General features: G+C 60.0%; 46 protein-coding genes and 1 riboswitch (1 of these 47 running past the window's edge). Of the genes, 33 read left to right on the top strand and 13 right to left on the bottom strand.

What is annotated here, in order from left to right; all coding sequences use genetic code 11:
* Window positions 1-155 precede the first annotated feature (155 nt).
* From ACM6IN_RS21695 to ACM6IN_RS21685, 3 genes are all read left to right on the top strand, one after another.
* Complete coding sequence (locus ACM6IN_RS21695; RefSeq protein ID WP_414916680.1) at window positions 156-2171, top strand: type VI secretion system tip protein VgrG; 2016 nt, start codon at window positions 156-158, stop codon at window positions 2169-2171.
* Window positions 2161-2874: a DUF4123 domain-containing protein gene (locus ACM6IN_RS21690; protein ID WP_414916679.1), complete on the top strand. Its 714-nt coding sequence runs from the start codon at window positions 2161-2163 to the stop codon at window positions 2872-2874. Before ACM6IN_RS21695 ends, ACM6IN_RS21690 begins: the two co-directional genes overlap by 11 nt.
* Before the next feature lie 334 nt (window positions 2875-3208).
* Window positions 3209-3529 carry a hypothetical protein gene (locus ACM6IN_RS21685; protein ID WP_123376875.1) on the top strand — a complete coding sequence of 107 codons (321 nt, stop codon included), beginning with the start codon at window positions 3209-3211 and terminating at the stop codon, window positions 3527-3529.
* 108 nt (window positions 3530-3637) lie between these two features.
* Here ACM6IN_RS21685 and ACM6IN_RS21680 read toward each other — a convergent pair whose 3' ends face one another.
* Window positions 3638-4051 (bottom strand): hypothetical protein, encoded by a 414-nt coding sequence (locus ACM6IN_RS21680; RefSeq protein ID WP_414916678.1) that lies wholly within the window; start codon window positions 4049-4051, stop codon window positions 3638-3640.
* A gap of 423 nt (window positions 4052-4474) precedes the next feature.
* Here ACM6IN_RS21680 and ACM6IN_RS21675 point away from each other — a divergent pair, with 423 nt between their 5' ends.
* A complete protein-coding gene (locus ACM6IN_RS21675) occupies window positions 4475-5314 on the top strand; it encodes a 23S rRNA (adenine(2030)-N(6))-methyltransferase RlmJ (RefSeq protein ID WP_007915674.1) in 840 nt (279 codons plus the stop codon).
* A gap of 163 nt (window positions 5315-5477) precedes the next feature.
* Here the strand turns inward: ACM6IN_RS21675 and msrA are convergent, their stop codons facing one another.
* The 5 genes from msrA to aceE all read right to left on the bottom strand — a co-directional run bounded on the left by msrA (window position 5478) and on the right by aceE (window position 15476).
* Complete coding sequence (gene msrA / locus ACM6IN_RS21670; protein WP_007915676.1) at window positions 5478-6143, bottom strand: peptide-methionine (S)-S-oxide reductase MsrA; 666 nt, start codon at window positions 6141-6143, stop codon at window positions 5478-5480.
* A gap of 96 nt (window positions 6144-6239) precedes the next feature.
* The gene (locus tag ACM6IN_RS21665; protein WP_007915678.1) at window positions 6240-8936 is read right to left on the bottom strand and encodes a putative bifunctional diguanylate cyclase/phosphodiesterase; all 2697 of its coding nucleotides are present in this window, start codon (window positions 8934-8936) and stop codon (window positions 6240-6242) included.
* Window positions 8937-9179: 243 nt separating this feature from the next.
* Entirely contained in the window at window positions 9180-10577 is a 1398-nt protein-coding gene (locus ACM6IN_RS21660; RefSeq protein ID WP_414916677.1) for an alkaline phosphatase D family protein, read from the bottom strand.
* A 277-nt stretch (window positions 10578-10854) separates the two neighbouring features.
* Complete coding sequence (gene aceF / locus ACM6IN_RS21655; RefSeq protein WP_007915681.1) at window positions 10855-12819, bottom strand: dihydrolipoyllysine-residue acetyltransferase; 1965 nt, start codon at window positions 12817-12819, stop codon at window positions 10855-10857.
* 11 nt (window positions 12820-12830) lie between these two features.
* Complete coding sequence (gene aceE, locus ACM6IN_RS21650; protein ID WP_007915682.1) at window positions 12831-15476, bottom strand: pyruvate dehydrogenase (acetyl-transferring), homodimeric type; 2646 nt, start codon at window positions 15474-15476, stop codon at window positions 12831-12833.
* A 384-nt stretch (window positions 15477-15860) separates the two neighbouring features.
* Between aceE and glnE the strand changes: the two genes are divergently transcribed.
* The 12 genes from glnE to ACM6IN_RS21590 all read left to right on the top strand — a co-directional run bounded on the left by glnE (window position 15861) and on the right by ACM6IN_RS21590 (window position 30870).
* Window positions 15861-18800, top strand: coding sequence for a bifunctional [glutamate--ammonia ligase]-adenylyl-L-tyrosine phosphorylase/[glutamate--ammonia-ligase] adenylyltransferase (glnE, locus tag ACM6IN_RS21645; protein WP_414916676.1), 2940 nt, complete (start codon window positions 15861-15863; stop codon window positions 18798-18800).
* Window positions 18801-19110: 310 nt separating this feature from the next.
* The gene (gene waaF / locus ACM6IN_RS21640; RefSeq protein ID WP_414916675.1) at window positions 19111-20145 is read left to right on the top strand and encodes a lipopolysaccharide heptosyltransferase II; all 1035 of its coding nucleotides are present in this window, start codon (window positions 19111-19113) and stop codon (window positions 20143-20145) included.
* Between the two features lies 1 nt (window position 20146).
* Window positions 20147-21208: a lipopolysaccharide heptosyltransferase I gene (gene waaC, locus ACM6IN_RS21635; RefSeq protein WP_007915685.1), complete on the top strand. Its 1062-nt coding sequence runs from the start codon at window positions 20147-20149 to the stop codon at window positions 21206-21208.
* Window positions 21208-22329, top strand: coding sequence for a glycosyltransferase family 4 protein (locus tag ACM6IN_RS21630; RefSeq protein WP_095113469.1), 1122 nt, complete (start codon window positions 21208-21210; stop codon window positions 22327-22329). Before waaC ends, ACM6IN_RS21630 begins: the two co-directional genes overlap by 1 nt.
* The gene (rfaP, locus tag ACM6IN_RS21625; protein WP_095113470.1) at window positions 22329-23135 is read left to right on the top strand and encodes a lipopolysaccharide core heptose(I) kinase RfaP; all 807 of its coding nucleotides are present in this window, start codon (window positions 22329-22331) and stop codon (window positions 23133-23135) included. The genes ACM6IN_RS21630 and rfaP overlap by 1 nt, the downstream gene beginning before the upstream one ends.
* Window positions 23135-23869, top strand: coding sequence for a lipopolysaccharide kinase InaA family protein (locus ACM6IN_RS21620; RefSeq protein ID WP_007915688.1), 735 nt, complete (start codon window positions 23135-23137; stop codon window positions 23867-23869). The genes rfaP and ACM6IN_RS21620 overlap by 1 nt, the downstream gene beginning before the upstream one ends.
* Window positions 23866-24618 carry a lipopolysaccharide kinase InaA family protein gene (locus tag ACM6IN_RS21615; protein WP_007915690.1) on the top strand — a complete coding sequence of 251 codons (753 nt, stop codon included), beginning with the start codon at window positions 23866-23868 and terminating at the stop codon, window positions 24616-24618. The genes ACM6IN_RS21620 and ACM6IN_RS21615 overlap by 4 nt, the downstream gene beginning before the upstream one ends.
* Entirely contained in the window at window positions 24618-26069 is a 1452-nt protein-coding gene (locus tag ACM6IN_RS21610; RefSeq protein WP_007915692.1) for a lipopolysaccharide kinase InaA family protein, read from the top strand. The genes ACM6IN_RS21615 and ACM6IN_RS21610 overlap by 1 nt, the downstream gene beginning before the upstream one ends.
* A 124-nt stretch (window positions 26070-26193) precedes the next feature.
* Window positions 26194-26529, top strand: coding sequence for a YceK/YidQ family lipoprotein (locus ACM6IN_RS21605; RefSeq protein ID WP_007915693.1), 336 nt, complete (start codon window positions 26194-26196; stop codon window positions 26527-26529).
* Between the two features lie 171 nt (window positions 26530-26700).
* The gene (locus ACM6IN_RS21600) at window positions 26701-28455 is read left to right on the top strand and encodes a carbamoyltransferase (protein ID WP_007915701.1); all 1755 of its coding nucleotides are present in this window, start codon (window positions 26701-26703) and stop codon (window positions 28453-28455) included.
* The gene (locus tag ACM6IN_RS21595; protein ID WP_007915704.1) at window positions 28448-29356 is read left to right on the top strand and encodes a glycosyltransferase family 2 protein; all 909 of its coding nucleotides are present in this window, start codon (window positions 28448-28450) and stop codon (window positions 29354-29356) included. The genes ACM6IN_RS21600 and ACM6IN_RS21595 overlap by 8 nt, the downstream gene beginning before the upstream one ends.
* Window positions 29357-29409: 53 nt before the next feature.
* Entirely contained in the window at window positions 29410-30870 is a 1461-nt protein-coding gene (locus tag ACM6IN_RS21590) for a hypothetical protein (protein WP_007915710.1), read from the top strand.
* A gap of 3 nt (window positions 30871-30873) precedes the next feature.
* Here ACM6IN_RS21590 and ACM6IN_RS21585 read toward each other — a convergent pair whose 3' ends face one another.
* The gene (locus tag ACM6IN_RS21585; protein WP_007915712.1) at window positions 30874-31527 is read right to left on the bottom strand and encodes a hypothetical protein; all 654 of its coding nucleotides are present in this window, start codon (window positions 31525-31527) and stop codon (window positions 30874-30876) included.
* 125 nt (window positions 31528-31652) lie between these two features.
* Here ACM6IN_RS21585 and msbA point away from each other — a divergent pair, with 125 nt between their 5' ends.
* The 7 genes from msbA to ACM6IN_RS21550 all read left to right on the top strand — a co-directional run bounded on the left by msbA (window position 31653) and on the right by ACM6IN_RS21550 (window position 39932).
* Window positions 31653-33479, top strand: a complete 1827-nt coding sequence (gene msbA / locus ACM6IN_RS21580; RefSeq protein WP_007915714.1) for a lipid A export permease/ATP-binding protein MsbA — start codon at window positions 31653-31655, stop codon at window positions 33477-33479.
* On the top strand, window positions 33473-34369 hold the full coding sequence (locus ACM6IN_RS21575) for a GNAT family N-acetyltransferase (RefSeq protein ID WP_007915717.1): 897 nt from the start codon (window positions 33473-33475) through the stop codon (window positions 34367-34369). Before msbA ends, ACM6IN_RS21575 begins: the two co-directional genes overlap by 7 nt.
* A 4-nt stretch (window positions 34370-34373) precedes the next feature.
* On the top strand, window positions 34374-35774 hold the full coding sequence (locus ACM6IN_RS21570; RefSeq protein WP_123376883.1) for a PIG-L deacetylase family protein: 1401 nt from the start codon (window positions 34374-34376) through the stop codon (window positions 35772-35774).
* A 64-nt stretch (window positions 35775-35838) separates the two neighbouring features.
* Window positions 35839-37260 carry a bifunctional D-glycero-beta-D-manno-heptose-7-phosphate kinase/D-glycero-beta-D-manno-heptose 1-phosphate adenylyltransferase HldE gene (gene hldE / locus ACM6IN_RS21565; RefSeq protein WP_007915721.1) on the top strand — a complete coding sequence of 474 codons (1422 nt, stop codon included), beginning with the start codon at window positions 35839-35841 and terminating at the stop codon, window positions 37258-37260.
* A gap of 130 nt (window positions 37261-37390) precedes the next feature.
* Window positions 37391-38365, top strand: coding sequence for a glycosyltransferase (locus tag ACM6IN_RS21560; protein WP_007915723.1), 975 nt, complete (start codon window positions 37391-37393; stop codon window positions 38363-38365).
* Window positions 38366-39073: a hypothetical protein gene (locus ACM6IN_RS21555; RefSeq protein WP_007915725.1), complete on the top strand. Its 708-nt coding sequence runs from the start codon at window positions 38366-38368 to the stop codon at window positions 39071-39073.
* Window positions 39074-39131: 58 nt separating this feature from the next.
* Window positions 39132-39932, top strand: coding sequence for a hypothetical protein (locus ACM6IN_RS21550; RefSeq protein WP_414916674.1), 801 nt, complete (start codon window positions 39132-39134; stop codon window positions 39930-39932).
* A 4-nt stretch (window positions 39933-39936) separates the two neighbouring features.
* Here the strand turns inward: ACM6IN_RS21550 and ACM6IN_RS21545 are convergent, their stop codons facing one another.
* The 4 genes from ACM6IN_RS21545 to ACM6IN_RS21530 form a co-directional block, all read right to left on the bottom strand.
* Window positions 39937-40899 (bottom strand): hypothetical protein, encoded by a 963-nt coding sequence (locus ACM6IN_RS21545; protein ID WP_007915727.1) that lies wholly within the window; start codon window positions 40897-40899, stop codon window positions 39937-39939.
* 31 nt (window positions 40900-40930) lie between these two features.
* A complete protein-coding gene (locus tag ACM6IN_RS21540) occupies window positions 40931-41743 on the bottom strand; it encodes an aldo/keto reductase (RefSeq protein WP_414916673.1) in 813 nt (270 codons plus the stop codon).
* The gene (locus ACM6IN_RS21535) at window positions 41740-42915 is read right to left on the bottom strand and encodes an NAD(P)/FAD-dependent oxidoreductase (RefSeq protein WP_095113477.1); all 1176 of its coding nucleotides are present in this window, start codon (window positions 42913-42915) and stop codon (window positions 41740-41742) included. Before ACM6IN_RS21535 ends, ACM6IN_RS21540 begins: the two co-directional genes overlap by 4 nt.
* A 140-nt stretch (window positions 42916-43055) precedes the next feature.
* Window positions 43056-43388: a DMT family transporter gene (locus tag ACM6IN_RS21530; protein ID WP_007915730.1), complete on the bottom strand. Its 333-nt coding sequence runs from the start codon at window positions 43386-43388 to the stop codon at window positions 43056-43058.
* Window positions 43389-43492: 104 nt separating this feature from the next.
* Here ACM6IN_RS21530 and ACM6IN_RS21525 point away from each other — a divergent pair, with 104 nt between their 5' ends.
* Window positions 43493-44395, top strand: coding sequence for a LysR family transcriptional regulator (locus ACM6IN_RS21525; RefSeq protein ID WP_176472350.1), 903 nt, complete (start codon window positions 43493-43495; stop codon window positions 44393-44395).
* An 11-nt stretch (window positions 44396-44406) separates the two neighbouring features.
* Entirely contained in the window at window positions 44407-45681 is a 1275-nt protein-coding gene (gene waaA, locus ACM6IN_RS21520) for a lipid IV(A) 3-deoxy-D-manno-octulosonic acid transferase (protein WP_414916672.1), read from the top strand.
* A gap of 90 nt (window positions 45682-45771) precedes the next feature.
* On the opposite strand, the gene ACM6IN_RS21515 is transcribed toward waaA, so the two are convergent.
* On the bottom strand, window positions 45772-47205 hold the full coding sequence (locus ACM6IN_RS21515) for a TolC family outer membrane protein (RefSeq protein ID WP_007915734.1): 1434 nt from the start codon (window positions 47203-47205) through the stop codon (window positions 45772-45774).
* A gap of 206 nt (window positions 47206-47411) precedes the next feature.
* A riboswitch (TPP riboswitch) is annotated at window positions 47412-47517 on the top strand.
* A 146-nt stretch (window positions 47518-47663) separates the two neighbouring features.
* Here ACM6IN_RS21515 and thiC point away from each other — a divergent pair.
* Complete coding sequence (gene thiC / locus ACM6IN_RS21510) at window positions 47664-49553, top strand: phosphomethylpyrimidine synthase ThiC (RefSeq protein WP_007915736.1); 1890 nt, start codon at window positions 47664-47666, stop codon at window positions 49551-49553.
* Between the two features lie 130 nt (window positions 49554-49683).
* Window positions 49684-50976, top strand: coding sequence for a putative hydroxymethylpyrimidine transporter CytX (gene cytX / locus ACM6IN_RS21505; protein WP_414916671.1), 1293 nt, complete (start codon window positions 49684-49686; stop codon window positions 50974-50976).
* On the opposite strand, the gene ACM6IN_RS21500 is transcribed toward cytX, so the two are convergent.
* Window positions 50945-51691, bottom strand: coding sequence for an RsiV family protein (locus ACM6IN_RS21500; protein ID WP_007915753.1), 747 nt, complete (start codon window positions 51689-51691; stop codon window positions 50945-50947). The two genes, cytX and ACM6IN_RS21500, sit on opposite strands and share 32 nt — an antisense overlap.
* Before the next feature lie 227 nt (window positions 51692-51918).
* Here ACM6IN_RS21500 and ACM6IN_RS21495 point away from each other — a divergent pair, with 227 nt between their 5' ends.
* The 6 genes from ACM6IN_RS21495 to ACM6IN_RS21470 all read left to right on the top strand — a co-directional run.
* Complete coding sequence (locus ACM6IN_RS21495) at window positions 51919-52536, top strand: NUDIX domain-containing protein (protein WP_007915755.1); 618 nt, start codon at window positions 51919-51921, stop codon at window positions 52534-52536.
* Entirely contained in the window at window positions 52527-52979 is a 453-nt protein-coding gene (locus ACM6IN_RS21490) for a DUF1249 domain-containing protein (RefSeq protein WP_095113480.1), read from the top strand. Before ACM6IN_RS21495 ends, ACM6IN_RS21490 begins: the two co-directional genes overlap by 10 nt.
* Window positions 52980-53076: 97 nt before the next feature.
* Window positions 53077-53892, top strand: a complete 816-nt coding sequence (cpdA, locus tag ACM6IN_RS21485) for a 3',5'-cyclic-AMP phosphodiesterase (protein ID WP_414916670.1) — start codon at window positions 53077-53079, stop codon at window positions 53890-53892.
* Window positions 53893-54181: 289 nt separating this feature from the next.
* Window positions 54182-54790, top strand: coding sequence for a YqiA/YcfP family alpha/beta fold hydrolase (locus ACM6IN_RS21480; protein ID WP_095113482.1), 609 nt, complete (start codon window positions 54182-54184; stop codon window positions 54788-54790).
* A gap of 41 nt (window positions 54791-54831) precedes the next feature.
* A complete protein-coding gene (gene parE, locus ACM6IN_RS21475) occupies window positions 54832-56739 on the top strand; it encodes a DNA topoisomerase IV subunit B (RefSeq protein ID WP_007915770.1) in 1908 nt (635 codons plus the stop codon).
* A protein-coding gene (locus tag ACM6IN_RS21470) for an esterase-like activity of phytase family protein (protein WP_007915773.1) crosses the window boundary here: on the top strand, window positions 56739-57671 show its 5' portion. Its footprint extends 57 nt past the window's final position; 933 of the gene's 990 nt are visible here — the first part of the coding sequence; its start codon is at window positions 56739-56741; its stop codon lies beyond the right edge, outside the window. The genes parE and ACM6IN_RS21470 overlap by 1 nt, the downstream gene beginning before the upstream one ends.

The raw sequence follows: 57671 nt of genomic DNA, 5'->3' as shown, positions 1-57671 counted from the left end.
GATGACTTGAGGGATTTGTCTGTAGTTGAAAGCGCCGTTTTTTGCAGGTTTTTTCGGCAAAAAAAGTAGGGAAAATCTGATTTTCCCGTCACCCATTCATCACCCCTTGCCCCTCATGCAGAATCGCCCGCCCTCACATTGCAGAGAGACATCGGATGTTCGCGCCTGCCAATCAACCGCGTTTCACGGTGACCCTCGAAGGCGCCCAACATGACCTCAAGGTCCTTGAGTTCACGGGCAAGGAAGCCATCAGCCAACCCTTTCGTTTCGAGCTGGAACTGGTCAGTGAGCGACCGGATCTGGACCTCGAGAGCCTGCTGCACTGTCAGGCGTTTCTGAGCTTTGATGCTCAAGGTTCCGGTATTCACGGTCAGATTTATCAGGTTGGGCAGGGCGACTCCGGGAAACGTCTGACGCGTTATCACTTAAGCCTTGTCCCACGTTTGACGTATCTGGAACACCGCATCAATCAGCGGATTTTCCAGCATCAGAGCGTGCCGCAAATTGTTGCGCAGGTGCTTAAGGATCACGCGATCCTTCGTGATGCTTTCGAGTTTCGGTTGGGCAGCGAATACCCGGTTCGCGAGTATTGCGTGCAGTACGCTGAAAGCGACTTGGCGTTCATTCAACGCCTGTGTGCCGAAGTGGGTATTCATTACCACTTTCAACACAGCCCCGACGCGCACGTACTGGTGTTCGGTGATGACCAGACGGTGTTTCCAAAACTGGCCACGCCGACCCTTTATCTGCCGGGCAGTGGCATGTCTGCCGGAGCCCCGGCGGTCAAGCGTTTCAACGTTCGCGTGGAAACCCGCACCAGCGTGGTCACCCGGCGCGACTACAACTTCGAAAAACCGCGGCTGCAATTGCAAAGCCGAGTCGACGGCGAGCAGCGCCCGGTGCTCGAGGACTATCACTTCCCCGGCCAATTCAACGATCGGGAAACCGGCAAGCATCTCGCCCAGCGGGCACTTGAGCGACATGTCGCCGATTACCGTCAGGCCGAAGGCATCAGCGACGAATCTGCACTGGTTTGCGGACATTTCCTGCAACTGACTGAGCATCCGCGCCACGACTGGAATGACCTGTGGCTGCTGACCGCCATCGAGCATCATGGCCGCCAGCCGCAGGTGCTGGAGGAATCGGTGACCAGCGATGGCGAGGGATTTCAGGGTTACCGTAATAGCTTTCTCGCCACGCCGTGGGACGTGTTTTTCCGCCCGGCGCAGGGGCCTGAAAAACCGCGCATGCTCGGCTATCAACCGGCGGTTGTGACCGGGCCGAAAGATACGGAAATCCACTGCGACGAGTATGGCCGGGTCAAGGTGCAACTGGCTTGGGACCGCGACGGTGAATTGAACGAGCATTCCAGTTGTTGGTTGCGCGTTGCCAGCGGTTGGGCCCATGACCGTTACGGCAGCGTGCTGATTCCGCGAGTCGGCATGGAAGTACTGGTCGGCTTCATCGATGCCGACGCCGACAAACCATTGGTTGTGGGCTGCCTGCCCAACGCCGCGACGCCGATCCCGCTGGATCTGCCGGCGGACAAGACCCGCAGCATTTTCCGTAGCCAGAGCAGCCCCGGCGGTGGCGGCTACAACGAACTGCGCATCGAGGATCGCAAAGGTGCCGAGGAAATCTACCTGCGCGCCCAGCGTAACTGGACGCAGCATGTGTTGAATGATCAACAGGTGCAGGTTGATAACCAGCGCAGCATTGTTGTCACCGGGACCGCTCGGCACGAGTTGAAGGCTGATGAGCAGCGCATTACTCACGGTCAGCGGCAGACCGAAGTGAAGCAGGACGACCATCTGAGCGTGATCGGCGACCGGCATATTCGCGTGAGCAATCAGGCGATCAGCGCCAGTGGGCAATTCCACGTCAGCGCCGGTCAGCAAGTGGTCATCGACGGTGGCGCGAGTGCGACGATTCAGGCCGGTGGGCAGTGGATCAACATCGGTCCCGGCGGCATTTTCAGCAGCGTGCCGATTGTCGTGGGCGGCGCACCGATGGCGGCGATGAGTGCCACCCCGGTTGTACCGGGATTGCCGGAGAAACTCGCCGCCGCGCCGGCTGCCATGCTGACGGCTGCACAAATCATGAGCTTCAAGGGTGACGCGCCATTCTGCGAAGAGTGTGAACGTTGCAAGGATGGTCTCTGTGCCGCCTGATTTTCTATTGCCTGCCGAATGGTTGGCGCGTGAACCGTTGAAAACTTCCGAGCAGTTGTTTGCGGTTTTCAGTAATGCCAATGAGGCAAAACCGCCTGCCGCTTGGCGAGAAACGGCGAGCCCGATCTGGGCAGAGACGATTTATGCCGAGTGGGATGCGGTGATGCCTTGCGTGGGAATTATCGCCGCCGACAGTGAGTTTCTGCATTGGGTCACCACCACCGAGTCGCGGGATTGGGGTTGGCTGGCGGTGTCTTCGGCGAGCCTTGAAGAGGTGGTGGCGCAATTTCGCAGCCTGACCCAAGTGCTGATGCCTGGCGGGAAAACGGTGTTTTTTCGTTTTTGGGACGGGCGGTTTCTGTTGCCGATTCTTCAGGCCGATGAGGTGGATGCGGCACAACTGTTTCCGCTGATCGGGCGTTGTCTGATCAATGGGCAGGTGCTGGATATCGGTGGCAGGGCGCTGGTATCGGGGCGGGTATTCCCGTGGTGGCAGGTGCCGGATTCGGTGCTGGCGCAGCAGGGCAATGACGTTCGAACGGCCAATGCGTTGCAGTGGTTGAGCGAGGAATATCCGGCAGTCTTCGAGGCCTTTCCCGAGGCGGTTTTGCGTTGCAAGGTCAGGCGGTTTTTGCAGGTTTCACTGTCGGAAGATTCGTCGCAATCGGCGTTGCTGGCGTTTTTGCTGGCAGAGTCGGAGTGAGTTTTCGGGGCGAAGGTCTCGGACGATTCCTTCGAGTTGCGGCGGTTTTCATGAACTGGTGGGCGGTGGGTTGCAGGGATAGTCTTTTCGTTGTCACTGCGAGAGCGGTGACAGGGTGTAGGAACCCTTGGAATTTACCGTGCACCAGCCCTGTTGTCTGATTGCGGCACCAAACCTGTGTCCGTAACATCTTTCGCGGCGGCTGTGCGCGGGAACGCTTCGGCGTAGCTGAGTTTTTGGCTGGTTCCTCAGTTTCCTACTCTCGCGTACGGCTGCCACCCAAACCTGTAGGAAGGTCATTGGTAGCCTCATTTAATCAGTTGAGGTACAAAATATGACAACGCTTAAACCGGCTCCACCCTACGAAAAAATCGTCCCCCATCCCGACAACCGCTTCATGGCACTTACCGGCAATTGCAGCGACATGCCGACCCTGTTCATCGACACCCACGTGCCCCTCGACATCCTTATGGACGCGGCCAATCACCGCCTGCGCGCCGTGATCCAGGTGCTGGAAAACATGTGCATGCGCGGCTCGGTCGAATGCGACTCCGTCATCCTCAGCGACTTCGCCCAGCTCTGCGTGATCCCCTTGCGCGACGGCTGTGATGTGCTTGATGTCATCGGCAGGCGCCTGCGCAGCATGCCCGCCTGAAAAAGATCAAAAGATCGCAGCCTGCGGCAGCTCCTACACGGGACTGGCGTTCGCCCAGTAGGAGCTGCCGAAGGCTGCGATCTTTTGACGTTGAAGGAAATCAGTTAGTCAGTCGGGGATGTACGCATCCTGAGAGTTGATAAAGCTGTTGAACGCATCGGAGTTGTAGACCTTCAGGCACGCAAGGAACACTACTTTTTCATTCGAGTATTTGCTGTTTGAAGGTGTCTGCTCGTAAGCCGCCAACACGTAGTTTCGGGTTTCTTTGTAGGGATCGTGCAGCACTTGCAGCGTGTCTTCATTTTGCAGGATGGAATGCATGCCTTTGCCCATGACGGAATAGGCATTGGCGGACAGGGCAATGTCTTTTTCCAGCGCGGAGCGCTCGTTGAATGGCTTCAGAATGCAGTGGCTCAGGCCGTAGTTCTTTAGTGTCTGGCGTGCCTGTTCAATGTGGGGTTCGTCGGCAAGGGCGAGGTATGGGCTAAGCAGGCTGAATAAGCAGATGATCAGATATCGCATGAGTTTTTGACGTCCTGTCGTTCATGGTTAGCCAGTTTAACGCCATAAAAGCAAAGCCCCTCACCCTAGCCCTCTCCCAGAGGGAGAGGGGACTGACCGAGTTGTCTGGGCGGTGTACGCCGACTTGCGACTTCAGTGGTGAACTTGGCTTGGCCAAGCCTGGATGGTGGTGTTGTTTCGGGGACTGACCGAGTTGTCTGGGCGGTGTACGCCGACTTGCGACTTCCGCGCTGATCTTCGCTTGGCCAAGCCTGAGATCACGCAGATCTATCAGGTCGATGTAACTCGCAAGATCACCACCGTCAGTCCCCTCTCCCTCCGGGAGAGGGCTAGGGTGAGGGAAAGGCTTTTGTCCGCTCAGCCGCCAACCCCTGACTTGCCGCCCGGTAAAAGGTAAACTTTGCGCCCTTCGCAGGAGCAGCCATGAATTATCGTCACGCCTTCCATGCCGGCAATCACGCCGATGTGTTCAAACACCTGACCTTGACCCGCCTCATCGCCCTGATGTCGCGCAAGGAGCAGCCGTTTGCCTATCTCGACACGCACGCCGGCATCGGTCTGTATGACTTGCAGGGTGATCAGGCCAACCGTACCGGTGAGTACCTGGAAGGCATCGCGCGCTTGTGGGATCAGCCGGATTTACCAGCGCTGACCGCCGACTACATGAAGGTGTTGCACGAGATGAACCCGGATGGCCAGTTGCGCTACTACCCGGGTTCGCCGGAGCTGGCGCGGCGCCTGACCCGCCCGCAGGATCGGGTGATGCTCAACGAGAAGCACCCGGAGGACGGCGTACTGCTCAAGGACAACATGGCCGGTGATCGTCGGGTCAAGGTTCATCTGGGTGAGGGTTGGCACGTGGCGCGGGCGATGTTGCCGGTGCAGGAGAAGCGTGCGGTGATGCTGATTGATCCGCCGTTCGAGCAGCTCGACGAGATGCAGCGTTGCGCGGCGTCGTTGAAAGAAGCGATTGGCCGCATGCGTCAAACCGTGGCGGCGATCTGGTATCCGGTGAAGGATCAGCGTGCGTTGCGCAGGTTCTATCAGGATCTGGCTGGCACCGGTGCGCCGAAGTTGCTGCGCGTGGAGCTGCTGGTGCATCCGCTGGATACGCCGAACAGCCTCAACGGTTCGGGCATGGCAATTGCCAATCCGCCGTGGGGGCTGGAGGAAGAATTGCGTGAGCTGCTGCCGTGGTTGTCGAAGAAGCTGGGGCAGACCCAAGGCGGGTGGCAGATGGACTGGTTGATTGCCGAGAGTTGATCAACGGCAAGATCAAAAGATCGCAGCCTGCGGCAGCTCCTACAGCGATCGTTCCCACGCTCTGCGTGGGAATGCCTCAATGGACGCTCTGCGTCCGCTGTTGGGATGCGGAGCGTCCCGGGCTGCATTCCCACGCAGAGCGTGGGAACGATCAGTCGGCGGGTTAATTGCCTGCCAGGCTCGCTGGCATGCACACGCCAGTGCCGCCAATACCGCAATAACCCTCAGGATTCTTCGCCAGATACTGCTGGTGATACGCCTCGGCGAAGTACACGGTCGGCGCCTGTTCGATCTCGGTGCTGATCTCGCCCAGACCCGCCTTCGACAGTTCAGCCTGATAGGTCGCCTTGCTCTTCAGCGCCGCATCCAGATGCTCAGGCGAAGTTGCATAGATCACCGAGCGGTACTGCGTGCCGATGTCGTTACCTTGGCGCATGCCCTGCGTCGGGTTGTGCAGTTCCCAGAACATCGCCAGCAGCTCTTCATAGCTGACTTTGGCCTTGTCATACACCACCAGTACCACTTCCGCGTGGCCGGTCAGGCCCGAGCAGACTTCTTCGTAGGTCGGGTTCGGCGTGAAACCACCGGCATAACCGACGACCGTGCTGACCACGCCTTCACGCTGCCAGAAGCGGCGCTCGGCACCCCAGAAGCAGCCCAGACCGAAGATCGCAAAGTCGACGTCCTGGAAAAACGGGCCAAGCAGTGGGGTTTGTTCGAAGACGAAGTGCTTTTCAGGCAGGGTCATCGCGGTTTCGCGGCCGGGCAGAGCTTGTTCTTTAGTCGGGAGCACGTTTTTGTTCACCAGAATTTCCGAGCGCAGAACCATGATCGTTCCTCTCAGTCAGGTTGGATGTAAAAAGTCAGACCGCCAGTGTGCCGAATGATGCCCGACTTCGCACTATCCAATGTAGGAGCGGCGAGATCAGAGGCAGAGCGGGCCGCGCGGGTAGCGTTTCAGCGCCTGGATCAGTTCGCCGCCCGGAATCGGCCGGTCGAACAGGTAACCCTGGCCGACGTCGCAACGATGACGACGGAGGAACGCCAGTTGCTCGGCGGTCTCAATACCTTCGGCCACGACCTTGAGTTTCAGGTTGTGCGCCATGGCGATCACCGCCGAGGTGATTTCCATGTCGTCCTGATTGTCGGGGATTTCATGGATGAAGCTGCGATCGATCTTGATGATGTCGATCGGGAATTTCTTCAGATAGCTCAGCGACGAGTAACCGGTGCCGAAGTCGTCCATGGCCAGCGTCAGCCCCAGGCGCTTGAGCTGGTCGAGCTGCAAGTGCGTGTCTTCGGTGGCTTCCAGCAGCAGGCCTTCGGTCAGTTCCAGTTCAAGCAGATAGGCCGGCAGCGCTTCTTCCTTGAGGATGTTGGCGATCGAGGCGACCAGATCCGGATCGGAGAACTGCTTGGGCGACAGGTTGATCGCCACTTGCAGATTGCCCATGCCGGCGGCGGTCAGTGCCTTGCTCATGCGGCAGGCCTGGCGCGCGATCCACTTGCCGATCGGAATGATCAGGCCGGTCTCTTCGGCGACGCTGATGAACTGGTCCGGGCGAATCATGCCGCGTTCCGGGTGGTTCCAGCGCAGCAGCGCTTCCATGCCCAGCAGGCGCCCGCTGCGCAGGCACAGCTTGGGCTGGTAGAACACGTCCAGCTCATTCTGGGTCAGGGCGCGGCGCAGGTTGTTCTCGACGAACAGTTTGTAACTGGCCTCGGCATTCAGCGCTTCGGTAAAGACTTGCACCTGATGTTTGCCGTTGGCCTTGGCCTTGTGCAGCGCCAGGCCAGCGTTACGCATCAGCGTTTGCGGATCACGACCGTGCAGCGGCGCGCACGCCAGGCCGACCGATCCGGTAACGCTGATCAACTGGTTGTCGACGAACATCGGTTTATCCAGCGTCGCCAACAATTGGTTGGCGATCTGCTGGCCGGTGGCAAGATCGGTGTCGTCGAGCAACACGGCAAATTCGTTACTGGCGAACCGCGCGAGGCTGCCGCTTGGGCTCAGGCTGTTGCGCAGGCGTCGGGCCAGGCTGATCAGCAGTTTGTCGCCGGTCTGGTGACCGAGGCTGTCGTTGATCCGTTTGAAGTTGTCGATGTCCACCAGCAACAGGCTGATCGGCGTATCGCTATCGCGGGCGAAGCGTTCGTCCAGATTACGGATAAATGCCGGGCGATTGCCGAGGTTGGTCAGGTTGTCGGTGTAGGCCAGACGCTCGATGCGCTGCTGCGCCAGTTTGGTCTGGGTGATGTCTTCGTAGATGCCGATGTAGTGCGTCAGCTCGCGGTTGTCGCCATAGACCTTGGAGATCGACAGCTGGCCCCAGTACGGTTCGAGGTTTTTCCGGCGGCTCTTGAATTCGCCCTGCCAACTGTTGCTCTTGGCCAGCGCCGAGGGCGCGTCGAACAGCAGTTCGCTGAGGTTCTCCAGTGCCGGCAGCTCGGACAGGCGCTGGCCGTGGACTTCCTCGGTGGTGTACTGGGTGATCGCGGTGAAACTCGGGTTGACGTACTCGACCACGCCGTCGCAATTGACCAGCAAAAAGGCGTTGGCGCTTTGCTCGACCGCACGCTGGAACAGGTGCAGGGCGCTGGTGGCGGTGCGGCGGTTGTGGTTGTTGATGACTTGCGCGAACTGGTCGGCCAGCTCGCCGGCAAAGGCGATTTCGTCGGACTGCCAGGCGCGGGTGACGCCGGTCTGCTCCAGGCACAGCACGCCGACTACTTGGCCATCGACGCGAATGCTCGCATCAAGCATGGCGTTGACGTCGCGCGGGCGCAGCGCTTCGGCCATCTCTCGGGTGCGCGGGTCGCGCATCGCGTTGTGTGCGTCGATGGCGCGACTGCTGTGCAGAGCTTCCATGTAGTCGGGGAAACTGCTGATGTCGATCACGTCCGGGAGGATGTATTCCTGGGTCGCGCGGTGGTACGCGGAGATCGGCACCAACTGCTGGCCTTCGAGGTTCCACAGGCTGGCGCAGTCGATTTCATAGATATCGCAGGCGCAGCGGGTGATCAGCTCGGCGGCTTCCTGCAGCGAGTTATGCGTGCTGTAGCGCTGACGGGCGAGCAGCAGAATCAGGTCCTGTTGGGCGCGTACGCGTTCCAGGTGCTGCAGTTGTTCCTGCTGCGCCCGTTGGTTGAGTTCGAGGGCGATTTGCAGGCGCGAATTCTGTGTTTCGAGATCGACGGAGGGTAGCAGCGACACTTCGTCGAAGACGTGATCGACCGCCAGCAGATAGCCGCGCAGCAGGTGACGATTGTGCTGTTTGTAGGCTTCGCCCAACTCAAGGATGTTCAGCGCACCGGCAGCCGTGTGCAGGGTATAGCGCACCAGATAATGCGGGCTGGCGGTCAGCTGTTGCTGAATCGCATCGTGCAGTTGATAGCGCGCTTCGGGTTCCATCAGGCTGGCGTAGGGTGAGCCGACCAGCGCGCAAAGCTCAACGGCCGGCTGGCCGAACTGGCGTTCGCAGTTGGGATCGAGAAACAGCATGGCCCAACTGGCTTCATTCAAGCGCTCGAAACGCAGCATGCCGAGCCGCGAGGGCACAGGCAACTGCGTCACTACCTCGGCCGCCATACGGCTGGCGGCATCGGGTTGGCTCTTCATGAAGGGAACTCGCTTGGAAATATGCTGAACGCGCCGGGCTCTCGCCCTCTTTACTGTTGCCTGCGGCAAGGTTGCATCATTGCGGCACCGACTGACAAGAGACATGAAGGCCAAGTGCTATAAGAATATGTCGGCTGCGCTGAAGATTTCTCCAGCGTGCGGTAAAAAGTAATCCTGTTGCATTGAAAGACTGCCGTTGCAGAGCGGTTTGTGCCCCGCAACGGCGTCTTTTTGGCCGGCAATTCAACGCAGTGGGAGGGTGATCGATTGCAGGCGTTTGCCATCGCGGTCGTGGTAATTGACCTGAATCTGGCCCGCCTCGACCACCAGATGAGCGAAATTGTCTTCACTCACCACGCTGCTCGTCAGTTCATGCCGATAATCGCCCGCCGCCGTGCGCACCAGCGGTTGATCCAGAATGAACGTGGACGCTTTGGCGTACGGCAGCAGTTTGCTGTTGCACAGCGGCGAGGACACCACGGTGTGGACTTCGAAGTCCGGGTCTTCGCTGTGGCTCAGGCGAGCGGTCAGCGAGCCATGTACGTCACCCGAAATGAACACGACATTCTTGATACGCTGGGTGCGGATGGTTTCCAGCAGGCGCAGGCGCTGTTCGGGGAAGGCTTTCCAGGCGTCATCGCCATGAAGTTTGCGATCCGGATAGAACATCACGCTGGTGACCACGAACTTGACCCGCGCCTCGCTGTTGCTCAGCCATTTCAACAAGGCCTGTTCCTGTGCCTCGTCGAGGATGCGTCGGTCATCGGCTGACAAGTTGCGGCGGGTGCGACTGTCAGTCACAAACCATTCAATATCGCCATCGCTGAATTGATACCAGTAATGCTCGAGTGTTGCGTGATCTATATCTCCGTTAGTTGTCAGCGGATGTGCCGGGCTGTGACTGGCCTGATACAACTCATAGGCGGCCATGGCATTACGGTATAAGTCGCCGTCGGACTTGCTGGCATTGGCGGGCCAGTTATCTTCGATTTCGTGATCATCGAGAATCATGTAAGTCGAAGTGCCGGCCATCAGTCGTTTTATATTCGGTTGAGAAAAAGCCGCGCGGTACTTGCTCAGGATGTCTTTATATTCGCGATCCGGTGCAAGCAGATTCAAATCGTCGACGTAGATTTGATCGCCGGTCATCAATACCGCGCTGATCGGTGGTTGTATGCCCTCGATCAATTGGTTGATGGACGCGAAGATCCGATCGCCCAATTGCGGCAGGGAGGCGATGCCGGCGGTCATGCGCAGGTAGCGGCAGGAGCCGACGATATAGGCTTTGGGTTGCAGGGCTTTGCTGGAGCGGGTGCGCAGACGATAGATTTCTCGTGGCCATTGCAGCGGCAGTTCGGCGACGCTGTCCGGGGTGTGCACCGGACTCATCGGGCTGAACCAGCCGACCTGATATTCATATTCGGTGTCGCTACTCAAATTGTTGAGGGCGAATACTTCAGACATGTCGCGTAATTCGCTCAGGCGGGCGAAGTTACCTTTCGACCATTGTTGTGTATCGGAACTGCGAAAACGCACTGCGGCAAATACCGGCGATTTATTCTGCTGATCGCCCCGCATGAAGATGCGCGCGTGATCAGTTGTGACGTGGCCGACGATCGGGCCGATAGTTGGTTTTAACATGTCGAATCCATTCGAGTTAACTTTGATTAACAGGGTTCTACTAATTTTTCTTAGTTGAATTGGCTGGGGCTAGGTTAGTTGCGTATCGAATAAAAAAGATCGGGGCCAAGTCGACCGAGGTTGTGGCCGATGTCAGCGCGATGTGTGGGAAAAAGACGAGAGGGTATGTTTCTTCAGGCAAAAAAAAGCCCCGCCAAACTGACGGGGTTGAGGTACGAGCGTGTGGCGCTCGAAAGGGTGCAGCAATCGGCCCTCCGTTGCTGGAGGACCGATCGAGTTACAGCAGGATCGTGCGGATGTCGGCCAGCAGGCTGCCCAGACGCTGGGTGAAGCGTGCGGCAGCGGCGCCGTTGATCACACGGTGATCGTAGGACAGCGACAGTGGCAGCATCAGTTTCGGCTGGAAGGCTTTGCCGTCCCAGACTGGCTGGATGGTTGCCTTGGAAACACCGAGGATCGCCACTTCCGGCGCGTTGACGATCGGCGTGAAGCCGGTGCCGCCAATGTGGCCGAGGCTGGAAATGGTGAAGCAAGCGCCCTGCATGTCGTCAGCGGTGAGCTTCTTGTCGCGGGCTTTGGCGGCCAGCGCAGCGGCTTCGGCTGCCAGTTGCAACAGGCTCTTCTGGTCGACGTTCTTGATGACCGGTACCAGCAGGCCATCCGGGGTGTCGACGGCGAAGCCGATGTTCACGTATTTCTTGCGGATGATCGCCTTGCCGCTTGGCGCCAGCGAACTGTTGAAGTCCGGCAGCTCCTTGAGCATGTGCGCGCACGACTTGAGCAGCAGCGGCAGGATGGTCAGCTTGACGCCGGCCTTCTCTGCAACGGCTTTCTGCGCGACGCGGAACGCTTCCAGCTCGGTGATATCAGCCGAATCGAACTGAGTCACGTGCGGGATGTTCAACCAGCTGCGGTGCAGGCTCGACGCGCCGATCTGCATCAGGCGAGTCATCGGCACTTCTTCGATTTCGCCGAAACGGCTGAAATCAACGACCGGAATCGGCGGGATGCCCGCGCCACCGGTTGCGCCCGCTGCAGCGGCCGGTGCTTCCTTGGCCTTCTGCATCATCGCTTTGACGTAAACCTGCACGTCTTCTTTCAAGATACGACCGTGCGGGCCGCTAGCGCCGACAGCGTTCAGCTCGACGCCGAACTCGCGAGCCAGTTGACGCACGGCGGGACCGGCGTGAACTTTCGCGCCCGGCTTGGCCGGTGCGGCGGCTGGAGCGGCAGCAGCAGGTGCAGCGGCAGCCGGAGCAGCCGCGGCAGGTGCCGGAGCGCTCGGAGCAGCAGCGGCAGCTGGAGCCGGGGCAGCAGCAGGGGCCGCGCCTTTGACTTTCAGCTTGAGGATCAGGTCGCCGGTACCGACTTCGTCATCCAGCTTGATGGAAACGCTTTCCACCACACCAGCGGCAGGCGATGGAATTTCCATGCTCGCCTTGTCGGATTCCAGAGTGATCAGCGACTGGTCGGCTTCAACGCTGTCGCCAGCCTTGACCAACACTTCGATGATCTTGGCTTTGCCAGCCGAACCGATGTCCGGAACGTGGATGTCCTGAACACTGTCGGCAACCGGTGCTGCTGGCGCGGCTGCCGGAGCAGGCGCAGCGGCAGCGGCCGGTGCAGCAGCCTGAGCCGGAGCGGCAGCAGCAGGGGCCGCAGCACCCGCCACTTCCAGATCCAGAATCAGGTCGCCAGTGCCGACTTCGTCGTTGAGCTTGACGCTGATGGCCTTGACCACGCCAGCGGCAGGCGACGGGATTTCCATGCTCGCCTTGTCGGATTCCAGAGTGATCAAAGATTGATCAGCTTCGACGGTGTCGCCGACCTTGACCTGGATCTCGATGATCTGGGCTTTGCCCGACGAGCCGATGTCCGGCACGTGCACTTGCTGAACCGAAGCGGCAGCAGGAGCAGCGGCAGGCGCAGCCGCGGCAGGAGCGGCGGCCGGTTTTTCTTCGGCCTTTTTAGCCGGAGCAGCAGCCGGAGCAGGGGCCGCTTCAGCGGCGCCCTCGACTTCCAGTTCAAGCAGTTCGTCGCCTTCTTTCAGACGGTCGCCCAGCTTCACTTTCAGGCTCTTGATGACGCCGGCTTTCGGGGCCGGCACTTCCATGCTGGCCTTGTCCGATTCCAGGGTCAGGATGCTCTGGTCGGCTTCGATACGGTCGCCGACCTTCACAAACAGTTCAATTACTTCACCTTCACCGCTGCCGATGTCAGGTACGCGAATGAGTTCGCTCACAAAATGTCTCCTCAGCAGTCCAGTGGGTTGCGTTTTTCCGGGTCGATGCCGAACTTGACGATGGCTTCAGCCACGACTTTAGGTTCGATATCACCACGGTCAGCCAGTGCTTCCAGGGCTGCCAACACCACGAAATGACGGTCGACTTCGAAGAAATGACGCAGTTTCTTGCGGCTGTCGCTGCGGCCGAAACCGTCGGTGCCGAGGACTTTGAATTCCTTGGACGGTACCCACTGACGGATCTGCTCGGCGAACAGCTTCATGTAGTCGGTAGAGGCGATGACCGGACCTTTACGGCCGTTCAGGCACTCTTCGACGTAGCTCAGCTTAGGCTTCTGGCCCGGCTTCAGACGGTTGCTGCGCTCGACAGCGAGGCCGTCGCGACGCAGTTCGTTGAAGCTGGTAACGCTCCACACGTCGGCGCCAACGTTGAACTCTTCACGCAGAATCTTCGCCGCTTCACGGACTTCACGCAGGATGGTGCCGGAGCCCATCAGCTGTACGTGGTGCGCCGCATCGCGGGTGTCTTCTTCGAGCAGGTACATGCCTTTCTTGATGCCTTCTTCGGCACCGGCCGGCATGGCTGGCTGCTGGTACGACTCGTTCATCACGGTGATGTAGTAGAAGATGTCCTGTTGCTCTTCGGTCATCTTCTTCATGCCGTCCTGAATGATCACCGCCAGCTCGTAGCCGTAGGTTGGATCGTAGGTGCGGCAGTTCGGGATGGTCGCGGCCAGCAGGTGGCTATGACCGTCTTCGTGTTGCAGACCTTCACCGTTCAGGGTAGTCCGGCCGGCGGTGCCGCCGATCAGGAAGCCACGGGTACGGCTGTCGCCAGCGGCCCAGGCCAGATCGCCAATACGCTGGAAGCCGAACATCGAGTAGAAGATGTAGAACGGCAGCATCGGCTGGTTGTGGCTGGAGTACGAAGTACCGGCCGCGATGAACGAGCTCATGGCGCCTGCTTCGTTGATGCCTTCTTCAAGGATCTGACCTTTCTGGTCTTCCTTGTAGAACATCACTTGGTCTTTATCGACTGGCTCGTAGAGCTGGCCGACGGACGAGTAGATGCCGAGCTGACGGAACATGCCTTCCATACCGAAGGTACGGGCTTCGTCCGGGATGATCGGAACAATGCGCGGGCCGATTTCCTTGTCCTTGACCAGTTGCGCGAGGATCCGCACGAACGCCATGGTGGTGGAAATTTCACGGTCGCCGGAGCCGTCAAGGATGGCCTTGAGGGTGTCCAGGTCCGGAGTCGGCACGCTGAAGCTCTGTGCGCGGCGCTGCGGGACGAAACCGCCCAGTGCAGTGCGACGCTCGCTGAGGTAGCGGGCTTCGGCGCTGTTTGGCTCTGGCTTGAAGAACGGCAGGTTCTCCAGCTCTTCGTCCTTGACCGGGATGTCGAAACGATCGCGGAACAACTTCAGGCTGTCGACGTCGACTTTCTTGGTGTTGTGCGCAGTGTTTTTCGCTTCGCCGGCACCGGTGCCATAACCTTTGATGGTCTTGGCGAGGATGACGGTTGGTTGTTCTTTGTGGTTGACCGCTTCGTGGTACGCCGCATAGACCTTGTACGGGTCGTGGCCGCCACGGTTGAGTTTCCAGATCTCGTCGTCGGACAGATCAGCAACCATCGCCTTGAGTTCTGGCGTGTTGAAGAAGTGTTCACGGACGAACGCGCCGTCTTTGGCTTTGTAGTTCTGGTACTCGCCGTCGATGACTTCGTCCATACGACGTTGCAGGATGCCGTCGACGTCTTTGGCCAGCAGTGGGTCCCAGAAACGGCCCCAGATGACTTTGGTCACGTTCCATTGAGCACCACGGAACACGCCTTCGAGTTCCTGGATGATCTTGCCGTTGCCGCGAACCGGGCCGTCGAGGCGCTGCAGGTTGCAGTTGATGACGAAGATCAGGTTGTCCAGCTTCTCGCGGCCGGCCAGGGAGATGGCGCCCAGGGATTCCGGCTCGTCGCACTCGCCGTCGCCCAGGAAGCACCAGACTTTCTGTTTGCCCGGCTGGATGAAGCCGCGGTGTTCCAGGTACTTCATGAAGCGTGCCTGGTAGATCGCTTGAATCGGACCCAGACCCATGGATACGGTCGGGAACTGCCAGAAGTCAGGCATCAGCCAAGGGTGCGGGTAGGACGACAGGCCCTGACCGTCGACTTCCTGGCGGAAGTTGTTCATCTGGTCTTCGGTGATGCGGCCTTCCATGAATGCGCGGGCGTAAACGCCTGGCGAGGTGTGGCCCTGGAAGTAGATCAGGTCGCCGCCGTGTTCGTCGGTCGGGGCCTGGAAGAAGTAGTTGAAGCCGATGTCATACAGGGTCGCACTGGAAGCGAAGCTGGAGATGTGACCACCCAGGTCAGAATCTTTCAGGTTCGTACGCATTACCATGGCCATCGCGTTCCAGCGCACCAGCGAGCGAATGCGGCGTTCCATGAACAGGTCGCCAGGCATGCGTGCTTCGTGGGTTACCGGGATGGTGTTGCGGTAAGGCGTGGTGATGGCGTAAGGGAGCTGCGAGCCGCTGCGGGTCGCGAGTTCGCCCATACGGGTCATCAGATAGTGAGCACGGTCTTCGCCTTCTTTGTCGAGAACCGATTCCAGGGCGTCCAGCCATTCCTGGGTTTCGACGGGATCGAGGTCTTGCATGGCTTGCTCCAGGGCGGAAAGGCTTCCAGAATCGGTTGCCTGAGTTTGCGACTGGCCTTGTGGGCAGACGATTTAAAATTCTTGGATTGCCGATAGGTTGTTCCGGCGGCGTGTAGTTTTACTACAAATCTTCCGGCATTTCAGCCTTTCGAATGTATAGACGAGTAGTAAAACTACAGAAGAATGGCTTGTGGCCTCCGGCTGCGTTGTGAGAATAATCGTTAAGGTTGGTCTTTTGCCATCCGAAAAAGGTGAAAATTTGATGTTCGCTGCCAAAGAGAAAGAAATTTCAGCTATTTCTAACTTTTGTTCGACAGTCCTCCGGGTAGCGGCTTTTCACCAATCACTACAAGCGGCCATTTACACGCCGATCAAGGATAGACCATGACCCTGCCCGTGCTTGCCGAACTGCCCGCCATTCTCCTGCCGTTGGTCACTCGATCCGAGCAGTCGTTCCGTACGGCCGTCGCCGCGCTGGAAGACGATCACGGCCTGGCGAACTGGACGCCAGAGCGCTGGGCGCAGTTCGCCCGCGTCACCGCCGCCAGCGAATTCGTCATTGAACAGAGCGTTCGTGACCCTTTGATGTTGCTTGCACTGGTGCAGTCCGGCGAACTCGACCGGGCGTTCGCACCGGGTGAATTGTGCACGCAGATTGCCGCCGCGGTGAACGCAGCCCAGAACGAAGATGAACTCGGTCGCGCCCTGCGTCGTCAGCGCGCCCGCCATCAAGTACGGATCATCTGGCGCGATCTCACCCGTCAGGCCGATCTGGTGCAGACCTGCCGCGATCTCTCGGATATGGCCGACGCGACTATCGACCAGGCTTATCAATGGTTGTACAGCCGCCATTGCGAACAATTCGGTACGCCGACCGGCCGCCGCAGCGGTGAGCCGCAGCAAATGGTCATTCTCGGCATGGGCAAGCTCGGCGCCGTCGAGCTGAACCTGTCTTCGGACATCGACCTGATCTTCGCCTACCCCGAGGGTGGCGAAACGGTGGGCGTGAAGCGCTCGCTGGATAATCAGGAATTCTTTATTCGTCTCGGCCAGCGCTTGATCAAGGCGCTGGACCCGATGACCGTCGACGGTTTTGTATTCCGTGTCGACATGCGCCTGCGCCCGTACGGTTCGTCCGGCGCGCTGGTGCTGAGCTTCAATGCGCTGGAGCAGTATTACCAGGATCAGGGCCGCGACTGGGAACGCTACGCGATGATCAAGGCGCGGGTGGTGGCCGGCGATCAGGTCGCGGGCGCGCAGTTGCTCGACATGTTGCGACCGTTCGTTTATCGACGTTACCTCGATTTTTCGGCGATCGAAGCGCTGCGCACCATGAAGCAGTTGATCCAGCAGGAAGTGCGGCGCAAGGGCATGGCCGACAACATCAAGCTCGGTTCCGGTGGCATCCGCGAGGTCGAGTTCATCGCTCAGGCTTTTCAGTTGATCCACGGTGGTCGCGACCTGAGCCTGCAACAGCGTCCTCTATTAAAGGTGCTGAGTACGCTGGAAGGGCAGGGTTATTTGCCGCCGGCAGTGATCAGCGAGTTGCGCGAAGGCTACGAATTTCTCCGTTACACCGAACACGCCATTCAAGCTATCGCCGACCGCCAGACCCAGATGCTACCGGATGGCGCGCAGGATCAGGCACGCATTGCCTTCATGCTCGGTTTCGCCGACTGGGATGCTTTCCACGAAAAACTGATGTTCTGGCGCGGTCGCGTCGCTTGGCACTTCGCCCAAGTGATTGCCGATCCCGATGAAGATGAAGGCGCCGAAAGCGAAGTGGTGGTCGGTGGTGAATGGCTGCCGCTGTGGGAAGAGGCGCAGGACGAAGAGGCCGCGTGCCGGCAGTTGGAGGAGGGCGGTTTTGCCGATGCCAGCAAAGCTCTGAAGGCGCTGGCCGGATTGCGCAGCAGTCCGCAACTGCGGGCGATGCAGCGGTTGGGGCGTGAGCGTCTCGATGCCTTTATTCCGCGTCTGTTGGCGCAGGCTGTCGAGCATGCCAACCCGGATTTGGTGCTTGAACGCGTGCTGCCGCTGGTGGAAGCAGTTGCCCGGCGTTCGGCTTATCTGGTCTTGCTGACGGAAAACCCCGGCGCCCTGCGACGCTTGCTGACACTGTGTGCAGCGAGCCCGTGGATCGCCGAGCAGATCACCCGCTTCCCGCTGCTGCTGGATGAATTGCTTAACGAAGGTCGTTTGTTCAAGCCGCCCTTGGCGCCGGAACTGGCCGCCGAGTTGCGCGAGCGGTTGACGCGGATTCCCGAAGATGACCTCGAACAACAAATGGAAGCCCTGCGCCATTTCAAACTGGCGCACCGCTTGCGCGTCGCCGCCTCGGAAATTGCCGGCAGCCTGCCGCTGATGAAAGTCAGCGATTACCTGACCTGGCTGGCCGAAGCGATTCTTGAACAAGTGCTGGCCCTGGCCTGGCGCCAGACGGTGGCCAAGTACGGCACGCCGCTGCGCACCGACGGCACGTTGTGCGATCCAGGTTTCATCATTGTCGGTTACGGCAAAGTCGGCGGTCTGGAATTGGGCCATGGTTCGGACCTGGACCTGGTGTTTATCCACGACGGCGATCCACAGGCGGAAACCGACGGGCCGAAGTCGATTGATGGCGCGCAGTTTTTCACGCGCCTGGGGCAGCGGATCATTCACTTGCTGACGGCGCAGACCAACTCCGGTCAGCTCTACGAAGTGGACATGCGTCTGCGCCCATCCGGTGCTTCGGGGCTGTTGGTCAGTTCGTTGGGTGCGTTTGCCCGCTATCAGGAAAATGAAGCCTGGACCTGGGAACATCAGGCCCTGGTGCGGGCGCGGGTGTTGGTCGGTAGTCAGGATGTCGGTCAGGCGTTCGAGAAAGTTCGCGCCCAAGTGCTGGGCAAGGCGCGTGATCTGGCCAAGCTGCAACAGGAAGTCAGCGAGATGCGCGCGAAGATGCGCGATAACCTTGGCACCAAGAGCACCGCAGCCGGTACCGCAGCAAATGCCTTCGACGCCACGGCGCCGTTCGACCTCAAGCAGGACGCCGGTGGTATCGTCGATATTGAATTTATGGTGCAATACGCGGCCCTGGCGTGGTCGCACAGCCACCCGCCACTGCTGCGCTGGACCGATAACATCCGCATTCTGGAAGAGCTGGAACACGAAGGGCTGATGCCTGCCGAAGATGCCAGCCTGTTGCGCGAGGCCTATAAAGCCTACCGCTCCGCCGCCCACCGGCAGGCCTTGCAGAAGGACGCGGGGGTGATTGCCGGAGACCAGTTTGTCGAAGAACGGCGGCAGGTTTTGCGGATATGGAAAGAGATGGGGCTAAGCTGAAACGCAGATGTAAGAATGAATGCAAAACCCTGTGGGAGTGAGCCTGCTCGCGATAGCGGAGTATCAGACGACAACAATGTTGAATGTAACGACCCCATCGCGAGCAGGCTCACTCCTACAATGAATCTGCGGTGAGTCGCAGATGTGTGAACAGAGGCAAAACCATGTGGGAGCGAGCCTGCTCGCGATAGCGGAGTGACAGTCGACAGTCATGTTGAAGGTAATGACCCATCGCAAGCAGTGCCGCTCCCTCAGTGATTCTCGAGGCGGGGAGGCGTAAATGCCTCCCCGGTTCGTTTATGGAAACCACATGAATATTCTGATCGTTGGGCCCAGTTGGGTCGGTGACATGGTGATGGCGCAGACACTGTTTCAGTGTCTCAAGCAGCGCCACCCGCAATGCGAAATCGACGTGCTGGCCCCCGAGTGGAGCCGGCCGATCCTTGAGCGCATGCCTGAAGTACGCAAGGCCTTGAGCTTCCCGCTCGGCCACGGCACGCTGGAATTGGCGACGCGTCGGCGCATCGGCAAGTCCCTGCGTGGCCAGTACGATCAGGCGATCCTGCTGCCCAACTCGCTGAAATCGGCGCTGGTGCCGTTTTTCGCCGGCATCCCGAAACGCACGGGCTGGCGCGGCGAGTTCCGTTACGGCCTGCTCAACGACGTACGCACCCTTGATAAAGCACGCTATCCGCTGATGATCGAGCGGTTCATGGCGTTGGCCTATGAACCGAACGCCGAGCTGCCGAAGCCGTATCCGCGCCCAAGTCTGCAAATCGATCCGGTGACCCGTGAAGCGGCGCTGGCCAAGTTTGGCCTGACCCTTGATCGCCCGGTGTTGGCGCTGTGCCCCGGTGCCGAGTTCGGCGAGTCCAAGCGCTGGCCGTCCGAGCATTACGCCAAAGTCGCCGAAGCGCGCATTCGCGAAGGCTGGCAGGTGTGGCTGTTCGGTTCGAAAAACGATCACGCCGTCGGTGAAGATATCCGCGCACGCTTGATCCCGGGCCTGCGTGAAGAATCAGTCAACCTCAGTGGCGGAACCTCGCTCGCCGAAGCCATCGACCTGCTGTCCTGCGCCGATGCGGTGGTCTCCAACGATTCCGGCCTGATGCACGTTGCCGCTGCGCTGAACCGCCCATTGGTGGCGGTCTACGGCTCGACTTCGCCGGGCTTTACCCCGCCGCTGGCCGAACACGTCGAAGTGGTGCGTCTGGGCCTCGATTGCAGCCCGTGCTTCGACCGCACCTGCCGCTTCGGTCATTACAACTGCCTGCGCCAGCTGATGCCGGACGCGGTCAACGATGCCTTGCAGAAATTGCAGGGCTCAGTGGTCGAGGTTCATTAAGTTGCGGGTACTGCTGATCAAGACTTCATCGCTGGGCGACGTGATTCATGCGTTGCCGGCGCTGACTGACGCCGCCAGGGCGATCCCCGGGATCAAATTCGATTGGGTCGTTGAAGAAGGCTTCGCCGAGATTCCCACCTGGCACCCGGCCGTCGACAAAGTGATTCCGGTGGCGATCCGCCGCTGGCGCAAAAACATCTGGAAAACCATTACCAGCGGCGAGTGGAAACGCTTCAAGCAAAGCGTGCGCGCCAACAAATACGACTTGGTGATCGACGCCCAAGGCTTGCTGAAAAGCGCCTGGCTGACCCGTTACGTCAAAGCCCCGGTAGCCGGACTCGATAAAGGTTCGGCCCGTGAACCGATGGCCTCGCGTTTCTATGATCGCAAATTGGCCGTCGCCCGTGGTCAGCACGCCGTCGAGCGGGTGCGGCAGTTGTTCGCCATCGCCCTCGGTTACGACCTGCCAAAAGGCCTCGGCGACTACGGCCTCAACGTCGAACGTCTGGTCGAGTTGCCGCGAAAAAACGCCTTCGTGGTGTTCCTGCATGGCACCACTTGGGACACCAAGCACTGGCCGGAAAGTTATTGGCGTGAACTGACTGAGCGCGTCGGTTACCTCGGCGTCGGCGTCAAACTGCCGTGGGGTAGCCCGCAGGAAAAGGCTCGCGCCGAGCGGATTGCCGCAGGCTTCAAACACGCTGAAGTGCTGCCGAAACTCAATCTGGCCGGCGTCGGCAAAGTCCTTGCCGGCGCGCAGGCTTGCGTGGCGGTGGACACCGGTCTTGGCCATTTGGCCGCCGCACTGGACGTGCCGACCATTTCGCTGTTCGGCCCGACCAACCCGGGCCTGACCGGCGCCTACGGAAAATTGCAGATTCACCTGGCCAGCGACTTCCCGTGCGCACCTTGCCTGCAAAAGAAATGTACCTATCAACCGACCGCGCAGGATGCCCGTCAGTTTGACCTGAAGCGTGAACAGCCGCTGTGCTTCACGCGTTTGAACCCCGAGCGTGTCGCCAGCCGACTGAGCACGTTGTTAATGGCTGAGGAGCTGCGCTGATGCAATTGGCATTCGTCCTGTACAAATATTTCCCGTTCGGTGGCTTGCAGCGCGACTTCATGCGCATCGCCCTCGAATGCCAGAAGCGCGGTCATAAGATCCGCGTCTACACGCTGATCTGGGAAGGCGACGTGCCGCCCGGTTTCGAAGTGCTGGTGGCGCCGGTCAAGGCGTTCTTCAATCACCGTCGCAACGAAAAGCTCAGCGCATGGATGGAGGCGGATCTGGCCAAGCGCCCGGTCGATCGTCTGATCGGTTTCAACAAGATGCCGGGTCTGGACGTCTATTACGCCGCCGATGGCTGCTTCGAAGACAAGGCGCAGAACCTGCGCCATTCGCTGTATCGCCGCTGGGGCCGTTATCGCCACTTTGCCGAATACGAGCGCGCGGTATTCGCCAAAGACGCAAAGACCGAAGTGCTGATGATTTCCGAAGTGCAGCAACCGCTGTTCATCAAGCATTACGACACGCCGCTTGAGCGTTTCCACCTGTTGCCGCCGGGCATTGCCCAGGATCGTCGCCGCCCGGCGGATGCCGATGAGATTCGCGCCGGGTTCCGCGCTGAATTCAATCTCAGGGACGACGAACTGCTGCTGGTGCAGATCGGCTCCGGGTTCAAGACCAAAGGTGTCGATCGCAGCCTGAAAGCACTGGCTGCATTGCCTGCCGAACTGAAGAAACGCACCCGGCTGTTTGTAATCGGCCAGGATGACCCCAAATTGTTCCAGATGCAGAGTGCAACTTTGGGTCTGGGCGATAACGTGACGTTCCTTAAAGGGCGCAGCGATATCCCGCGTTTCCTGCTCGGCGCCGACCTGTTGATTCACCCGGCGTACAACGAAAACACCGGTACCGTGTTGCTCGAAGCGCTGGTCGCCGGCTTGCCGGTGCTGGTCAGCGCGGTCTGCGGTTACGCCCATTACATCGCCGAGGCGGACGCCGGGCGAGTGCTGGACGAGCCGTTCGATCAGGCGCAGTTGACGCAGTACCTGACTGACATGTTGCATGACGACGCTGCACGCGCGGCCTGGAGCCGTAATGGTCTGGCTTTCGCCGAGACGGCCGATCTCTACAGCATGCCGCAGCACGCGGCCGATGTGATTCTGGCGGAGCACGCTTAATGAAGTTGATGCTGGCTGAACCGTTCAAGAGCCTTTGGGCCGGGCGCGATCCGTTTGCCGAGGTCGAAGGCTTGCAGGGCGAGGTATACCGCGAGCTGGAAGCACGCCGGACACTGCGCACGGAAGTCGACGGTAACGGATTTTTCGTCAAGATCCACCGTGGCATCGGCTGGGGTGAAATCTTCAAAAACCTGCTGACCGCCAAGCTGCCGGTACTCGGCGCGGGTCAGGAATGGAAGGCCATCCAGCGTCTGCAGGAAGTCGGCGTGCCGACCATGACCGCCGTCGCGTACGGCGAGAAGGGCAGCAACCCGGCGGATCAGCACTCGTTTATCGTCACCGAAGAACTGGCGCCGACCGTCAGCCTGGAAGACTTCAGCATCGACTGGATCAAGCAGCCGCCGGAGCCAACGCTCAAGCGCGCGCTGATCGCCGAAGTCGCGCGCATGACCGGCATGATGCACCGCGCCGGCGTCAACCATCGCGATTGCTACATCTGCCACTTCCTGTTGCACACCGATAAACCGGTGACGCCGGACGACTTCAAACTGTCGGTGATCGACCTGCACCGTGCCCAAACCCGCGCGAAAATCACCCAGCGCTGGCGCAACAAGGATCTGGCCGCGCTGTACTTTTCCGCGCTGGACATCGGCCTGACCCGCCGCGACAAGCTGCGCTTCCTCAAGGGCTATTTCCAGCAACCGCTGCGCCAGATCCTGGCGCAAGAAGCGCCGCTGCTGAACTGGCTCGAAGGCAAAGCCAACAAGCTCTATGCACGTAAGCAGCGTTACGGGGATGCGCTCTGATGGCGGGTTGGACTCTCGAGTCGCAATACAGCGAGCTCGCCGATGATTTTGGCAGCCTCGAAGCCGTCTTTGCGTTGCAGGGCGAGCGCCTGACCCGCGACCCGCTGTCGGAAGTGATCCGCGTGCAGCGCAACGGCGTCAACTATTACGTCAAACGCTACGTCGGCGCCGGTAAAGGCTTGCGCCGCTACCTCGGCAAGCCGCGAGTGAAGATGGAATGGCAGAACCTCAAACGCTTCGCCAAGTGGGGCATTCCCACTGCAGAGGTGGTGGCCTGGGGCCTGGAGCGACGTGGCGCGGCGTATGATCGCGGCGCCATGATCACGCGCGAATTGCCCAACACCGAAGACCTTTCGGCGCTCGCCGAGCGCAAGGATCCGAAACTCAAGGATCGCGCCTGGGTCGATGGCGTCAGTCGGCAACTGGCCGGCTATACCCGGACGATGCATGATCACCGATTTACCCATAACGATTTGAAATGGCGCAACCTGTTGATCGATGAGCAGGCCCGCATATTTCTGATCGATTGCCCTAACGGCGAGTTCTGGCGCGGCTTCTGGCTCAAGTATCGGATCACCAAGGATCTGGCCTGTCTCGATAAACTCGCCAAATACCACCTGTCCAATACCCAACGCCTGCGCTTCTATAAGCAATACCGCCAGTGCGATCGGCTTGATAGCGCCGACAAGAAACGGATTCGGCACGTGGTGAGATTTTTCGAGGGACGCGAATGACTGATTTTCTTGCCGCTGAAGACCGTGCACTGCTCGAACGCCATGGTCTCGGCACTTTTGACGCACTGTGGGCCAAACAGCTTGAAGCTGTGGACGAACCCAATACCGCCCGTGGCGGCTGGAGCAGCGTCTTCCGCCTGGACGTGGAAGGGCAGGGTTATTACCTCAAGCGCCAGAGCAATTATCTGACGCGCACCTTGCACGCGCCTTTCGGTGAGCCCAGTTTTGCCCGCGAGTTTCGCAATATCAGCCGCTATCGCAAGCTCGGTATTCCGGCGCTGCAAGCGGCGTTTTTCGGTGAGCGCAAGGTCGACGGCGAGGTTCGCGCGATCCTGCTGACCCGGGCACTCGATGGCTGGAATGATCTGGAGTCGCTGTTGCAGCGTTGGGCGCAGCTCAGTGCCGCGCAGCAGTCGGCCATTCTCAAGGCCTGCGGATTGCTGGCGCGACATCTGCACGGTGTGCGTCAGGTGCACGGCTGCTTTTATCCCAAGCATATTTTTCTGCGCGCCACCGGTGACGGGTATCAGGCGCAATTGATCGACCTGGAAAAAACCCGTCCCTTGTTGTTCGGCGTGCGTGACCGGATCAAGGACCTGGAGCCGTTGCAACGCCGCGCGCCGGAATGGAACGAGGCACAACTGCGTGAACTGCTGGCGGCTTATCTCGATCAGCCCACTGACAGTTCGCTGCTCGACAGCTGGCTCGTCCGGCTGACCGCGCGCCGCAGTCACAAGGAGACGCGCTGATGCAATTGTCCGAGCTGGCCGCTGTCGGGCGAACCCCGTCACTGCCGCTGACCGTGACCCTGGCCGATGCGGCCGGGAGTGCGGATCTGCAACTGCTGAGTTTGCTGCGGGTGCTGCCAGGGCAACGCTACGTCGGCGCCGGTGTCTGGCGTGGCCGTCCGGTGCTGGCCAAATTGCTGGTCGGTGGCAAAGCCGCCCGGCATTTTCAGCGTGAACTGGAAGGGGTGCGCTTGTTAGCCGCGCAAGGCATGACGACACCCTTGCTGCTGGCCGATGGTTTGAAAAGTGACGAAGGTGGCTGGCTGCTGTTCGATTTCCTTGAGGGCGCCGAAAGCCTTGGCGATGCCTGGACCAAGGTCGAGTCGCTGCCGTTGCTCGCTGATGAACAGTCGGCGGTATTGGCCGAGGCGCTGGGCGCCATTGCCCAATTGCACGGCAAAGGTCTCTGGCAGGAGGACCTGCACCTGGACAATCTGCTGCGTCACGGCGGTCAGTTGTACTTGATTGACGGTGCGGGCATTTGCGCAGAAACCGCCGGTCAGCCGTTGTCGCGACAAAAAGTCCTGGAGAACCTCGGCGTATTTTTCGCTCAGTTGCCCAAGGCGCTGGAGCCGTTCACCGAAGAGCTGCTGGTGTATTACCTGTTGAGCAACAGCGAGCACGCATTGCCGCTGGAAGCCTTGCAGAAGCAGATCGACAAAGTGCGTCGCTGGCGTTTGAAAGACTTTCTGATCAAGGTCGGTCGCGAGTGCACGCTGTTCAGTGTGCGGCGTGGAGCGTTCGGTCTGCGCGCGATCCGCCGCGAAGAAGAGTCGGCCATGGTTCCAGTGCTGGATCAGGCCGATGCGCTGCTGGATCAGGGGCATCTGTACAAGACCGGTGGTGCGGCGAGCGTCGGCAAGGTTCAGGCGGGCGCGCGCACGCTGGTGATCAAGCGCTACAACATCAAGGGCTTTGCGCATTGGCTCAAGCGTTTCTGGCGGCCGAGTCGGGCCTGGCATTCGTGGCGCGAAGGTAATCGACTGGCGTTCCTCGGCATCGCGACGCCAAAGCCGCTGGCGGTACTGGAGAAGCGCTTTTTGTGGCTGCGCAGTCGTGCGTATCTGGTGACCGAGTTCCTGCCCGGGCCGGACATCATCGAACGCTTTGCGCCCTATGTTGAAAGTGGCGAAGCGCCTGAGTCGGAGCTGCTGGCACTTGACCTGTTGTTCGCTCGACTGATTGACGAGCGCATCAGCCATGGCGATTTCAAAGGGCACAATCTGTTCTGGCAGCACGATCGCTGGGCGCTGATCGATCTGGATTCGATGTGCCAGCACGGATCCGCCGGCAGTTTCGCCCCGGCTTATATACGTGACCGTGCGCGATTCATGCGTAATTGGCCCGAGAGCAGTGCGTTGTATCAGGTCATAGATCAGCGTTTACCGAAAAAAATCGCCAACACGGTCTGAGTCAAACCAGTACAGCAGTAGAGGACAGGATTGAGCGACTTGTCCTACAGTATCTCCAGAATCCATGAACTGTGTCCTGTGCAGTCCCGATGCTAATTTGCCCAACGACCTTGGAGGGCGAATCTTGACCATCAAACAGGCTGCAACGCTGGGTGTATTTTCATGGGTTCTGGCTGGCTGTGGCAGCACCATGACCGTATTGCAGGACGATGCCGACGTCGCCCGCGACATGCGCAAGCAAAAAACCTACTGCCAATCCATTCCGCGGATTTACAGCGGTCTGGCCTTCGACTTCTGCGTGTTGAACGCGCCTCCCGATCCGAGTGGGGTTCTTTTGCCATTCGTGCTTCTGGATCTGCCATTGTCCGGTGTATTCGATACAGTAGCGTTGCCCTATACGGTTTATCGTCAGGTCACCGACGGTAACCTTGCTATTTACTGGCGCAAGGGCGGTTATTGAGTAGCGGGGCGAGGTTTCTTCAAACCATTCGCCCTGGGGCAATCGCGCAGGGTAATTCCCCACTCGTTTACGCTATAATCCCGCCCTTTAGCTGTCACTCGCCCTGTGCGAGGGCACATCAATTTTCAAGGCGCATTGCGCCTGCACGCAGACTAAAGAGGCTAGACCCCTGTGGCATTGACGATTCTTGGCCTGTCCGGCGCCCTTAGCCATGATCCTTCAGCGGCCTTGTACATCGACGGCAAGCTGGTGGCGGCGGCTGAAGAAGAGCGCTTCGTACGCGATAAACATGCAAAGAACCGCATGCCCTACGAATCGGCGAAGTTCTGTCTCGAACAGGCCGGCATCAAGCCGTCCGATGTTGACGTGGTCGCGATTCCATTTGCCCCGATCAGCCTGTTCGGCAAAGCGCGCTGGCACTACGCCAAGCGTTACTGGTATGCACCGGATCGCGCCCTTGATGCGATCCTGATGGGCAACCGTCGCTACAAGCGCTACCGCAACAAGATTGTCTGGTGCCTGGAGCAACTGGGTTTCGATCCGAAAAAGATCAAGATCGAGCCGGTCGAACACCACTTGGCTCACGCCTCCAGTGCCTACCATTGCTCCGGTTTCAAAGAAAAAACCGCGATCCTCGGTATCGACGGCAAGGGTGAGTACGCCACGACCTTCTTCGGCTATGGCGAAAACGGCAAGATCCACAAGATCAAGGAATTCTTCGATCCTGACTCCCTCGGTGGCTTGTACGGTGCGATCACCGAGTTCCTCGGTTTCGAGATGCTCGACGGTGAGTTCAAGGTCATGGGCATGGCGCCGTATGGCGATGCCAGCAAGTACGATTTCTCGCGTCTGGCCTCGTTCGAAAACGGTGAGTTGGTGATCAACACCGACTACGCCAACGTCATCGGCCTGCGTCGCTACAAAGAGAAGGGCAAAGGCTTCTACTTCTCGCCGAAACTGATCGAGTGGCTGGGTCCGAAGCGCGAAGGCGACATCGCTGACGAGCCTTACATCCACTACGCCGCGAGCATGCAAGCGCTGTTCGAGAAACTGGCGTTGCAGATGATCGACTACTATCTGGGCGACGTACTCAAGGAAACCGGCAAACTGGCCTTCGCCGGTGGTTGTGCGCTGAACGTCAAACTGAACCAGAAAATCATTGCCCGCGACGACATCAAGGAACTGTTCGTGCAACCTGCGTCCGGCGATGCCGGCACTGCGGTTGGTGCGGCTGCCTACGTGTCCCACGCCCGAGGCGTGCCGGTCGAGAAGATGGAGCACGTCTATCTCGGCCCGTCGTACAGCAACGAGGACGTGATCGCCGCCTGCGCCCGTCATGAGAGCAAGCCGACCTGGCGCAAGCTCGACAACATGCCGGAACAGATTGCCAAAATCATGGTCGATGGTAATCCGGTCGCCTGGTTCCAGGGGCGCATGGAGTTCGGTCCGCGTGCATTGGGCGGGCGCTCGATCATTGGTTGCCCGAGCGTGGCTGGCGTGGCTGATCGCATCAACCACCAGATCAAGTTCCGCGAGCGCTGGAGGCCTTTCTGCCCGTCGATGCTCGACACCGTTGCGCCGCAAATGATCAAGATCGACCACCCGGCACCGTTTATGACCTTCACTTTCGAAGTGGCGGAAGAGTGGAAGACCCGCGTGCCGGAAGTCGTCCATGAAGACGGCACCTCCCGTGCCCAGGTGCTCAAGCGTGAATACAACCCGCGCTACTACGACATGATGAAGGCGCTGGAAAACCTGACCGGTAACGGCGTATCGCTGAACACCTCGCTCAATCGTCGTGGCGAACCGATGATCTGCTCGCCGACCGACGCGCTGAACATGTTTTTCGGTTCTGACCTGGAATACCTGATCATGGAAGATATTCTGGTCGTAAAAGCGGGTGTAAAAGGATACGAACTTGACTGAAACACTGATCAGCGTCGTCATTCCGGTTTACAACTATGCGCGAACGCTTCCACGTGCAGTGGAATCGGTGTTGGCGCAGTTGGATGAAGCGACCGCGGATCTGCTGGTCATCGACGACGGGTCGACGGACGATACGCCCGAGGTAGTCGAAAAACTCCTGCTCAAGCACGGCGGGCGTTTTCGTGCGTTGCGCAAAAGTAACGGCGGATTGTCGTCGGTGCGCAATCGAGGGCTGGAAGAGACAACCGGACGGTATCTGGTGTTTCTCGACTCTGATGATGAAATGGCGCCCGGTGCCTTGGCTGCACTTTCGCAGCACCTCGAAAGTAATCCGAACAGCCTGATGGTGATCGGCGCGCACTGGTCGGTGTTTGCAGACGGGCGACGCAGCTTGCAGGCGGCCAAGCCGCTGCCTGTGACGCCCCGCCAGCGCCTGCAGGGTTACCTGCTGAACAAGACGGTGTCGATTTCCAACGGTGCCTGTGCGATGCACCGCGATGTATTCGTTTTGGGTAATTACCCGGAAAATTTGCGCAACGTCGAGGACTTGCCAGTATTCGCCCAAGTGCTGGCGCGCTACCCCTGCACCGTTCTGGACGAGCCCCTGGCGCTGATTTACAAGCACGCCGACAGCATGCGCCATGATCTGCGCCAAAGCCTTGCTGCCGGAACGGAGCAGGTGGTCAGCGAAGTTTTTTCCAGTCGGCGGATGCCCGAGGAAATGTTTGATTTGCGCCAGGCGTTTATGGCGCAGCGTTGCCTGTCGTTGTTTCGCGACTGTTATTCCCATGGCGAGTACAAACTGGCCAAATCGTTTTACTTTAAGGCCTTGCGTGCAGACTGGCGGACGTTTTCGCGCTGGTCCTACACGCGCAAGGCGTTGCGGGTGCTGTTTCGGTAAACGGGTCGCGGAGACTATGCGGACCCTGTAATGGATGTCGGTGAGGTGGCTGGGTGAAAGGTAAGGGCGGCAAGGTGGGAGCTCAAGTCTCCAGAATCATCGACGAATATCCGGTTTGGCTGGCGTTTCTGGGCAGTGCGCTGTTATCGCTGATAGCGGTCATGGGCACCGCCACAGTGGGGCGTGATGCCGCGCTGTACATTGATATCGCGCAACAGGTCACCGAGCACGGGCCTAATGTGGCCTGGGCCGCTTTCGACTGGCCCTGGTTTTCCTTATTGCTGGCCGCTACTCATACCGTCCTGCATTTGCCGCTGGAGCTGAGTGCATATCTTTGGTGCGCGCTCTTTTTTGCCGGCACCAGCGCGCTGATGGTGGACTGCGTACGTCAACGGTCGGTACATCTCGCCGGTTGGGCTTGTCTGGTGGTATTGGCAATGCCGGCGGTGAATGCCTTTCGAAACGACATCATCCGTGAATGCGGTTTCTGGTTCTTCTGCACCCTGACACTCTGGCTCGCGCTGCGCTGGCAAGCCCGTGGCGGCTGGCTGCGGGCGGCATTCATTCATGTGGCTATCGTCGCGGCAGCCTTGTTTCGGCTGGAGGCTTTGCTGCTGGTTCCGGCGTTGGCGCTGTGGCAGTTGCCCAATCTGTGGTCGTCGAACCGGCGGATGCAGTTCGTTCAGTTTTCGCTGTTGCCGGTTCTAGGGCTGCTGGCTGTTTCGGTCTCAGGTGTGCTCCTGTCGGCGCGCGTGATGCTGTATCTGGACATGATTGCGCCACACAGCGTGTTTGCTTCCTTCCGGATGCTGTGCGATCAATTTGCCAATTCGCTCATCAACAAGTACTCCCAGGATGAATCTGGCCGGATCATTTTCTTCGGCATCCTGGCGACCATGACCATCAGTTTCGTGAAGCTGATGGGGCCTTTCGCCGTCCCCTTCGTCCTGCGACGCAACTGGGGGGTTCTGGGAATCTATTGGCGCGACTATCGCCCCTTCGCCTGGGCGGCGCTGCTTTATCTGGTGGTGCTGGTGCTGTTTTTCATCAAACAACAGTTCATGAATACGCGCTACCTGAGCTTTCTGAATCTGTTGTTTGTGCCCGTGTTGGCGATGGGGCTGGCGGCGTTCGTTCGCGACTTCCCGCGTTGCGGCAAGTGGCTGGTGGTTCTAGGGATGTTGGTGATGCTCTCGAATGTCATCTCTACCGGCGCCGGCAAAACCCATTATGTAGAGGCCGGGCGCTGGATGTCTGCCCACGTCGAGCCAGGGGCGAAGACCTATTTCGAGGATGGGCGGATCAGCTATTACGCCGGTCGCGGCTACGTGATGCCGGTGCTGACCGCAGAGGAAGCAATGTCGGCAGCTCACGCTGGCGACTATCAATATTTCCTCATCGAGGCCAAAGGTGACGAGCCTTGGCTGAAGGATTGGCTGGTGGCGCACAAGCTGCGCATCATCGAGCATTTCGCCAATCGCAAAGGTGCCACCGTGGTGATCATCGGACGCTAAGGCTTAACCGAGCAGCGGACGCAGGCGTGAGATCAGCGGCGCTTGTCGGTGGCTCGGCAAGGCCTGGCGATAGCCTTCGACAAAGGTTTCGCCGGCGTCCTGGCCCAGCAGCCATTGGCGGTCTTCCTTGTAGCGCAGCAAGTGAGCGAAGTTGCGCAGGCGTTTACTGTCACTGAGTGCGCGCTTCTGGCAGCGCAGGTCGGCGATATCGATCAGTCCCAGACGGTTGTCGGGGGTTTGCACGACGTTGCCGAAGTGCAGCGACCGAAAGTACACACCTTTTTCGTGCAGCAGGGCGAAGTACCCGCCCAGCTGGAATCTCAGTGTGTCAGCCTCTTCGTCAGTGCCTTGTAACTGACGCACGGTATTGCCTTCCAGCGGGCTGTAATACACGCCGTCGCGCTCGATGCTCGGGATGCGATAGACCGCGATGACTTTCGGGCAGAGGATGCCACGCTGTTCGAGTGCACGGGTGTTGTCGGCAAAGCGTTGTGCATAGGGGTAGAACAGCGCCGAACTGAGCAGCCGCTTGCGGCGGAACAGCTTGAGCATGCGTCCATCGGCCAATCTGAGCACCTTGTCGCCGGAACCGTCGGCCTCCAGTACGTGTGCACCTTTGCGCAGTGCCTCGTAAGTGCTGTGATCAATCGATTGCATATCGGGCTCCCCATCATTAGCGGGGTATCTTAACCGACTTGGTCGAAGGCTGGCTTGAAGTCATGTTTATCGGGGCAAAAACGCGTGTGATATCATCGGCGCCTCACTGAATTGCGCGGATCACCATGAGCAGTCCTGAACCGAAAGCCCAGTCCACGCTGGCGATCTATTTCCGCCTTTTGGCTTACGTGCGGCCTTATGCCGGCCTTTTCCTTCTCAGCATCGTCGGGTTTCTGATCTTCGCATCGACTCAACCGATGCTCGCTTATATCCTCAAATACTTTGTCGACGGTCTGGCCAATCCTGAAGCCAGTCTGTTCCCGGGCAACCCTTATCTGGGCAAGCTGCAGTTGCTCGAAACCGTGCCACTGATGATTGTCTTCATCGCGCTGTGGCAGGGCGTGGGCTCGTACCTGGGCAACTTCTTCCTGGCGCGGGTTTCGCTGGGGCTGGTGCATGACCTGCGGGTGGTGCTGTTCAATAAATTGCTGGAGTTGCCCAATCGCTTCTTCGACAAGAACAATTCCGGCCATCTGATTTCCCGGATCACCTTCAACGTGACGATGGTCACCGGTGCTGCAACGGATGCGATCAAAGTCGTCATCCGTGAAGGCATGACCGTGATTTTCCTGTTCTGCACACTGTTGTGGATGAACTGGAAACTCACTTTGGTGATGGTCGCCATCCTGCCGTTGATCGGTTTGATGGTGAACAGCACCAGCAAGAAATTCCGCAAGCAAAGCAAGAAGATTCAGGTCTCGATGGGGAACGTCACGCACGTCGCCTCCGAGACCATTCATGGCTACCGCGTTGTGCGCAGCTTCGGCGGCGAGCAGTACGAAAAGGATCGCTTTCGCGATGCCAGCCAGAGCAACACCGACAAGCAGTTGACGATGACCAAGACCGGTGCGGTCTACACGCCGATGCTGCAACTGGTCACGTACAGTGCCATGGCCGTGGTCATGTTCCTCGTGCTGTATCTGCGCGGTGACGCTTCGCCGGGCGATCTGGTGGCGTACATCACCATGGCAGGCCTGTTGCCCAAGCCTATCCGTCAGTTGTCGGAAGTCAGCTCGACCATCCAGAAGGGCGTGGCCGGTGCCGAAAGTATTTTCGAGCAACTGGATGAGCCGGCGGAAGTGGATCGGGGCACGGTCGAGCAGGATCGTCTCGAAGGTCGTCTGGAAGTGCGCAATCTGAGCTTCCACTACCCCGACACCGACAAAGCGGTGCTCAACGACATCAGCTTTGTTGTCGAGCCGGGGCAAATGGTCGCGTTGGTTGGCCGCTCGGGCAGTGGCAAGTCGACCCTGGCCAGCCTCATTCCGCGCTTTTATCAGCATGATCATGCTCAGGGCCAGATTCTGCTCGATGGTGTGCAGGTGCAGGATTTCACCCTGCGCAGCCTGCGTCGGCAGATTGCTCTGGTGACCCAGCAGGTCACGCTGTTCAACGATACGGTGACCAACAACATCGCCTACGGCGACCTGGCCGGCGCGCCGTTCGATGAGGTCAAGCGCGCAGCCACCGAGGCGTATGCCGATGAGTTCATCATCAAGATGCCGCAGGGCTACGAAACCATGGTCGGCGAAAACGGCGTCCTGCTGTCCGGTGGTCAGCGTCAGCGTATCGCCATTGCCCGGGCGCTGCTCAAGGATGCGCCGTTGCTGATTCTCGATGAGGCCACTTCTGCGCTGGATACCGAGTCGGAGCGGCATATTCAGGCTGCCCTGGATCATGTGGTTAAAAACCGCACGACCCTGGTGATCGCGCACCGCTTGAGCACTATTGAAAAGGCCGACCTGATTCTGGTCATGGACGAAGGCCGTATCGTCGAGCGCGGCTCTCACGCGCAATTGCTTGAGCAAAACGGCTATTACGCCCGTCTGCATGCCAAAGAGTTCGAAGAGGGTGACGAGCCTCAGCCGGCACACGCGACCGACGTATGCTGACGATGTTTCGCAGCTTTCGCGAACGTGGCTGGACCGAGATCGACCGGGACAGCTACGCCCGGGCCTGGCAGCGTTTCGGTGGCAGCTTTGCCACGCATCCGGAAGTCGTCGAGCGCTTGTCGACATTCCTGGGCATCGAGCTGCGTTACCTGGGCTGGATCGTTGGCGGTGATGTGCTTGCCGCCATCCCTTGCTGGGGCCGGCATGTCGCCTTGTCCAAGGAAGTGCTCAAGCGCGAGGGCAAGCGTGGCTTGCTGGACATGGGCAACGCGGAAATCATTCTGCCGATTGCCCCCGATGTCAGCGTGCCGGTGCGTCAGCGCGTGGCGTATGTATCGCAACTCAATGCCGAGCAGATCAGTACGTTAAAGCCGCAGCCTGAGGGTTTGGCCCTTGCCCGGTTGCCGGAAGAGTATTCGAAGAAATTCCGCTACAACCAGCGTCGCGAACAGCGTCTGCTGGAAGAGGCGGGCGGATCGCTGGTGCCGATGTCCGACTTCACCCCGCAGGAACAGGCTGCCGCTTACGGCGATCTGTTTCAGCGTCGCTGGGGTTTCGAGGTGCCGGGCAAGGCCGGGCTGGTTGAAGTGTTTACGTTGCTGCGCGAGTTCATGACCGGTTCGGTGGTGATGCTCGATTCGGCGCCTGTGGCCATTCAGGTGCTGTACCGCGTCGAGGCCCCGCAATGGGTGTCGCTGGAGTACATCAATGGTGGCGTTGACCCGCAGAGCCGCGAGTTCAGTCCCGGCAGTGTGCTGAGTTTCGTCAACACCCAAGACGCCTGGGCGCACGCGCAAGCGCTGGGCAAGCCTTTGCGTTATTCATTCGGTCGCGCCGACCGGGAGTACAAGGATCGCTGGTGCCATAAGGTGCCGGTCTTCAAGGTTTGAATCCATGAGCACTCGCAAACAACAGCTTCTCAAGGCCCATCGGCGCAACAAGCGTCTGTTCCTGGTCGCCTTTCTGGTGGGGTTGTTGCTGATCGGATGGTTGGTTGCGTGGTGGCTGGTGCCGTTGGTGCTGGTGCTGGCCTGGGTCGCACACGAGGCCTGGTTCGCCGATCATCTGTTCTATCGGCCTGCTGACGACTATTACTACAACTTCCCGGCGCAAACCGCACGGCAGGCGGTGAGCCTTGCGGGCGGTGTCGTACAGCTGAGCGAGCCGCTGGCGCAGGGCGAGACGCTGGTACTCGAGCTGGAAGTGAAATCCACTTGGCTGGGGCGTTGGCTCGATCCCTGCGTCGAGGTGGGCGATGATCGCCAAGACTTCGAGCGCGGCGTCAAAGGGCGGCGTTTCCTTAATCTGTCCGGGCAGGCCACTGCGCTGGCGCAAGGTGCTCTGGCGCTGCGTGGCCGATATTGCGTACCCGCCGCGACCGGTGTGTTGTGGGTCATGGCCAATCCTGATTATTCCCGTCAGCGGGTGATGGTCATTGCTCCCCATGCCGATGATGCCGAACTCGCCGCATTCGGCCTGTACAGCCGTTGCGAAGACGTCAGTATCGTCACCCTGACCCAGGGCGAGATCGAGGCTGAAGACTTCCAGCGTCTTGGCCTTGATCAAGCCGCAGCGGCACGTTTGAAGGGCCGTTTGCGCAGTTGGGACAGTCTGGTGATCCCGCTTTGGGGGGGCGTGCCTGCCGATCGCTGTGTGCAATTGGGTTATTACTGCTTGCAACTGCCGTCGATGGCCGAAGCGCCTGTGAAGGCGTTCGGCTCCCGTGAGTCGCAGGAAAACGATGTGCGCAGCGTGCGCCGGCACAATCCGTTGAGCCTGCCCGCCGACATCGATGGGCAGCCGACCTGGCAAAATCTGCTGGGCGACCTGAAGGCCCTGCTTGAGCACTATCGTCCAGAAGTGGTGGTGACGCCCCATCCTGAGCTCGATCCTCACAGCGATCATGTGGCGTCTACCCAGGCGCTGCTTGAGGCTATCGAGCTGAGTCAGTGGAAACCGACAACCCTGCTGATGTACGCCAATCACCTGCACGACAACGATCGCTGGCCGATGGGCCCAGCCGGTGCCGGTATTGCGCTGCCGCCGGCCATCGAGCCATTGCCGGCTGACCGGCTGTGGAGTCCGCTGTTGTCAGCAGATGTGCAACTGGACAAAGCCATGGCACTGGCCATGGAGCACGATCTGCAGGGCGGGCAAGTGTTCAAGCGGCAATTACGCCGCTGGATCCAGCAAGTCCTGGCGGGTCGTCGCTGGCCAGCAACAGGCAGTAACGAGTTTTTCCGCAAGGCGGTCCGGCGTCACGAATTGTTCTGGGTGCGCGACCTTTCAGATTGAGGCGGACGGCGCTTTACCCTGTGTTAATATCGCGCCCCTGTTCATTTTGTATGTGGGTTGCTCCATGAAGTTGTCCATGCCGCGTTTCGATCAAGCCCCGGTCTTGGTAGTCGGCGATGTCATGCTCGACCGTTACTGGCATGGCGGAACCTCACGGATTTCCCCTGAGGCGCCGGTGCCGGTCGTTAAGGTCGAGCAGATCGAAGATCGTCCGGGCGGTGCCGCGAACGTTGCCTTGAACATTGCCGCGCTGGGTGCGCCGGCGTCCCTGGTCGGTGTGACCGGTGACGACGAAGCCGCCGACAGCCTGAGCAACAGTCTTAAAGGCGCGGGCGTACGTGCCCTGTTCCAGCGCATTGCGCACCAGCCAACCATCGTCAAGCTGCGGGTCATGAGCCGGCACCAGCAACTGCTGCGTATCGACTTTGAAGAGCCGTTCGCCACCGATGCCCTGGCCCTCGGTTCACAGGTCGACGACCTGCTCGAAGGCATCAAGGTCCTGGTACTTTCCGACTACGGCAAAGGCGCCCTGAAAAACCATCAGGCGTTGATCCAGGCCGCCCGTGCGAAGAACATTCCGGTACTGGCTGACCCCAAGGGCAAGGATTTCTCGATTTATCGCGGCGCGAGCCTGATCACCCCGAACCTCAGCGAATTCGAAGCCATCGTCGGCGGTTGTGTCGATGAGCATGAACTGGTGAGCAAGGGCGCCGCCCTGATGCACGACCTGGAGCTTGGTGCGCTGCTGGTGACGCGCGGCGAGCACGGCATGACCCTGCTGCGTCCTGACCAGCCGGCACTGCACTTGCCGGCCCGTGCCCGTGAAGTGTTCGATGTCACCGGTGCCGGTGATACGGTGATTTCGACCCTGGCCGCAGCGATTGCCGCCGGTGAAGACCTGCCCCACGCCGTTGCGCTGGCCAATCTGGCCGCCGGCATCGTGGTTGGCAAGCTCGGTACGGCCGCCATCAGTGCTCCGGAGCTGCGTCGCGCCATCCAGCGTGAAGAAGGTTCCGAGCGTGGTGTGCTGGGTCTTGAGCAGTTGCTGCTCGCCGTGGCCGATGCCCGCGCGCACAACGAGAAGATCGTCTTCACCAACGGTTGCTTCGACATCCTGCATGCCGGGCATGTGACCTATCTGGAACAAGCGCGGGCACAGGGCGATCGCCTGATTGTCGCGGTCAACGATGATGCTTCGGTCAGCCGCCTCAAAGGCCCGGGCCGCCCGATCAACAGCGTCGACCGGCGCATGGCCGTTCTCGCCGGCCTCGGCGCGGTGGACTGGGTGATCAGTTTCCCTGAAGGCACCCCGGAAAACCTGCTGCGCGAGGTCAAACCGGACGTGCTGGTCAAGGGCGGCGATTACGGCATCGATCAGGTGGTCGGCGCTGATATCGTCAGCGCTTATGGCGGCACCGTGAAGGTCTTGGGGCTTGTGGAAAACAGCTCGACAACTGCGATTGTCGAGAAGATCCGCAGTCGTTGATCAGATGAATTTTTACTGTTGTGTACTGCGTGTGAACGGATTTTGCCTTGGGGATTTTACCGTTTCCGTTGATGTAGGCAGCTTTGAATCCGATGCGCTTGCCTGCCTACGTCGCGTGGTCAATTAATCTATGAAAGTCATGCTCCTGGTGATGGACGAGCAGCGGGTCATTCTCGACCGGCTCTACGACATCGTGCAGCAGAACTGTGATGAATGCTTCATCTATCGTTTGAGCAAACGGCAACAAATGAACCTGGGGCCGTTTCTGGCCTCGGTTGGTTATCAGAACTTCGATCGTGTGGTCATCTTTTCCAGGGTCAAGCGCCTGGCCCCGCAATTGCGGGTGCTCAAGTGCATTCCCGGGCTGGTCTTCCTCGAACATGACGCCTACCAGAACTACATGCCGGCGAGTAAGTATCGTGGCGTGTATTCACGCCTCTACCGTCGCCTGCCGAGTTGTCGGGCGCTGGTGTCCGGTGCTGTGGTCGCGCGCAAGATGCTGGCTGAGGGCATCGACACGGTGTTCGTCTCCAAAGGTTATGACGAGCAGATGCTGCACAACACCGGCGTCGAGCGGGATATTCCCATCGGCTTTCTGGGCAGCCTGAAAAGTACCGAATATGCCGAGCGCAAAGCCATGCTCGAGTCGCTCTCGCAGCGGACCGGAATGCTGGTGACCCGCACCAAGTCGGGTGAGGAATACCTGCAGACGCTCAATCGCATCAGGATTTTCGTCAGCGCCGACATCGGCATGAACGAGTTCATGATCAAGAACTACGAGGCCATGGCTTGCGGCTGTGTGTTGCTGGCCTGGAGCCAAGGCGAAGAAGACCGCTTGCTCGGTTTTGAAGACATGCACAACACCGTGTTCTACCGCAGCGAAGAAGAGGCGGTGGAGAAGATCAAGCTGTTGCAGAGCGATCCGGAACTCGCGGAGCGCATTGCCCGCAACGGCCAGGAATTTGCGCAAAGCCGTTATTCCTTTGCCCGTGTCGGTCAGGCACTGGCCACGGAAATCCAGCGTGAGATGCGCCCATGGCAGCCGCCTTCGGCGTTCACACGGTTCTGGGTGAAACTGCGCTACGGGATGAAGGTGCCAGTCTGAATGAAGGATCATCAAGCGTCGCAACCCGACGAACACATGGCGCTGGATGCGCTGCCCGGCGGTGATCAGTCCGTTCTGGGCGCTCTGCCTGCAGACCTTCTCGAGCGTCTCGGCCGTGCACCTCGGGTCGTGCTGGTTGCCAACAATCCGGCTATCACCGCGGCAGACTTTCAGGCGCTGGACATTGGCGCCGATGATGTCGTCGTCAGCTTCAATACCTGCATCAAAGCGGCGCTGCTCAACAAGCACAGCGTCAATGTCTTCGTGCATGGCTACAACGCGCAGGACGCCTATTTTTTTGGTCTGCCTTACGCGCCGCCGGTGCAGCGCATGTTCGAACAGGCGAATGAACGCTGTTTCAGCATGCTGGTGGGCTGTGCCGCACCGATGTGCCCATTGCCGCGTGTGGCGATGTATTGGGATCGCATTCCGCTGCCGCCGCTGTGGAACTACCCGGTCGACCGGCCTGGCGGTAAACGCTACGTCGGGCCGTCCACGGGTTTTAACACGCTGGTGTTGTTCGACTGGTTACGTGATCACGCCGGTTATACCTATCAGCTGATGACCCTGGGGTTTTCCAACGAAGCAGGAAAGCTGTGGGGTGGCCATGCCTGGGATTACGAGCGCGACTGGCTGCAGAAATCGCACGTCATTGTGGTGCCGCTGCCACCCCGTCGCTGGTGGCAAAAGCTGTTTCGGCAAAAGTAAGCCACATCGTGAATCCGGTTGCCGTCAGGCCCGAACCATTTTCAAAAGGTGCTGTTGAGTGTTGAAAATTGCCGTGGCTTTTTTCGGGATCCCGAGAAATTCGACAATCTGCTTCCCCTCTATCGAACAGAACGTTCTGGCGCAGTTGCCTGCGGGCAGCGACGTTAAGTGCTTCTACCATCTGTACAAGATCGATGAGGTGCAGAACACGCGGTCCGGCGAGAAGGGTGAACTGAAGGCGGACAATTACCAGCCGTTCGAGTCGATGACCGGCACGCTCACCTCGACCGAAGGTGTGCTGGAGCGCTGGGATTTCGAGCAGGTCAAAGCACAGGGCGACACTTGGGCCGATGACTATGCGTCGCTGCGTAATCTGATCTATCAGCTCAACTCGTTGCACACCGTGACCTCGATGATCGAATCCTTCGATCCGGATTTCGTTGTGTTCGTGCGCCCGGACAATTTCTTCCACACCGCGCTGCCCGGCTATGTGTTCAATCATCCGCAGGTGCGGCGACACAACGCCTACATTCCTGATTGGCAGTGGTGGGGTGGTTTGAACGACCGTTTCGCGGTTTGCGGGCGCGATACCTATGTCGCGTACGGCAAACGGGTCGAGCGCATTTTCGATTTCTGCAAGGCGACAGGTCGCAAGCTGCATTCCGAGCGCTTGCTCAAATATGCGTTGCAGCAGGTGGATGCCAAAATCTGCACACTGCCGACTCAGGCATCACGAGTGCGCATTACCGGCGCATTTGCCGAGGAGTCGTTCTCGCCCAAGCGCGGCATGGGCAAGCGCGAAAACCGCTACTTCCATTTCTTCGCCGCGTTGCGCACGTGGTGGGATCGCCGCCGCTAAACCGCTATTTGGCGGTTTTTTTGCCCAGCCCGACCAAACGCAGCGCCTTGATGCTCAACTGCTTGAGCCCCTGACGCGGGGCTTTCGCCGGTTGCAGACCCTGTTGCACCAGCCAGTCCTTCCAGCGAATCCGCTCCTCGCGCACGACCCAGCCGGTTTGTGTCGCAAAGCTCTCGGCCAGATACAGACCTCGGGTGCTGGCCGGCACCAGTTTGTCGCGCTTGAGCGTGTATAGCTCGGCCAGTGGCGCGCCGTCCTTGAGTGGCATCAAGTACAGGTCGGGGCGCTTGCGGTCGAGTCTGGCCACCAGTTGATCACCTTCCAGACGCTCGTCGACGTGGAACAGACTCAGGGACTTGGCTTCCTTGGGCACATCCAGGCGCAAGTCGTAGATCAATTGCAGTGACGCGGTCGGCAGGTGTACGTAGGCCCGAGGCCGTTCGAGCAATTGCAGATTGGCGCTACGGATCGGTCGCGCTGAGCCGGACAACGGGGTCAGGCGAAACGGCAGGGCTTCGCGATAATGCAGAGCTGCAGAGTAGGGGGCTGGCAGCCAGGTGTCGTTGAAGCGCCCGCCGAGCCAGCCTTCCGGTGTCTCGAGCAAACACTCTTCAGCAATTTCCTGAATGGCCGTGTGTAGCGGGATATTCAGCTCATGAGCCGGCACGTAACCGGAAATCAATTTGAGCACGACGTCGCCACGGTCCTGTCGGCGCTGGCGCACCAGCACCCAATAATCGCGATTCTGCCAATGCAGGGTCAGACGTACCGAAACGCCGAGATTGGCCAGCTCCAGCGAGAAGCGCTCAGTGTCGGCCACGCTCACCGGTTTGCGCCGCTGCAAGGTCTGCGCGAAGTTCAGCGGCATGCCGACGCTCTGATAGGTCAGGCCTTCGGGGGTGGCTTCGACGAACAGCGGCAGGGTCTTGAAGTTGCTCGGGTTCTTTCTGATGAGCGTGCGCGGCATATCGGCTCCTGCTTAAGGCCGCGAGGCGGCGTCAGTGACCACGTAGGACCTGAGCAACGGTCGTAACGTTGTGGGCGAGGTGCAGCGGATTGATCGTGCCGACAATAGCACTGGCCACGCCAGGCTGTGCGAACAGCAATTCGAAGCTGGCACGCACCGGGTCGACGCCCGGGCTCAGGCAGACATGACCGCTGGCCAAGGCTTTTTTCACCAGAATGGCTTTGCCGTGGACAGCAGCATAGTCAATGACAGTTTTCTCGTTTTGTTCGTTCAGATTGTAGGTGACCATTGCGCAGTCACCTTGCTCCAGTGCCTTGAGGCCACCTTCGACGGTTTTTCCGGAAAAGCCGAAGCCGCGAATCTTGCCTTCGGCCTTGAGCGCCGCGAGGGTGGCGTACACCTCTTCGTGCTCGAGAATTGCCATGTCGTTGCCGTCGGAATGCACCAGCACCAGGTCGATAAAATCGGTTTCAAGACGTTGCAGGCTGCGTTCCACCGACATTCGTGTGTGTGCTGCACTGAAATCGTGGCGCGACAGACCATCGGCAAACTCTTCGCCGACCTTGCTGACGATTACCCAGTCCTGACGCTGGCCACGCAGCAGCGGGCCGAGACGCTCTTCGCTGCGGCCATAGGCCGGGGCGGTGTCGATCAGGTTGATGCCCAATTCCCGCGCCTGACGCAGCAGCATGCGCGCTTCGTCGTCGCCGGGAATCTGAAAACCGTTGGGGTATTTCACGCCTTGGTCACGGCCGAGTTTGACCGTGCCCAGACCCAGTGGCGAAACCATCAGGCCGGTGCTGCCCAACGGTCGATGAAGGTCGTGCAGATTGGCAATGGTCATGGCAGCAGTTGCTCCCAGGCGGGAACGCCCATGGGTGGTTTTGGCAGTGCCGGCAAAGGTTCGGCGGCTTGCGGCTGGATGCCGTCGCGCTCGAGAGAGGCGATGACCCGGTCAGCGAAGTCCGGTGCCAGCGCCAGTTTGGTTGGCCAGCCGACCAGCAAGCGCCCCTGTTCGGCGAGAAAGGCGTTGTCCGGGCGTGTCAGCCCGGTTTGCAGTGGTTCGGCACGGTCAACCCGCAGGGTCGCCCATTGCGTGGCGCTGAGGTCGATCCACGGCAGCAACTGTGCGATCTCTTTCTGCGCGGTGGCGATCTGCTCGGCCGGCTCGCGGTGCACGCCTTCGCTTTCGGCGATGTCGCCGCCCATGTACCAGACCCATTGGCCGTCAGCCGCCGGGTGTGTGGTTACGGTGATCCGCGGTTTGCTGCCGCCACCCAAGCAGTGGGCGTACAACGGTTTCAAGCCCGGGCCTTTGGCGAGGATCATGTGCAGCGGCCGGCGTTGCATGGCCGGCTGGCTCAGACCGAGGTCTTCAAGCAGTTGGGCGGTACCCGCGCCGGCGCTGAGGACGATGCGCTGAGCGCGAATCTCGCGGCCGTCGACTTGCAACCCGACCAGCACGCCCGCTTCCAGCAACGGCTCGATGGTTTGCCCGGCGAGCAGGCCATCGCCGGCCAGATCGGCCAGACGCTGGATCAGGCTTGGCACATCCACGACCAGTTCGGCGAGACGATAGACCTTGCCCTTGAAGCGCTTGTCTTGCAGGGCTGGCGGCAGTTGCTCGCCCTTGACCTGATCAACGCGGCCGCGCACCGCTTTGCTGGCGAAGAAACTGGTGAGGTTGCCGGCGAGGGTCCCCGGCGACCACAGGTAATGGGCCTCGGACAGCAGGCGCACACCGGACAGGTCCAGCTCGCCATTGCCGGCCAGCGCTTCACGCCAGCGGCGCGGCATGTCGGCGATGGCTTCCGAGGCGCCGGTCAGAGCACCGTGCAGCGCGTATTTGGCGCCGCCGTGGATGATGCCCTGGGATTTAACGCTTTGCCCGCCGCCGAGGCTGGCACTTTCCACCAGCACGGTCGAAAAACCCTGGCGGCGCAGACGCGCGTTCAACCAGAGGCCGGCGACACCAGCGCCGACAATCAGAACGTCGGTGGAAATAACGGATGGCATGCAACGACCTCAGTGTTCAAGACGAGGGCGCAGTATACAGACTCGGGAAAGGGGCGGATTTGTCGATGATCAACAGGCCGAACACAAATCCAAATGTGGGAGCGAGCAGGCTCACTCCTACAAGGGAATGTGGTTGGGCTTTAGTGCCCGGCAGTTTTCGAGAACAACTGGATCACGACGACGCCCAGCACGATCAACGCCATCCCCAGCATCGCCGGGATATCCAGTTTTTGCCCGTAGATAAACAGCGCCGCGACGCTGACCATCACAATGCCCATACCCGCCCAGACCGCATAGGCAACGCCGACCGGTACGGTGCGCACCACCAGCGTCAGCATCCAGAACGCAATCGCGTAGCCGACGATGACCAGCACTAGCGGCAGGGGGGTGCTGATGCCTTTGACGGCCTTCATCGATACGGTGGCGATCACTTCGGCGCAGATGGCAATGGCCAGGTAGGCGTAGGCGTTCATGGTTCAGATCCTCAATGTAAAACGTTGCTTGCTGAGGCGGCATTCTAGTGATTCACCAGATGGGGTAAAGTCATTACCTATCTGTTCTGAAGATGGGTTGGCGAATCAGCATGCAGTGGAATCTGGATCAACTTCGGGTGTTTGTCGATGTGGCCGAACATCGCTCGTTTTCCGCCGTGGCGCGCCAGCAGCGCAAGGCGCAATCGGCGATCAGCAACGCTGTTGCCATGCTTGAAGATGATCTGGGCGTGAGCCTGTTTGAGCGTAGCAGCGGTCGCCAGCCAAGCCTTACTGAAGCGGGCGAAGCATTGCTCGAAGAAGCGCGGGAAGTCCTGCGCCAGTGTGAGCGTCTGAATGGCCGGGCGATGGCCATGATGCGTGGTCAGGAAGCGCAACTGCGCGTGGCCCAGGACGAGGCGATGCCCTATCAGGCGCTGGTGGAAAGTTTCGGTGAACTGGCCGAGCAATTCCCCAGCCTTGAAGTGCAACTGACCAGCGCCGCGCAAGGCGAAGTCGCGCGAAAACTGGTCGAACGTCGCGCCGACCTCGGCCTGCTTTTCTATCACGATGAAATCCCCGAAGCCTTGGAGCGCCGCGTCCTCGGCAGCGTGGAGATGGTCACGGTCTGTGGCATCAAGCACCCGCTGGCGGCGCAGTCCTATGTGACCTGCCAACAACTGGCGCAACACCGACAGTTGCTGATGTCGACGCAAACCAGCGTCTATCCCGGCAACGAGCCGGCCAGCCCGCAGGTGTGGCGCGCCGACAGTTTCTACGTGATGTCCGAATGGCTGGTGCGCGATCTGGGCTGGGCCTGGTTGCCGCGCCACGTGGTGCAGTACTCGGCGTATCAGGGCTTGATGGTTGAACTCGACAGTGAGTGGACGCCGCCGGCGCTGGTGGTTGAGCTGGTCTGGCGCCGCGACGAACCGCTCGGCCCGGCCGCGCGTTGGCTGGCCGAACGTTTTGCCGTGCACTTGCGGGCGATCGGTGGCAAAAGTCGATAAACTCCGCCGCCATGAATAGAACTCTCTACACCGCGCTGTTTTACCTGGGGCTGCCATTGGTGGCGATTCGGCTGTGGCTGCGGGCGCGCAAGGCGCCGGCGTATGCCAAGCGGATTGGCGAACGTTTTTCCTACGGCATGCCGAGGTTGCAACCCGGCGGCATCTGGGTGCACGCGGTATCGGTGGGCGAAAGCATCGCTGCCGCACCGATGATCCGCGCTTTGTTGCAACGTTATCCACAGTTGCCAATTACCGTGACCTGCATGACCCCGACCGGGTCGGAGCGGATTCAGGCGCTGTTCGCCAACGAGCCGCGCATTCAGCATTGCTATCTGCCCTACGACTTGCCGTGTGCGGCGTCGCGTTTTCTTGACCGCGTTCAGCCCAAGCTTGCGGTGATCATGGAAACCGAGTTGTGGCCTAACCACATTCATCAGTGCGCCAAGCGTGGAATCCCGGTGGCGCTGGCCAACGGACGCTTGTCCGAGCGCTCCGCACGCGGCTATGGCCGCTTCAGCAAGCTGACCGCGCCGATGCTGGCCGAGATGAGTTTGTTCGCCGTGCAGACCGAAGCCGAAGCCCAGCGCTTCCGCGATCTGGGTGCGCGTGCGGAAACAGTCGAAGTCACCGGTTCGATCAAGTTCGACCTGACCATCGACCCGCAACTGCTGCAACGCGCGGCCGAACTGCGCGGGCAGTGGCAGGCGCTGGAGCGCCCGGTGTGGATCGCCGCCAGCACCCACGAAGGCGAAGACGAAGTGGTGCTCGATGCCCATCGCCGCTTGCTGACCAATCATCCGGATGCCCTGCTGATCCTGGTGCCGCGTCACCCGGAACGTTTCAACTCGGTGTTCGAACTGTGTCAGCGCGAAGGTTTTGCCACGGTGCGACGCTCGACCGCAGCTCAGGTCGATGCAAAGACTTCAGTACTGCTCGGCGACACCATGGGCGAATTGTTGTTTCTCTATGCCTTGGCGGACAGTGCGTTTGTCGGCGGCAGCCTGGTGCCTAACGGTGGGCACAACCTGCTGGAGCCGGCAGCCTTGGCCAAACCGGTGATCAGCGGCCCGCACCTGTTCAACTTCCTCGACATCGCCGCGCAAATGCGTGAAGCCGGAGCGTTGGCCGAAGTGGATGATGCCGAAGGGCTGGCGGTCGAGGTGCAGCGCTTGTTCGAATTGCCGCGTGATGCGCAGCGTATGGCCGAGGCCGGGCTGGCGGTAATGCGCCGCAATCAGGGCGCGTTGCAGCGTTTGCTGGATGGTTTGGGCAGACTGATCAAGTAAGCAAAAAGATCGCAGCCTTCGGCAGCTCCTACATTGGAAAATGTTCCTCTGTAGGAGCTGCCGAAGGCTGCGATCTTTTGTTTTTAAGGCTTAAGGCCGGGCCTTGAGCTGCGCCTCGGCGGCCTTGGCCAGATCCGGCGGGAGGAAATCCTTGTCCGGGTTGTAATCGGCCTTCAGATACCGCCGCAGATCTTCCAGGTCACCCGGGTTCAGTGTCCCCGCCGCCTGCTTCAAACGCAGGTTGTCGAGGATGTAGTCATAACGCGTGTTGTTGTAATTGCGCACCGAGGTGTACAGCTGACGCTGCGCATCGAGCACGTCAACGATGTTGCGCGTACCGACCTGATAACCGATCTCCGTGGCTTCCACTGCGCTCTGGTTGGAAATGATCGACTGACGACGCGCCTGCACTTGCTCGACGTCGGTGTTCACCGCACGGTGCAGGTTGCGGGTGTTCTCGACGATCTGCCTGCGTAGGGATTCGCGCTGTTGTTCGCTCTGATTCAGTTGCTCATACGACTGGCGCACTTGCGAGCTGGTCAGCCCGCCGCTGTAGATCGGGATGTTCAGTTGCAAGCCGACTGTGCTCTGCTCGACGTTGCCGTGATAAGGCGTGCCGAACGAGTTCGGATTGGCAAATCCCAGCGCATCGTTGTCACCCTTTTCGTATTTGGCCACGGCGTCGAGGGTTGGCAAATGGCCGGCCTTGCGCTGCTTCAACGTTTCTTCGGCCGAGCTGACGGCGAAGTTGCTCGCCAGCAGGTTAAGGTTCTGTTTCGCCGCTGTGTCGACCCACGCCTTGGCATCGTTCGGCGCCGGCGGCAGGATCGGCAACGTATGGACGATGCCCTGAATCGAGTTGTACTGGCGGTTGGTCAGGGTGATCAGCGCTTCGAAGGCATCATCGACCTGACGCTGGGCAACGATGCGGTTGGCCCGTGCGGTGTCGTAACTGGCTTGCGATTGCAGCACGTCGGTCTTGTCCGACAGGCCGACATCGAAGCGTTCGTTGGACTGGTCGAGTTGGCGCTTGAACGCGGCTTCTTCGGCCTTGGTCGAGGCCAGGTTGTCCTGGCTGCGCAGCACGTTGAAATAGCTTTCGGCCGATTGCAGGATCAGGTTCTGTTCGGTCGCCGACAGTTGCAGGGCGGCTTGCTCGTTGACGTCCTTCGCGGCCTGGTACTGGAACCAGCGATCGGCGCGGAACAATGGCTGGGCCAGAGTCGCTTGATAAGAGTGAGCGCTGCGATTGGCAGTGGCCGAGGGTTGATCGATCGACGTGCGCACATTGGCCACTTCGGCACCGCCCGACAGGTTCGGCAGCAACCCGGCGCGGGCCTGTGGCACGACTTCTTTCTGCGCACCGTACTGAGCGCGGGCGGCGGCCAGATCAGCATTGTTGTCGACCGCTTCCTGATAGACGCTGACCAGATCGGTTTTGGTCGACAAGGGCGCTTCTGCTGCCCAGGCCATTGCGTTGGACGCACAAGACACGGCAACAGCCAGTGAGAGTTTGCGCAGCATGAGGCGATCCCTAGCATTAATATTATGGAAGTAATCCGGGCGCCAAAGGTAAGGCGCAAGCCCCGCAGCGTCAAGGCGTGGCGGGGCAAAGCGAGTGTAGTTGCGCAAATCGATCACAACAATCGGCCAAGCCCCTGTATTTATGCCATTCATCATGGTGTTTGCTGCGGTGTTGGCGTTCTTTGCCGGTTGTGTCTAGACTGGCCGGGTTCTTGTCGGGGTGCCTTGCTATGAGGCTGAGATCGAATAATTTCGGATCCCGTTGAACCTGATCAGGTTAGCGCCTGCGTAGGGAACAAGATTTCTCGTCACCCGGCGAGTCCTCTTGTGCTTCGTCCGGGAAATTGTTCGACAATCGAACGCTCGACGACGATGCACAGCACCGGTCCTGGTGCGTCCGTGCCTTTCAGGTTCTGCTCCGACAATCCACTGCCTGGATGCTGTCTGGAGAGCCCGTGATGACTACAAAATCAAAAAACGCGATCAACCTGAGTGACTCGGCCAAGGTCGACGAGCAATCGGTCAAGCCGTTCACCCGTTCGCAAAAAGTCTACGTTCAGGGCTCGCGCCCGGACATCCTCGTGCCGATGCGCGAAATCACCCTTGATGTGACCCCGACTGACTTCGGCGGTGAAATCAACGCACCGGTCACCGTTTACGATACCTCGGGCCCCTACACCGATCCGAACGTGGTGATCGACGTACGCAAAGGCCTGGCCGATGTGCGTTCGGCGTGGATCGATGACCGTGGCGACACCGAGCGCCTGGCGGGTCTGAGTTCCAACTTTGGTCGCGAGCGCCTCGCCGATCCGGAACTGACCAAGCTGCGCTTTGCCCACGTCAACAACCCGCGCCGCGCCAAGGCTGGGGCCAACGTCACGCAAATGCACTATGCGCGTCAGGGCATCATCACGCCCGAGATGGAATTCGTCGCCATCCGCGAAAACATGAAGCTTGAGGTGGCCCGCGCCGCCGGCCTGCTGGATCAGCAACACCCGGGTCACAGCTTCGGCGCCAGCGTGCCGAAAATCATCACCCCTGAATTTGTCCGTGAAGAGATCGCCCGTGGCCGCGCAATCATTCCGGCCAACATCAACCACACCGAACTGGAACCGATGATCATCGGCCGTAACTTCCTGGTGAAGATCAACGGCAATATCGGCAACAGCGCGTTGGGTTCGTCCATCGAAGAAGAAGTGGCGAAACTGACCTGGGGCATTCGCTGGGGCGCGGACAACATCATGGACTTGTCCACCGGCAAGCACATTCACGAAACCCGCGAGTGGATCATCCGTAACTCGCCGGTGCCGATCGGCACAGTGCCGATCTATCAGGCGCTGGAAAAAGTCGGCGGCGCGGCCGAAGACCTGACCTGGGAGCTGTTCCGCGACACGCTGATCGAGCAGGCCGAGCAGGGCGTCGACTACTTCACCATTCACGCCGGCGTGCTGCTGCGTTACGTGCCGCTGACCGCCAAACGCGTGACCGGTATCGTTTCCCGTGGCGGTTCGATCATGGCCAAGTGGTGCCTGGCGCATCACAAGGAAAACTTCGCCTACACGCATTTCGAAGAAATCTGCGAAATCATGAAAGCCTATGACGTCAGCTTCTCGCTGGGTGATGGCTTGCGTCCGGGGTCGATTGCCGACGCCAACGATGCTGCTCAATTCGGCGAACTGGAAACCCTCGGCGAACTGACCAAGATCGCCTGGAAACACGACGTGCAAACCATGATCGAAGGCCCGGGCCACGTGCCGATGCAGTTGATCAAAGAGAACATGGACAAGCAGCTGGAGTGCTGCGATGAGGCGCCGTTCTACACCCTCGGCCCGCTGACCACCGACATTGCGCCGGGCTACGACCACATCACCTCGGGTATCGGTGCGGCGATGATCGGCTGGTTCGGTTGCGCGATGCTCTGCTACGTGACGCCGAAGGAACACTTGGGTCTGCCGAACAAGGATGACGTGAAGACCGGGATCATCACTTACAAGATCGCCGCGCACGCAGCGGACTTGGCCAAAGGGCATCCGGGCGCACAGATTCGCGACAACGCCTTGAGCAAGGCGCGTTTCGAGTTCCGTTGGGAGGATCAGTTCAACCTGGGTCTGGATCCGGATACCGCGCGTTCGTATCACGATGAAACCCTGCCGAAGGATTCGGCGAAGGTCGCGCATTTCTGTTCGATGTGCGGGCCGAAATTCTGCTCGATGAAGATCACTCAGGAAGTCCGCGAGTATGCGGCCAACCAGCGGATCGACGCGGTCGACGTGGACGTCGCCCAAGGCCTGGCGGAACAGGCCGAGCGGTTCAAGAAGGAAGGCAGTCAGCTGTACAAAAAGGTTTGAGCCCGTACTGATCGTTCCCACGCTCTGCGTGGGAATGCAGCCAGTGACGCTCCGCGTCACTGGTCCCTAGAGGCGTTCCCACGCGGAGCGTGGGAACGATCACAACAAGTGTCCCTCTGAGATAACACCCTTGAGCATTCAACCCAGCACTTATTCCCCCGACCTCGCCGTACCCGCCGACAAGCGTGTATTCGGTGGTCGCGATCTGTTTTCCTTGTGGTTCTCCCTCGGCATCGGCCTGATGGTTTTGCAGACCGGCGCATTACTCGCGCCAGGTCTGGGCCTGTCCGGTTCGCTGCTGGCGATTTTCCTCGGCACGTTGGTCGGCGTACTGTTGCTGGCCGCCGTTGGCGTGATCGGCAGCGACACCGGTCTGTCCTCGATGGCCGCGCTGAAACTCAGCCTCGGCAGCAAAGGCGCGAGCCTGCCGGCGCTGCTCAACCTGCTGCAACTGATTGGTTGGGGCTCGTTCGAAATCATCGTCATGCGCGACGCTGCCAGCCTGCTCGGCACCCGCGCGTTCAGCGAAGGTTCGCTGTGGTCGAACCCGGTTTTGTGGACACTGTTTTTCGGGGCGTTGGCGACGTTGCTTGCTGTTAGCGGGCCGCTGACTTTTGTGCGGCAGATCCTGCGCAAGTGGGGCATCTGGCTGCTGTTGGCGGCGTGCCTGTGGCTGACCTGGAACCTGTTTGCCAAAGCCGATCTGGCCGATCTCTGGTCGCGTGCCGGTGACGGTTCGATGCCATTCGCTGTGGGCTTTGACATTGCCATTGCGATGCCGCTGTCGTGGCTGCCGCTGATCGCCGACTACTCGCGATTCGGCAAGCGTGCGAAGAATGTTTTTGGTGGCACTGCGGTCGGTTTCTTTATCGGCAACTTCTGGCTGATGAGCCTTGGCGTCGCTTACACGCTTGCGTTCGCGCCGAGCGGTGAAGTCAACGCGTTGCTGCTGGCACTGGCCGGTGCAGGTCTGGGCATTCCGCTGTTGCTGATTCTGCTGGATGAGTCGGAAAACGCCTTCGCCGACATTCACTCGGCAGCGGTTTCCAGCGGGGTTCTGTTGCGCCTGAAAGTCGAGCATCTGGCCTTGGCCATCGGCGTGATCTGCACGCTGATCGCCCTGCTGGCGCCGTTGGCGCAGTACCAGAATTTCCTGCTGTTGATCGGCTCGGTGTTTGCGCCGCTGTTCGGCGTGGTGCTGGTCGATCACTTCATCCTGCGCAAGCGCAGCGCTCAGGTCGCTTCGGCGGCATTGCGCTGGCCGGCGTTGTTAGCGTGGCTGGGTGGTGTGAGCACCTACCACTTGCTGGCGAATCTGTATCCGGATGTCGGCGCAACCCTGCCGGCGCTGGTGCTGGCAGGGCTGTTGCAACTAGTGCTGGGCCGGACCTTCAGTTACGGCCGGGAAACAGCTCAGGCTTGAGAATGCCGTTCAGACGCGGATAAGGAATCTTCAGTTCGACGTGGCCCAGCGCGTAAGGCGCGATGGTGGTCACGTCGTACTTGAGGATCACGCCGCCATAGGTCAGCGCCACGTTCGGGGTCTTCACGAACGGCCAGTTCGCCACGAACTCCGGCTCCTGATCGAGCTTGGTGCTGATCAACCAACTGTTGTGCGCGACCTGCGCCGCTTTCCAGAACGCCTCTTCCTGACCCGGCACGAGCATGTCGGACAGGTTCAGCACCTTGTGCTGCTGGCGCGAATAGTTGATGAAACCGCGCCCCGGGGTGCCATGCGCACCGCCGGTGTCGAGGTAGCTCGACACCTCGATGATCACCAAGCCGTCATGCTGCTCGCGTACTTTCGCTTGCAGGTAGCTGCTGTTGCGCGGGCCGGCACTGGCCAGAAACTGCTCGCGATAGGCCGCCAGGGTTGGCGCTACCTGGGCGTTTTTCTCGGTGCGGGTCATTTGCAGCAGGCGTTTTTCGATGATGCCGTCCAGCGCAGGTTCGGCCGGGAAGCGCAGGGTGTCGATGTTCACCAGTGGGCAATCAGGGTTGGAACAGCCCGGTTTCAGTTGTTCCGATGCATCGCGGGTGGTTTCCAGCGGCGTGCGGTAGTTGGGCTGGAACAGGCTGGCGCACGCACCCAGAGTCAGGGCAATGGCGGCCACGGAGGCAATTTTGAAAAGCGACATGGGCGTCCTTTCGAAAGCAGGGGAAGGCAAAAAGATATCCGCTTCGACTCTCGCAGAAGCAGTCAGTTCGCCACTAAGCTAATTAGAGTGGGTTTCGCCTCCACCGTCCATCCCGCTGACGGTAAAGGGGCTGCATCAAACGGTGCGGGCGCGTTAGGATGGCGCGAAGTCGAGGTTGCCAGTAACAAGCGGCAACTCGTAATGGATCTGCAGTAAAGAGGATGCTCATGACTGATTTTGCCAACGCCATTCCGACCACCGTCGACGTCGTGCGACGCGAGCGCTGCTACGAGGGTTTTTACAAACTCGACCGTTTGCACCTGCGTCATGAATTGTTCGCCGGTGGCATGAGCCGCGAGATCAACCGTGAAGTGTTTGTCCGCCACGATGCCGTGTGTGTGCTGCCTTACGATCCGCAGCGCGATGAGGTGGTGTTGATCGAGCAGTTTCGCGTCGGTGCCATGGGCAAGACCGACAATCCGTGGCTGGTCGAACTGGTCGCTGGTCTGATCGACAAGGCTGAAGTGCCGGAAGAAGTTGCTCACCGCGAGGCGCAGGAGGAAGCTGGGCTGGACATCAAGGCCCTGTGGCCGATGACCAAGTATTTCCCGTCGCCGGGCGGCAGCAACGAGTTCGTGCATTTGTATCTGGGGCGTTGCAGCACTGACGGCGTTGGCGGCCTGCATGGCCTGGAAGAAGAGGCAGAAGATATCCGCGTCACGGTCTGGGCCTTTGAAGATGCCTTGCAGGCCGTCCGTGACGGTCGCATTGCCAACGCGGCGAGCATCATCGCTTTGCAGTGGCTGGCGCTGAACCGCGCCGAAGTGAGGGGGTTATGGTCGTAAACAAGTTGCGCGATCGTTATCGAGTCGACCTCGCGGGGCTGCAAGCCGCCTGCGAGGCCAACTACGCGCGCCTGATGCGACTGCTGCCGGACATGCGCAACGAGCCCGAGGCGCGGCGCATCGCCGTGACCCAGGGCGAGCAGATGCTCGGCGTGCTGGCCCTCGAAGTGCTGCAAACCTGCCCATACACCACAACGTTGCAAGTGCGTCAGGAACACAGCCTGCCGTGGCTGCCGGTGCCGCAACTGGAAGTGCAGGTCTATCATGACGCGCGCATGGCCGAAGTGGTCAGCGCCGAACATGCACGACGCTTTCGCGGCATCTATCCTTACCCGAACGCGGCCATGCATCAGCCAGATGAAAAGGCCCAGCTCAATCTGTTCCTGGGGGAATGGCTGAGTCATTGCCTGGCGTTGGGGCACGAGTACGAAGTCGTACGCTAGTTGTGAACTGCGTCCGGTTCGGCAGTTTCCTCTTTCAGTGATCCCCCAGCATAATTGCGGCACTATCGATTCCGTGCTTTTGCCTTGGGAGAGCGCCTTGCCGAGCGTATCCACGTTGACCTCCGCCGATTCGCCGCTGCTGGTGCAGTTGTCCGACAGCCATCTGTTCGCTGAAGCGCACGGTACGCTGCTGGGCATGAACACCCGCGAGAGCCTGCAACAGGTGATCGAGTTGGTGCTGGAGCAGCAGCCGCAGATCGACCTGATTCTGGCCACCGGCGATATCTCGCAGGACGGCACGCTGGCGTCGTATCAGCAGTTTCGCCAGATGAGCGCGCAGATCGCTGCCCCGGCGCGCTGGATTCCCGGCAATCACGACGAACCGATGATCATGGCCCAGGCCGCCGTGCAGAGCGCGTTGCTGGAGTCGGTAGTCGATATCGGTAACTGGCGGGTGACGCTGCTGGACTCGGCGGTGCCGGGTTCGGTGCCGGGGTATCTTCAGGATGATCAATTGCAGCTGCTGGCCCGCTCCCTGAGCGAAGCGCCGGAGCGCCATCATCTGGTTTGTTTTCATCATCACCCGGTGTCGATCGGTTGCGCGTGGATGGAGCCGATTGGTTTGCGCAATCCCGAGGCGTTTTTCGAGGTGCTGGATCGTTTTCCACAGGCTCGCGCGGTGTTGTGGGGGCATGTGCATCAGGAGATTGATCGTGAGCGCAATGGCGTGCGCTTGATGGCTTCGCCTTCGACGTGCATTCAGTTCGAGCCGGGGAGTGTGGACTTCAAGGTGGGGGAGCAAGCGCCGGGGTATCGGTGGTTGCGGTTGTTGCCGGATGGGCGAATTGAAACCGGCGTTGAGCGTGTGACTGGATTTGCTTTTACCGTTGATTACGGTTCCGAAGGTTACTGATTTTCGATCAAGAGCCCCTCACCCCAGCCCTCTCCCAGAGGGAGAGGGAGCCGACCGAGGTGTATTGCGTCATGCGCCGACCTGAAATACCGAGTCGATTATGGATTCGCCCAATCACTTTCAGGTCGGTGTAGTTCTTGAATATTCCCCATTCAGTCCCCTCTCCCTTTGGGAGAGGGCTAGGGTGAGGGCCGCCCCTGCTGAATAACCAATTTCTCGAAACCACCCCCAATCCGCTCTTCTCTCCCTGTAAACTCCGCAAACCCAAACCGACACCCAGGGAGCTCAAATGTCCGGTTCGATCCTCTATATCCACGGTTTCAACAGCGCCCCGGCCTCGAAAAAGGCCTGTCAGCTGGTCTCCGTGATGGAGCAGCTGGGTTTGAGCGACAAACTGCGTGTCCCGGCCCTGCATCACCACCCGCGTGAAGCCATCGGTCAGTTGGAGCAAGCGATTGCCGAACTGGGCAGCCCGCTGCTGGTGGGAAGCTCACTCGGCGGCTACTATGCGACTCACCTGGCCGAGCGCCATGGCCTGAAAGCCCTGCTGGTCAACCCGGCGGTCAGCCCGCACCGGATGTTCGACGGCTATCTGGGCACGCAGAAAAACCTGTATACCGATGAAACCTGGGAATTGACCCACGACCACGTCACGGCCCTGGCCGAACTGGAAGTGCCGGCGCCTCAGGACGCCCAGCGCTATCAGGTATGGTTGCAGACCGGCGATGAAACACTGGATTATCGCCTCGCCCAGCAGTATTACCGGGCCTGCGCCTTGCGTATTCAGGCCGGCGGCGACCACAGTTTTCAGGGTTTCGCCGGGCAATTGCCGGCGTTGCTGAGTTTTGCCGGCATTGGTGCCGATGTGTATCAGGCAATCGATTTCACCGCACTGTGAAGTCTTGCCCCTATTTCATGAATGACTGACGACGAGACCCTATGGCCACTCCCAGCGCTAGCTCTTATAACGCCGACGCCATCGAAGTCCTCTCGGGCCTCGACCCGGTGCGCAAACGCCCCGGCATGTACACCGACACCAGTCGGCCGAACCACCTCGCCCAGGAAGTCATCGACAACAGTGTCGACGAAGCCTTGGCCGGCCACGCCAAATCGGTGCAGGTCATCCTGCACGCTGACCATTCCCTGGAAGTCAGCGACGACGGTCGTGGCATGCCGGTCGACATTCACCCGGAAGAGGGCGTGTCGGGCGTTGAGCTGATCCTCACCAAGCTCCACGCGGGCGGCAAGTTTTCCAACAAGAACTACCAGTTCTCCGGCGGTCTGCATGGCGTGGGTATTTCCGTGGTCAACGCCTTGTCGACCGAAGTGCGCGTGCGCGTAAAGCGTGACGGCAATGAATACCAGATGACTTTTGCCGATGGCTACAAGGCCACCGAGCTGGAAATCGTCGGCACCGTCGGCAAGCGCAACACCGGCACCAGCGTTTACTTCGCGCCGGATCCGAAGTATTTCGATTCACCGAAATTCTCCATCAGCCGCCTCAAGCACGTGCTCAAGGCCAAGGCTGTGTTGTGCCCGGGCCTTTTGGTCAGCTTCGAAGACAAAGGCACCGGCGAGAAAGTCGAGTGGCACTACGAAGACGGCCTGCGCTCGTATCTGGTCGACGCCGTCAGCGAATTCGAACGCCTGCCGAACGAGCCGTTCTGCGGCGCTTTCGCCGGTAATAAAGAAGCGGTCGACTGGGCGCTGCTGTGGCTGCCGGAAGGTGGCGACGCGGTGCAGGAAAGCTACGTCAACCTGATCCCGACGGCGCAGGGCGGTACCCACGTCAACGGTTTGCGTCAGGGTTTGCTCGACGCCATGCGCGAGTTCTGCGAATTCCGCAGTCTGCTGCCGCGCGGCGTGAAGCTGGCGCCGGAAGACGTCTGGGAGCGCATCGCGTTCGTCCTGTCGATGAAAATGCAGGAGCCGCAATTCTCCGGCCAGACCAAAGAGCGTCTGTCGTCCCGTGAAGCGGCGGCGTTTGTCTCCGGTGTGGTCAAGGATGCGTTCAGCCTGTGGCTCAACGCCAACCCGGAAACCGGTCTGGCCCTGGCTGAGCTGGCAATCAATAACGCCGGTCGTCGTCTCAAAGCGAGTAAGAAGGTCGAGCGTAAACGCGTCACTCAAGGCCCCGCGTTGCCGGGCAAACTGGCCGACTGCGCCGGGCAGGATCCGATGCGTTCCGAACTGTTTCTGGTCGAAGGTGATTCCGCCGGCGGTTCCGCCAAGCAAGCGCGGGACAAAGAGTTCCAGGCGATCCTGCCGTTGCGCGGCAAGATCCTCAACACCTGGGAAGTCGACGGCAGTGAAGTGTTGGCCAGTCAGGAAGTGCACAACATCGCCGTGGCCATCGGTGTCGACCCGGGCGCGGCGGACATGAGCCAGTTGCGTTACGGCAAGATCTGCATCCTCGCCGACGCCGACTCCGACGGTCTGCACATCGCGACCTTGCTCTGCGCGTTGTTCGTCCAGCATTTCCGCCCGCTGGTGGATGCCGGTCACGTCTACGTCGCCATGCCGCCGCTGTACCGCATCGATTTGGGCAAAGAGATCTACTACGCTCTCGACGAAGCCGAGCGCGACGGCATTCTCGACCGCCTGGTCGCCGAGAAGAAACGCGGCAAACCGCAGGTCACCCGATTCAAAGGTCTGGGTGAGATGAACCCGCCGCAGCTGCGTGAAACCACCATGGACCCGAACACGCGACGTCTGGTGCAGTTGACGCTGGGCGAGGATTTTGCCGAAACCTCGGAAATGATGGACATGCTGCTGGCGAAGAAACGCGCCGGTGACCGCAAGACCTGGCTCGAATCCAAAGGCAACCTCGCCGAGGTGCTGGCCTGATGCGGTTTGGCTGGGCCTTGGCGGGTGTGTTGCTGCTGAGTGTGATGAGCGTGTCGGCCGAGCCTTTGCAGGAATTGCGCGTGCTCTCCGAACACCCCGTCGACGGCATGCGCGGCGGTAACCTGTCGGGGCTGGCCATGTGTGGCGGCGAGTTGTGGACGGTGTCGGACCGCGATGATGATCAGATCTATCGGCTCAATACCGCCGATCAGGTCTGGCAGGCCGAAGCCTTGCACATCGACGTGCCCCTGGTGCCGGAGACCGGTCTACCGTGGGGGTTGCGCTCGCGCAATTGGGCCGCCTCGTTCGTGCGCGGTGGCGACCTGGATTTCGAAGGCATCAGTTGCGACAGCACCGGCAATCGCTACATTGTCAGCGAGGGCCATGCGGCGGTCTTGCAGGTGCCCGTCAGCGGCCCGGTCAACTGGCTGAAGATCTCGCCGATGATGGTTCGCGAAGCGCGGGCCAGCGGCATGCTCCTGCATTTCAATGCGATTTTCGAAGGCCTGGCGATCAGCCCGGCGGGCGATCAGATGTGGCTGGCCGCCGAGCGGCAAAGCCGTGGCTTGCTGCTGATCAAGCGCCAGCAGACAGTGTGGGATTGCGACGGTCGTTGCGTGCTGCTCAGCGAGGGCGGCAAGGAAATGCAGCCGCCGCAGTTCCCCAAGGCTAGAGCGGTCGACCGAGACTTTTCCGACCTTTCGTTGTTCAACGGCAAATTGTTTACCCTTGAGCGCAACGCTTTCCAGATTTGTCGGCGCGATGCGCAGACCGCCAAGGTCGAGCGTTGCTGGTCGTACGCCGCTGAACTGTTACAGGCCAACCGCCGTTATTCGCAGAACTTCGGGCTGGAAGAGGCGCTGATCGTTGACGCTGATGGTGCATGGGTCGGCGTCGACAATAATTTCGGCCCGCGGGCCGACGGTGAGGTT

This window comes from Pseudomonas sp. IT-P395 (genome assembly GCF_949767675.1).
Taxonomy (GTDB): domain Bacteria; phylum Pseudomonadota; class Gammaproteobacteria; order Pseudomonadales; family Pseudomonadaceae; genus Aquipseudomonas.
Note: the sequence above shows the minus strand (reverse complement) of the source record. Positions and strands in the feature narration are given on the sequence as shown.

Excerpts from the sequence above, each read along its gene's own strand:
- rfaP (WP_095113470.1), top strand. The coding sequence starts at position 22,329 with ATGAAGTTGATGCTGGCTGAACCGTTCAAGAGCCTTTGGGCCGGGCGC.
- ACM6IN_RS21575 (WP_007915717.1), top strand. The coding sequence starts at position 33,473 with ATGCTGACGATGTTTCGCAGCTTTCGCGAACGTGGCTGGACCGAGATC.
- ACM6IN_RS21480 (WP_095113482.1), top strand. The coding sequence starts at position 54,182 with ATGTCCGGTTCGATCCTCTATATCCACGGTTTCAACAGCGCCCCGGCC.
- ACM6IN_RS21560 (WP_007915723.1), top strand. The coding sequence starts at position 37,391 with ATGAAAGTCATGCTCCTGGTGATGGACGAGCAGCGGGTCATTCTCGAC.
- ACM6IN_RS21695 (WP_414916680.1), top strand. The coding sequence starts at position 156 with ATGTTCGCGCCTGCCAATCAACCGCGTTTCACGGTGACCCTCGAAGGC.
- ACM6IN_RS21685 (WP_123376875.1), top strand. The coding sequence starts at position 3,209 with ATGACAACGCTTAAACCGGCTCCACCCTACGAAAAAATCGTCCCCCAT.
- ACM6IN_RS21555 (WP_007915725.1), top strand. The coding sequence starts at position 38,366 with ATGAAGGATCATCAAGCGTCGCAACCCGACGAACACATGGCGCTGGAT.
- waaA (WP_414916672.1), top strand. The coding sequence starts at position 44,407 with ATGAATAGAACTCTCTACACCGCGCTGTTTTACCTGGGGCTGCCATTG.
- ACM6IN_RS21490 (WP_095113480.1), top strand. The coding sequence starts at position 52,527 with ATGGTCGTAAACAAGTTGCGCGATCGTTATCGAGTCGACCTCGCGGGG.
- ACM6IN_RS21535 (WP_095113477.1), bottom strand. The coding sequence starts at position 42,915 with ATGCCATCCGTTATTTCCACCGACGTTCTGATTGTCGGCGCTGGTGTC.
- waaF (WP_414916675.1), top strand. The coding sequence starts at position 19,111 with ATGAATATTCTGATCGTTGGGCCCAGTTGGGTCGGTGACATGGTGATG.
- ACM6IN_RS21680 (WP_414916678.1), bottom strand. The coding sequence starts at position 4,051 with ATGCGATATCTGATCATCTGCTTATTCAGCCTGCTTAGCCCATACCTC.
- ACM6IN_RS21615 (WP_007915690.1), top strand. The coding sequence starts at position 23,866 with ATGACTGATTTTCTTGCCGCTGAAGACCGTGCACTGCTCGAACGCCAT.
- ACM6IN_RS21515 (WP_007915734.1), bottom strand. The coding sequence starts at position 47,205 with ATGCTGCGCAAACTCTCACTGGCTGTTGCCGTGTCTTGTGCGTCCAAC.
- thiC (WP_007915736.1), top strand. The coding sequence starts at position 47,664 with ATGACTACAAAATCAAAAAACGCGATCAACCTGAGTGACTCGGCCAAG.
- glnE (WP_414916676.1), top strand. The coding sequence starts at position 15,861 with ATGACCCTGCCCGTGCTTGCCGAACTGCCCGCCATTCTCCTGCCGTTG.
- hldE (WP_007915721.1), top strand. The coding sequence starts at position 35,839 with ATGAAGTTGTCCATGCCGCGTTTCGATCAAGCCCCGGTCTTGGTAGTC.
- ACM6IN_RS21675 (WP_007915674.1), top strand. The coding sequence starts at position 4,475 with ATGAATTATCGTCACGCCTTCCATGCCGGCAATCACGCCGATGTGTTC.
- ACM6IN_RS21620 (WP_007915688.1), top strand. The coding sequence starts at position 23,135 with ATGGCGGGTTGGACTCTCGAGTCGCAATACAGCGAGCTCGCCGATGAT.
- ACM6IN_RS21660 (WP_414916677.1), bottom strand. The coding sequence starts at position 10,577 with ATGTTAAAACCAACTATCGGCCCGATCGTCGGCCACGTCACAACTGAT.
- ACM6IN_RS21630 (WP_095113469.1), top strand. The coding sequence starts at position 21,208 with ATGCAATTGGCATTCGTCCTGTACAAATATTTCCCGTTCGGTGGCTTG.
- ACM6IN_RS21585 (WP_007915712.1), bottom strand. The coding sequence starts at position 31,527 with ATGCAATCGATTGATCACAGCACTTACGAGGCACTGCGCAAAGGTGCA.
- ACM6IN_RS21570 (WP_123376883.1), top strand. The coding sequence starts at position 34,374 with ATGAGCACTCGCAAACAACAGCTTCTCAAGGCCCATCGGCGCAACAAG.
- ACM6IN_RS21610 (WP_007915692.1), top strand. The coding sequence starts at position 24,618 with ATGCAATTGTCCGAGCTGGCCGCTGTCGGGCGAACCCCGTCACTGCCG.
- msrA (WP_007915676.1), bottom strand. The coding sequence starts at position 6,143 with ATGGTTCTGCGCTCGGAAATTCTGGTGAACAAAAACGTGCTCCCGACT.
- parE (WP_007915770.1), top strand. The coding sequence starts at position 54,832 with ATGGCCACTCCCAGCGCTAGCTCTTATAACGCCGACGCCATCGAAGTC.
- ACM6IN_RS21530 (WP_007915730.1), bottom strand. The coding sequence starts at position 43,388 with ATGAACGCCTACGCCTACCTGGCCATTGCCATCTGCGCCGAAGTGATC.
- ACM6IN_RS21545 (WP_007915727.1), bottom strand. The coding sequence starts at position 40,899 with ATGCCGCGCACGCTCATCAGAAAGAACCCGAGCAACTTCAAGACCCTG.
- ACM6IN_RS21495 (WP_007915755.1), top strand. The coding sequence starts at position 51,919 with ATGACTGATTTTGCCAACGCCATTCCGACCACCGTCGACGTCGTGCGA.
- ACM6IN_RS21500 (WP_007915753.1), bottom strand. The coding sequence starts at position 51,691 with ATGTCGCTTTTCAAAATTGCCTCCGTGGCCGCCATTGCCCTGACTCTG.
- aceE (WP_007915682.1), bottom strand. The coding sequence starts at position 15,476 with ATGCAAGACCTCGATCCCGTCGAAACCCAGGAATGGCTGGACGCCCTG.
- ACM6IN_RS21665 (WP_007915678.1), bottom strand. The coding sequence starts at position 8,936 with ATGAAGAGCCAACCCGATGCCGCCAGCCGTATGGCGGCCGAGGTAGTG.
- msbA (WP_007915714.1), top strand. The coding sequence starts at position 31,653 with ATGAGCAGTCCTGAACCGAAAGCCCAGTCCACGCTGGCGATCTATTTC.
- ACM6IN_RS21540 (WP_414916673.1), bottom strand. The coding sequence starts at position 41,743 with ATGACCATTGCCAATCTGCACGACCTTCATCGACCGTTGGGCAGCACC.